The following is a 44078-nucleotide window of genomic DNA, read 5'->3' as shown; positions in this document are numbered from 1 at the left end:
CGTCCAAATACAAAAAGCCCGGCTCGAGAGCCGGGCTTTCCTGATTGACCGAAGTCAGATCAGATTAGAACGCACGCTGCAGGCGGAAGTAGCCAGCCGTGGTGTCGTCATCATCTTCCGGATCGAGGTACTGAACCGAAGCCTTGGCGTAGAAGTTGTCGACGATCTGGTAATCAACCGTCAGACCAACCTTCCAGGCATCGCCGTCGCTGAAGTCGTCGCCAGCAACGTAGTAGTTGCTGTAGTACTGGACGCCAGGAGTGATCTTGAGCTTGTCGGTTGCCTTGATCGCGTATTCGGCAGCGATAGCCCATTCAGCCTTGGTGTAGTAGGAGCTCGGGCCGGTAGCGTATACGGCAGCGAGGCCGAGCGTACCAGGACCGATGTCAACCGTACCCATTGCACGGACAGCACCGTCTTCGTTGTCGACGTCGTAGCCGGCAGTGATCTGGTAGCTGAATGCACCAGCCTTGCCGCCGAGACCAACTGCAACACCAACGTTGTTGGCTTCTTCGTCCGTCTTGTAGAAGCCGTCTTCGAGTTCATCGACGCTGATGCCAGCGTAGAAGGCGTCGGTTTCGTACTGATAACGGATGGAGTTATGCAGGGTGACCGGCGAGCCAATGTCGTCGGTTTCGCCGGAGAGGCCATCGTCCCACCAGCTGTAGAACAGACCAGCGCGGAAGCCGGCGATGTCGAGGTAAGCGGAGTCGAGCTTAGCAGCCTGATCGGTGGCATTGTCAGCATTGAACTGCATGACGATGACGCCGGTCAGCGGACCATACTCGGTGTCGCTCTTTGCCGTGAACTGAACCTGACCGCGGGTGAATGCATCCCAGTCAGAATCGCCGCCGACATCTTCGCCAACGTTGACCTGGAAACGGACGTAGCCGTTGATCTTGAGGCAGGTTTCGGTGCCCGGGATGTAGAAATAGCCGGTGCCGTAAGCGTCGCAGACGCGAACATATTCAACCGGTTCCGGCTCGGCAGCAACGATAGCGTCAGCAGCCTGAGCACCGGAAACTACTGCGAGAGCAGCAGCGGAGCCGAGAAGAAGGCTCTTGATGTTCATAAATGACCTCCAATTCAAAGTTTCGATCGGGTTTGGGATCTTTCGCTGAGCAGCGTTCCCTGCCCCATCCCCGTGTTTCAAGAAGTGGACGATCAGTCGCCCTTGCTTCCGACGCTGAAAATACAAGACGGAAGCCGTCACGCAATCACCAACTTACTCGGATGGGTGATTTGAGGGAGCCTTCCCGACATTCTGTTGCTGAAAGGACACAAGTCGGGCAACCGGCCTCGATTTCCTTTATGCTTTGTTAAGAAAACCCTGATTTTGCGGAGGCTTAGGTCAGACCAGCAAAGGATTGGACATGCGCTTTGCGACACATTCGTGACACTTTTTCGACAAAATGCGGCTCTTGCGGGGGATTCATGATTGCCGGAAGCGTAACCCGACGTGCACCGATCCGCTTTCGCCCCTGCTGGTGGCTGGAGCGCGGGAGGTGATTCCCGCGGGCGATTCTCTCGCTTGAGGCAGAGAGATTTTTTCGTCGCGCGGCCTAGCCAACTAAGCGAACATGATTCCCGGCCAGAAACTAACGATCGATGCGCGCTTAAGAAATCGGGATGGCGGAGAAGATGGGATTCGAACCCACGATACGCTTTTGACGTATACTCCCTTAGCAGGGGAGCGCCTTCGACCACTCGGCCACCTCTCCGGTGCGGCCTAACTATGGTGACCGGTCTGTGAATGCAAGGGTTTTTTGAGTTTTCACCAGAAGAAATGCAGCGAGCTGCAATTCGGCCGGTTGCGCCAACAAACCGCATTTCCTGGCAAAATCCGCGGAATTTGATCGCGCTTCGTTCTCTTCGATGAAGAAGCCAAGCTCAGCTGAGCAGGCTCTTGAGGTCAGCAGAGGGGTCGGCGAGAATCGATTTGTCGGGATTGGTCCCGGATTCCAGCAGTTTTTTGCCGGTCACATAGGCTTTCGCGTCGTTGATCGCATCGACGGCGATCAGCCGGCCTTCCCTGAAGTACCAGACCGAATGGGCGCCTTCGCGGGCGCCGGGGCGCAGCAGCGTCTCGTCATAACCAAGATTGAAGCCGGCGATCTGCAGCTTGACGTCATACTGGTCGGACCAGAACCACGGCTTCGGATCATAGGGCTCGCTGCCGCCGGCGATGACGGCTGCCGCCGCTTCGGCCTGGTCGACGGCGTTCTGCACCGATTCGAGCCTGATGCGGCCGCCCTGCCAGGGAAGTGCGGCGCAATCGCCAGCCGCAAAGATTGCCGGATCGGAGGTGCGGGCGAATTCGTCGACGACAATGCCGTTGGCGACTTCGAGGTCGGCTTCCTTGGCAAGCTGATCGTTCGGGGCAACGCCGATACCGACGACGGCGAAATCGATGTCGATGACCGATCCGTCGGAAAGTGCGGCGCCGGTGACGCGGCCATCCTTGCCGATCAGATGCTTGAGCCCTGTCTTCTCGCGGATCACCACGTCATGGGCCTCGTGGATCACGCGCATGATGTCGGCGGTCTCCTTCGCCGCGACGCGCTGCAGGATGCGGTCGGCCATCTCGATGACGGTGACTTCCAGGCCGCGATGGCGGGCAACGGCCGCCGCCTCGAGACCGATATAACCGCCACCGATGATGAGGACGCGGCGACCGGGGCGCATCTCGTCAGCGAGCAGATCGGCATCGCGCTTGTCGCGGGCGACATAGACGCCTTCGAGATCGCCGCCGATTGCGGCCGGCAGCCGGCGCGGCGTCGAGCCGGTGGCGAGCGCCAGCGTGCCGTAATCAAGAACGGAGCCGTCCTGCAATAGAACCTGCTTGCTGTCCGGCTTGATCTGCTCGGCCCAGGTCGAAAGGCGAAGGTCGACGTCATTGTCCGCATACCAGTGCTCGGCACGGAACAGCAGGCGGTCGAAAGCCATTTCGCCGAGCAGGTATTTCTTTGAGAGCGGCGGGCGCTGATAGGGGGCGACGTCTTCCGCGCCGATGAGGGTGATCGGGCGCGTATCCTTCAACGCACGCAGCTTGGCCGCCAATGCGAAACCGGCCTGTCCCGCGCCGATGATCACCAGTCTATCCGTCACGATCTCACTCCTGAAGCTGCGCCCGACAACCACGCCAAGGCCTATTCCCTACCCCACGCCCCGTCAACGGAAAGCGGCCTCTTACATTCAGCCGATCTCGATCCAGCGGCGCTCGTGGAAGGACTGTGCCATGGCATGCACCGACTTCTCTATCCTGAGACCGTCTTCGAATGTCACGATCGACGACGGCTCGCCTGATATTGCCCGGATCAGCTCACGGCATTCGATGATCTTCAGATCGTTGAAGCCGAGGCCGTGGCCTGGTGCCGGGATAAACCGATCATAAGGCTGATGGGCGGGTGCCGCCAGTATCTTGCGGAAGCCCTGCTCGGAGCCACGACCCTCGCACTGATAGAGTTCGAATTCGTTCATCCGCTCCTGGTCGTAGACGATCGAGCCTGTCGAGCCATAAATCTGCAGCGCAATGCGGCCCTTGCGACCCCAGGCGGCGCGATTCGCCATCAGCACGGCGGAGATACCGCCGCCAAGCCGCATCAGCACGTTGGCGCCATCGTGGTTTTCGACGGCACGGCGACCGCCCTCGCTCAGCGGGCGGTCGGCATAGGGTTTGACCATATCCGTTATGACGGCCTCGACATGGCCGAAGAGATACCAGAGCAGTGACAGCGGATGCACGGCGAAATCGTCGAGTGCGCCGTAGCCGGCGGAAAGCTCGCTCTTCCAATAAAAGAAGACATCGGGATCGGCCATGAAATCCTCGTCCATCTCAACGCGGATGTGGTTGACCGTGCCGATGGCGCCCTCGCCAATCAGCGTCCTGATATGCCGCATGACGGGATTCTGGATGTAATTATAGCCAAGGGCGGCAACCCTGCCTGATTTCTTCGCCGTTTCCAGCATGCGCTCGGCATCGGCATAGGCCGGCGCCATCGGCTTTTCGCACCAGACATGTTTGCCGGCCGCAAGGGCTGCAATCGCCATCTCGGCGTGGAACTGATTGGGCGTGGTGACGGAGACGACGTCGACCGCGGGGTCGGCAATCAGCGCCCGCCAGTCGGCCGTCGCCTTCTCGAAACCGAATTCACCGGCACGAGCCTCGGCAAGCCCGGCATTGGCTTCGGCCAGATGCACGAGACGCGGACGCTCGACATCGCCGAACACCGTCTTCACCGCATTCCACGCCAATGCATGGCACTTGCCCATATAACCGGTGCCGATCAAACCGATGCCGAGTGGCTTCATTTCCGTCTCCTCCAGAGCTGCGCGCGGATTTTTGGAATATTTGGATCATTTTGACAAGGGACCTAGTCGCAGGCATTTCTGCATATTTCCCGAAGATACTGTTCAAAAGCCTTCAATTACAGTGGATTAAAAACAATTAGCGGTGTCGTTTGAAATCGTTTATGTTCGACAATATGGAATATTTGTTTCATCTCGTGAGCCACAAGCATGGATAACGATCCCCAGAGGCACGCGCGTGTGCCGCGCGATTTCGAAAGCCTGCGCAGCACCATCATCGAGCGCAAGGCGAGCATGCCGAAGCGGCTGGCGCAGGTCGCCGCCTTCGCGCTCGGCAATCCCGACGAGATCGCCTTCGGAACGACGGCGAGCATCGCGGCCGCCTCCGATGTCCAGCCGTCGACGCTGGTGCGCCTGGCGCATCATCTGGGTTACGGAGGCTTTTCCGACCTGCAGAGCATCTTTCGCGAAAGGTTGCGCGACAGGACGCTGAGCTATGAAGAGCGGCTGGTCACGCTGGAGCAATCCAGCGGCGACGATGAGGACGCCAATCTGCTCTCCGGCTTCATTGCCGCGGCAAGTCAATCGGTCAACCGGCTGGCGGCGACGGTACAGAGCGATACTTTCACCAAAGCTGTGAATATCCTTGCCAGCGCCGAGACGATCTATCTGATCGCCAAACGGCGCTCCTACCCTTTGACGGCGCACATGACCTACGCTTTTTCCAAGCTCAATATCCGCCACCAGATCGTCGCCTCGCCGAACGGCGTCGACCCTGAAATGGTGCAGTTCGCATCACCGAAGGATGCAGCGATCGCGGCGAGCTTCTCGCCCTATGCGGCCGACAGCCTCAGCCAGAGCCAGGAGCTTGCCGACCGCGGCGTCCCCGTCATCGCGATCACCGATTCGGCTTTCTCGCCGCTGGCCGCCTGCGCCACGCACTGGTTCGAGGTGGCGGAGGCCGATTTCGCCGGCTTCCGCTCGCTTTCTGCCTCGATGGCGCTCACCATGGCACTGCCGGTTGCAATCGCCGAACGGCGGCGCAAGGATCAGCAGTCAAAAGCTGCAAAAGGCAAAATGGAATAAACATTCCGAATTGACAAAATATCGGAACCGATGTTTCATTATTGAAAATTCGCAGGCACTGGAAGCCGCGCAAAATCTAGCGGGAGGACATCATGGTACAATCGAATCCGGGTTCACAGCCGGAGCCGGCGCTTGATGTGATCACCATCGGCCGTTCCTCGGTCGATCTTTACGGCCAGCAGATCGGTTCGCGGCTGGAGGATATCGGCTCCTTCGCCAAGTCCGTCGGTGGCTGCCCGGCCAATATCGCCATCGGCACGGCGCGGCTCGGCCTCAAATCCGGCCTCATCACTCGCGTCGGCGACGAGCAGATGGGACGCTTCATCCGCGAGCAGTCGGCGCGCGAAGGTGTCGCGACAGACGGCATCGTCACCGACAAGGAGCGGCTGACGGCGCTGGTGCTGCTGGCGGTCGAGGCCGAGGGTGTGTCGCCGATGATCTTCTATCGGTCGGACTGCGCCGACATGGCGCTCGATGAAGGCGATATCGACGAGGATTTCATCAGATCGTCGCGCGCCGTTCTCGTTTCCGGCACACATTTCTCACGGCCGAATACCGAAGCCGCGCAACGCAAGGCTATCCGCATCGCCAAGGCGAACGGCCGCAAGGTGATCTTCGATATCGATTACCGGCCGAACCTCTGGGGCCTTGCCGGCCATGCGGAAGGCTTCGAGCGCTATGTGAAATCCGACCGGGTCTCCTCGAAGATGAAGGAGACGCTGCCCGACTGCGATCTCATCGTCGGCACCGAAGAAGAAATCCTGATCGCTTCCGGCGCCGACGACGTGCTCGGCGCGCTGAAGGAGATCCGCCGCCTGTCACCGGCGACGATCGTCTTGAAGCGCGGCGCCATGGGCTGCATCGTCTATGACGGGCCGATCGCCGACGATCTCGAAGCCGGCATCATCGGCCAGGGTTTCCCGATCGAAGTCTTCAACGTGCTCGGCGCCGGCGATGCCTTCATGTCCGGCTTCCTGCGCGGTTTCCTGCGCGACGAGCCGCTGAAGACCTGCGCCACCTGGGCCAATGCCTGTGGCGCCTTCGCCGTCTCCCGCCTGCTCTGCTCGCCGGAATATCCGACCTGGGCGGAACTCGACCTCTTCCTGACGACCGGCAGCAAACACCGGGCGCTGCGCAAGGACGAGGCGCTCAACCATATCCACTGGGCATCGACCCGGCGCGGCGAAATCCCGCTTTTGATGGCGCTGGCGATCGACCACCGTTCGCAACTCGTCAGCGTCGCCGATGAGCTCGGCGTCGGCCATGAGAAGATTGTCGCCTTCAAGCGGCTGGCGGTGGCGGCAGCGGCGCGGGTTTCGAACGGCCGCGACGGCTACGGCATGCTGATCGACGAACGCTTCGGCCGCGACGCTTTCTTCGATGCGGCGACAAAGAATTTCTCCTGGATCGGCCGGCCGGTGGAATTGCCGGGCTCGAAGCCGCTGCGCTTCGAATTCAGCCAGGATATCGGCTCGCAGCTTGTGGAATGGCCGCTCGGACATTGCATCAAATGCCTGTGCTTCTATCATCCTGATGATCCGGCTGAATTGAAGACGGAGCAGCAGGAGAAGCTGCGGACGCTGTTCGAGGCCGCCCGCAAGGTCGGCCGCGAGCTGCTGGTGGAGATCATCGCCGGCAAGAACGGGCCGCTGACCGACAATACGATCGCGACAGCGCTGGAGGAGCTCTATGCGCTCGGCATCAAGCCGGACTGGTGGAAGCTGGAGCCGCAAGCATCCCGTGAAGCCTGGAAGAAGATCGATGCAGTGATCGCCAAAAATGATCCATGGTGCCGCGGTATCGTGCTCCTGGGGCTCGAGGCGCCTGCCGACGAGCTGATTTCCTGCTTCGAGGCGACGCTGGCAGCTCCCTCCGTGAAGGGTTTCGCCGTCGGCCGGACGATCTTTGCCGATCCGGCGCGCGCCTGGCTTTCAGGCGAAATGAACGACGAGGAAGCGATCGCCGACATGGCCGGCCGCTTCCGGCAACTGACAGAGGCGTGGCTGAAGACGCGCGGACATCCGTAGACTTAGAATTAAGCCCCCTCCCCAACCCCTCCCCACAAGGGGAAGGGACTTACCCGGAGCACCGCCTCACGCCATCAGCAAGCTTCTTTTTGGAGGAGACGTTGCGGCGAGAATGTAGAGAGCCCGGCAGGTTAGCCTTCCCCCTTGTGGGGAGGGGTTGGGGAGGGGAAAACGCGAAAAGAAAGATTGCGGGAGGACCCGATGGGCAAGACGATACGGTTGACGATGGCACAAGCCGTCGCGCATTTCCTGAAAGTACAGATGACGATCGTCGACGGCAAGAAAGTGCCGATCTTCGGTGGCGTCTGGGCGATCTTCGGTCACGGCAACGTCGCCGGCATCGGCGAGGCGCTCTATCAGGTGCGCGGCGAATTGACGACCTATCGCGCCCACAACGAACAGGGCATGGCGCATGCCGCGATCGCCTATGCCAAAGCGAATTTCCGCACGCGCTTCATGGCCTGCACGAGCTCGATCGGTCCGGGCGCGCTGAACATGGTGACGGCCGCCGGCGTGGCGCATGTCAATCGTATTCCCGTTCTCTTCCTGCCGGGCGACGTCTTCGCCAACCGTGCGCCGGATCCGGTGCTGCAGCAGATCGAGGATTTCGGCGACGGCACGGTTTCGGCCAATGATGCCTTCCGTTCGGTTTCGCGCTATTTCGACCGCATCACCCGGCCCGAGCAGATCATCTCGGCGCTGAAGCGCGCCATGCAGGTCCTGACCGATCCGCTCGATTGCGGCCCGGTGACACTGTCGCTCTGCCAGGACGTTCAGGCAGAAGCCTATGATTATCCGGAAAGCCTGTTCGATGAAAAAGTCTGGACGACCCGCCGGCCGCAGCCGGATGCGGACGAGCTGGCGAATGCCATCGCGCTGATCAAGGCGTCGCAGAAGCCGGTGATCGTTGCCGGCGGCGGCGTGCTTTATTCGCAGGCGACGAAGGAGCTTGCCGCCTTTGCCGAGGCCCACGGCATTCCGGTCGTCGTCAGCCAGGCGGGCAAATCGTCGATCAACGAGAACCATCCGCTGGCGCTTGGTTCGGTCGGCGTCACCGGCACCTCGGCGGCGAATGCAATCGCCGAAGAGACGGACCTCGTCATCGCCGTCGGCACGCGCTGCCAGGATTTCACCACGGGCTCCTGGGCGCTGTTCAAGAACGACAGCCTCAAGATGATCGGCCTCAATATCGCCGCCTATGACGCGGTGAAGCACGACAGTCATCCGCTGGTGGCCGATGCGCGCGAAGGGCTGAAGGCGCTTTCGGCCGGGCTTTCCGCCTGGAAGGCGCCGGCAGCGCTTGCAGAAAAGGCATCTTTAGAGAAAAAAATCTGGCTGGAGGCCGCCGCCAAGGCGATGGCAACCACCAATGCCGCCCTGCCCTCCGATGCGCAGGTGATCGGCGCGGTGGCGCGCACGATCGGCGGCGAGAATACGACGGTTCTTTGTGCTGCAGGCGGCCTTCCGGGCGAATTGCACAAGCTCTGGCCGGCGACGGCGCCGGGCAGCTATCACATGGAATACGGTTTTTCCTGCATGGGCTACGAAATCGCCGGCGGGCTCGGTGCCAAGATGGCGCGTCCCGAACGGGATGTCGTCGTCATGGTCGGCGACGGTTCCTACATGATGATGAATTCCGAGCTCGCCACCTCGGTCATGCTCGGCCTCAAGCTCAACATCGTCGTGCTCGACAATCGCGGTTACGGCTGCATCAACCGATTGCAGATGGGAACCGGCGGCGCCAACTTCAACAATCTGCTGAAGGACTCCTATCACGAGGTGATGCCGGAGATCGATTTCCGCGCGCATGCCGAAAGCATGGGCGCCATCGCCGTCAAGGTCGCCTCGATCGTGGAGCTGGAGCAGGCGCTCGCCGCCTCCAAGAAGAACGACCGCACCTCGGTCTTCGTCATCGACACCGATCCGCTGATCACCACGGAGGCCGGCGGCCACTGGTGGGATGTCGCGGTGCCTGAGGTCAGCCCGCGCGAAGAGGTCAACGAAGCGCGCAAGGGCTACGTCGAAGCACGCGCCGCCCAGCGCATCGGTTAATCTACTGCATAATTCCTTAAATCGGGATCGATTTAAGGACAAAATTATGCAGCAATTCGAAGTGCTACAGCGTCCTTGGCGCGTCTGAAAAGACGCGCGGCGCTGTAGTGCTACCATTTCTCGGAAGAGCGCCCCGGCTCTTCCGCAATGCTTTTAAGGAGAATGTTGATGAAGGCCAAACTCGGCATGTCGCCCATCGCCTGGTGGAACGACGATCTTCCTGAGCTCAGCGACGATGTGTCCCTCGAGGAATGCCTGCGGCAATCGCGCAGCGCCGGTTTCACCGGCATGGAGCAAGGCCGCCGTTTCCCTAGCAATCCGGAAGAGATGCTCCCGATCCTGCGCACCGCCGACGTGACGCTGTGCGGTGGCTGGTTCTCCGGCACGCTGGTCAATGAGGAGCTTGCCGCCAACAAGGACCGCATCGCGCCGATGATCGCGCTGTTCAAGGCGGTCAATGCACCTTGCATCGTTTATGGCGAAGTCGGTCGCTCCATCCAGGGCGACCGCTCCAAGCCGCTCGCGACCAAGCCGCGCCTCTCAGATGACGAGATGAAGGCCTATGCGCGTCGCGTCACGGAATTCGGGGAATGGTGCGCCGAGCAGGGCATGCCGCTTTCCTATCACCACCACATGGCGGCCGTGGTCGAAACCGAGCCGGAACTCGACGCCTTCATGCGCCATTCGGGCGAAGGCATCCCGCTGCTGCTCGATGCCGGCCATCTCGCCTTTGCCGGCGGCGACGTGCTGCGCGCCATCGGCAGCCACCACGCCCGTATCAACCATGTTCACGTCAAGGACATCCGCAAACCTGTGGTGGATGGGCTGGATCGCAGCCGGCAGTCCTTCCTCGATGCGGTGGCGCTTGGCGCCTTCACGGTGCCTGGCGACGGCTCGCTCGATTTCGCCGCCATCGTCCAGCGGCTGGCCGATCACGGCTATGAAGGCTGGTTCGTCGTCGAGGCCGAACAGGATCCGCGAAAGGCCCCGCCGCAGAAAATGGCCGAGATCGGTCACGCCGAGTTGATGCGCGTCATGACGGCTGCGGGCTATACCGTGGAAACGGAAGGCTTCCCCAAGGGATCGTAAAAACTGTTTGTCCGGAGATTCTTTCCACAAGGAGTTCGTCTTTCCGGACTGCTGGAGCAAGAACCCCCTCATCCGCCCTACGGGCACCTTTGCCTGGGTTAAGCCACCGGTCTCAACCCGTCCTTCGGACCCCCGGTGGGGAGAAGGGGAATGGAAGCGGCGCAGCATGTCCCTTCTCCCCTGGGGGAGAAGGTGGCGGCAGCCGGATGAGGGGGCCGCACCCGCCAACTTACGAGGAAAAACACCAATGCCAAATCTCAAGGTGAAACCATCAGGCACGCATGGCCGCGTCACGCATGTCACCCCGGAAAATGCCGGCTGGACCTATGTCGGCTTCGATCTGCATCGGATGAAGCCGGGCGAAACCGTCTCGGGAGAGACGGGCGATCGCGAAGTCTGCCTCGTCTGGGTGACCGGCAAGGGCAAAGCGTCTGCCGGCACCAAGGATTTCGGCACGCTCGGCGGCCGGATGAGCCCGTTCGAAGGCGCCCCGCATGCGCTCTACATCCCGATGGAATCGGCATGGTCGGTGACGGCGGAGACCGATCTGGAGCTCGCGGTCTGCTCGGCACCCGGCGGCGGCACCTATCAGGCAAAGGCCATCCCGCCCGGCACGCACCCGCAGGTGACGCGCGGCAAGGGCACGAATGTGCGCTATGTCAACAATATCATGCCGGAAGACGATAGCTCGGCGCATTCGCTGCTGGTCGTCGAGGTGATTACGCCAGGCGGCCACACCTCCTCCTATCCGCCGCACAAACACGACCAAGACGACCTGCCGAACGAGAGCTTCCTGGAAGAGACCTATTATCATCGCCTCAACCCGCCGCAGGGCTTCGCTTTCCAGCGCGTCTACACCGACGATCGCTCGCTCGACGAAGCGATGGCGCTCGAGGACGGCGACGTGACGCTGGTGCCGAAAGGCTATCACCCCTGCGCCGCCTGCCATGGTTACGATCTCTATTACCTCAACGTCATGGCCGGACCGCAGCGGATCTGGAAATTCCACAATGCCGCCGAGCACGAGTGGCTGCTGAAGGCGTAAGCGTCGCGTTCGATCGCTAAATAATCTGACAGCGCGAAAACGCCGCTGATGGTTCACTGCCTCCATCCAAACACGGATGGAGGATCACCATGCACAGCCCGAATTTCACGATATCGGCCCGAAATATTCGCTCTTCGCATCTTACGCGACCCGGCCTCCTCCTTGCCGCAATCACGGTGGCGCGCTGGCTGGCGCGCAAGATGAACGAACGACGCAACTGCAATGCGTTGATGGAGCTTTCCGACGAACAGCTGAAGGATATCGGCCTTTCCAGGGGGCAGACGGAAAGCGATGTTCACGTCTACAGCCGTTACTAAAGTGCTGTTATAAGGACTGTCGGTTCTGGCCTGTCTGATACGGAATATGCAATGTCGCAGTTCTCAACGGCACCGCTTCTGAAAACGAAGATGGTCACTATTCGTGACATCGTCTGCAATGGCGAGTGCCGTCATAAGAGCGACGAGGAATGCGCCCACAGGACGAGCCTCGTCTATCCCTATCGCGGCGTCTTCATGCGGCATGTCGGCCGCAATGATACGGTGGCCGAAGCCAATCAGGTCTTGTTCTTCAATGCCGGCCAGGCATATCGAATCAGCCACCCTATCGAGGGTGGCGACGCCTGCATCGATCTGGCGATCGACGAATCCATGCTCGAAGAGCTTACGCCGAAGGAGCAGGCGCAGCCCGGCCCGCCCTTTTCCTTCCGCCGCCAGCGCCGGCGGATCGATCCGCGCGCGCAGGCGCTGGTTGCGCTCCTGCGTCATGGTCTCAGCCGCAACGTCGCCGAAACACTGGAAGCGGAAATATTGGCGCTGACGCTGGTGCGCCGCTCGCTCGGCGAGCGCACATCGCATGCGGCGGGCGCCAGCGCCGGCCGGCAGAAACTCGTCGACCGGGCAAAGCTGGTGCTTTCCTCCGATCTCGCGCGGCGCTGGACACTTTCGGAAATCGCCACCGAAGTGGGCGTCTCGCCCGTTTATCTCACCCAGGTCTTCCAACAGGTCGAGGCGACGCCACTTTACCGCTACCAGCTGCGGCTGCGGCTTGCCCGCGCGCTCGACCTGCTCGGCCAATATGAGGATCTGACGGCGCTCGGTCTCGATCTCGGCTTTTCCAGCCACAGCCATTTCAGCGCTTCCTTCAAGCAGTCTTTCGGGCAGACTCCGGCCGAATTCCAGCGCGCGGCGCAGCTGCGACACAGGTAAAAGCTCCCATCAATCGCTAAAGATTTCGACAGCGACGATGCGGTCTTCGATGATCTTATGAGCTTGTCCCGATCGCGGGACGATCAACGGAGGATCCTCAGATGAAGAAGACCACATGCGCCGCCTGCGACTGCAAACTCGGTGCAGAGACCATCACCGTCAAGCTCGGCGGAAAGGCTGTCGAAGTCTGCTGCCAGGAATGCGCCGAGGCCTTGAATGAGGCCGAAGCTGCGACATCGGCCGCTTCGGCAGGCAAAGAATAAACAACATGAGACAAGCCGCGCCGGGGTGCGCGGCTTTTGCGTTTCAGGCGGGCAGAAGCCCGTAGCGCCAGCCGCGGCGTTTGGCGTTCTGCGACAGGACCAGGAAAGCAAGGATGAGCATGCCTGCCTCGGCAAAGACCGGCACCATCCAGATCCCCTGCTCGCCGAAGACGAAGGGCAGCAGGAAGGTGAGCGGCAGGGTGAGCAGATAGGGCCGCGACAGGCCGAAGATCGCCGCGCGCGGCGCATCCCCGATCGACTGGAAATAGGACGACAGGATCAGCATCTGCCCGAAGAGAAAATAGGCGCCGATCGTCCAGGGCAGAATTCGCCTGACCTCGGCGATAATCGCGGGATCGGCGACGAAGACGGCGCCGAGGCGGCCGGCCAGCAGTTCGACGATGATCTCCACCAGGGTGCAATAGACGAGTGCGGCGAGCATCGCGATCTGCAGGCTGCGGCCGACGCGGAGCCCGAGGCCGGCGCCGTGATTGTTGCCGGCGACCGTCTGCAGGGCGATGCTGAGACCAAGCAGCGGCAGATAGGTGAAGGTCATGATCCGGGTGATGATGCCGTAGGCAGCCACCGTCACAACATAGTCTGTCACGCTCCAGAGCGAGACGTTGATCAAAATGGCGGCCGAGGCCAGCGATATGCCGATGAAACCGAGGCTCATCGGCGCGCCGAAGGCGACGATGCCGCGCCATTCAGCAAGAACCAACCCCGGGGACGGCCTGAGTGCCGCCGGCCGGCGCCAGCGATAGGCGAGCACGGCTGCGAGACAGACGAATTGAGATGCGATGGAGCCGGCTGCCGAACCGAGCACGCCCCAATGCATCACCGCCATGAATAGCCAGTTGGCGAAGATGTTGAGCAGAGAGGCCGACAGCGTCACCAAGGTCATGAAACCGATCTTGCCTTCGCAGCGCAGCCCGTCGAGATGCAGCGACAGGAAGAAGCTGATCGGCGCACAGGCGATCATCGCGCCCATGAACAGCATGGCGCCATCGGCCACGGCAGCATTGCCGGCAGCACCGGCATCGATGATCTGCCGGCCGACGGTCCAGTAGACCAGATTGAGGATGAGGGTGACGGCGAACGCCAGCGCATGCGCGCCGGCAAACACCCGACGCGCGCCTTGACGATTGCCGGCGCCGAGCCGGCGGGCGAGGATACTCGCCATACCGTTCGAGACCAGCGATTGCAGGGCGACCAGCAGCATCAACCCGGGGAAAATCAGGCTGACGGCAGAGAGCGCATCCGGGCCGACATAGGCGCCGAGGAAATAGGCGTCGACGACGGTGAACAGGCCGTTGACGGTGGTGATCGCGACGATCGGTGCCGCCGTTTTGATGAAGACGCCCGGCAGCCAGCCGGTGAGAAAGGCATTGCCTTCGGAAAGATCGGTCATGGAGAAATCCGTGCGATAGGAGGCAGGGCCGGATCCGGCTAAATCATCCGGATCCGGACGGCCTCAAAAGGACAAAAACAATCTAGAGATCGAGCACCAGATGCGGCACGCCGTTCGAGGTCTTCCTCGGCGAGATGCCGTCGGCATCGATCTGCGCGTTCACACGCCGGCGAAAGGCTGAAAAACTCTCGAAGGTGACGACATCCACCGGCTCGTCGAAATGGATGGTGATCCTGTGAAGGTCACCGCCCGGCAGGGCCGAAAGCGCCAAGACTTCGCCGGTGAACGGCTGATTGAGATAACGGCCGCGAATATGCGCGCCGACGAAGAGCGGTGTCTTCGGGCTAGCATTGGGCTTTGCCGCAAGGGCTGCGAGCGTATTCCAATCGCGCGCGCCGTGCTGGCGGGCAATCATTTCCAGGGCCGCACTGTGGGTCAGCGGGGTGCCGCGATCGTTCATCGCTTGGCGCAGGCGCTTGGCCTGGGCCTTCAATTCTTCAATAGCAGGATAGGTGGTCGTCATGGCGTGAGCCTTCGCAAGGCATGCTCTTCGACTGCGTATGGGAGCTCGCATTGCCGTCAGTCAGCATGCACAAAGGGCCGTGACCATGATCGCGAGGACTTCACCATGGATTTTCATCCGCGAGCGGCCGGTGCCTCGAACCGGCCCTTGTATGCGCGAACGCCGCCGACATGTCAAGAATGGCGCATCTGCCTCAGGAATGCGCAGCTTTGGGGCAAATCTGCACGAAATCGGTGCGATTTTCCCGCAGCGGTCACATAAGGATTCAATCTTAACGGTGTTCTTCAGCAAATATCAGCATTCTTGAAGTAATATCCTGTCGTATAACAAGCGGAGGCTAAAAGGGCCTTTCAGATGCACCTCGACACAGAACACCCCAAGCCGGAACGTGCTTACAGGGAATTCAATCTCGACAGGCCCGGCAACATCATCTTCGTCGGCCATCACCTCAGCACCGGAACGCAGGTGCGCTGCCTGATCCGCACCATCACGCTTGCCGGCGCATTGCTCGAAGTCAGCCCGAACCTGGAAATACCGAGCCATTTCTTTCTCGAAATCCTCGGCATCCATGACGAGATCGGTGCGACCGTGGTGAAGCGCGAAGGCGAATTGGTGACGATCAGCTTCAACATGCTGATCAATCCGGAATTCCTGCACCACGTGTTGCGATTGAACTTCGAAACCTGAGGCTTTTTCCGATCCGTGTAGCATCGCGGCGCGCCGCCTTTGTTTCGCCGCTCCGTCTTGCGGCAAGGCGCGCGATGATCGGAACGGCCCAGAGAAATCCGCGCCATTCCGGACGATCGAGAGGATCGGCCAAGGGATCACGGCGGATCCGGTGATTGCCGATTTCGATTTCCCTAAAGAGAACAACCCAGTTGAGATCCATTGCTTCATCCTCCATCTATTTCCTGGAGCACTTGAGCTAAGCCTTCGCGCCCCTCCGATGTAGAGGCGCTGAGGAAAGGGGGTTTTCATCCATGAAAGATGCAAGCTGGGACGACCTGCAGCTTTTTTTCCATGTCGCGACCGGCGGCGGGCTTTCGGCGGCGGCGGCGCGCACCGGGCTCAGCGCGCCGACAATCGGCCGGCGCATGCTGGCGCTCGAACGGGTGACCGGCCGCTCGCTGTTCAGCCGCGGCCCCACCGGTTATCTGCTCGCCAAGGACGGGCAGGAGCTGCTCGATCGCGTCCGGCTGATGCAGGATGCTGCGCGTGCGATCTCCGACTGGCGCGGCGAGGTGCTGACACTGCCGATCGTCTCGACGGCCGCCGACAGCTGGACCTCCCGCTTCGTCGCCGACCATCTGGCCAGCGTCTGGACGCCGAAGGACAGCTTCCGCATGTGCTACAAGACCTGCGACGCCACCGTCGATTTCACCTATCGCGAGGCGCATATCGCCATTCGCCACAGCCGACCGGACAGCGGCAACGTCGCGATCCGCCGTTCAGTCAAGGTGGCGCATGCGGCCTATCAGGCAGCCGGCTATGACGAGAAAAACTGCAACTGGATCTCGCTCGGCACCGACACCGCCATCACGCCGGCCGACAAATGGACATTCGAACAGCCGGATTCCTGGATCACCAGCTGGACGAACACGCCGCATATGCTGTTTTACCTCATCCGCGGCGGTGCCGGCCGCGGCGTGCTCCCCTGTTTCATCGGCGATCAGGAGCGTAGGCTCGTCCGCGCCGGGCCTGTCATCGACGAACTGACCTACGAAATGTGGATCGTTGCGCATGACGACGAGCGGCAGCGGCCGGAAGTCAGGATCGTCATCGACCGCCTGGCGGCGCTCTTTGCCGATCATGAAGAACTGTTTGCCGGGCAGAAACCGTCCGCTTGACGCGGCGGAATGAGAAAACGCGGGCCATTCGACCCGCGTTCATTATAGGTAGGCTCTTGCCGGCTCAGGCGGCGAGATGCCGCTCGATCTCGTCGACCGGCATATTGGTATAGTCTTTCGCCACTTCCGCGGTGATCACCGCCTGCGTATCGGCGCGGAGTGCCGGCCGCAGCGCGCCAAGCGCCTTCGGCGGTGCGACGAGGACAATGCGACGGGCCTTCTTTTCCTGCACCAACTCGTCGAGCTTTTCCGCCACCTGTTTCAGAAATTCGGTTTCGGCCTGATCCTGCCAACTGGTCTCCTCGACAGCGCTGCCGCTCAGTCCGTCTGCAGCATGGGTTCGGCCAGGCTTATCGGCGCCAATCTCGCGATCCGGCGCGCTCGGCTGTGTCAGGGTTTCCAGCACCTTCAGGTTCACCAGTTGGGCATCGCCGGCATTCTGCATGATCAGAGCCTTGGCTCCATCGCAGACCACGACCCATGATTCCCAAGGGATTTTTACATCAGTCATCTTCAACTCCTCGCTGTCGTCATTCGAAGCGCGCCGTGCTTCATCGATCAAGGCAGAACGCCTGGCCATTGAAAGAGTTCGGGAAAATTGCACCGAAATCGAACGGGCGGCGATCCGGCCGGCCCTGGCTGCGTAGAAAGGCCAAGTTCGGGAGATTGACGATGAAGACATCACTGCTCGCCTATGCCGGTACCTTTCTCACCCTTCTCATCTGCGACGGGATATGGCTCGGCCTCATCGCCCGCAACTTCTATCGCGATCAACTGGGAGCGCTGATGCTGCCCTCGCCTAATCTGGCGGTCGGCGCACTGTTCTACCTGTTCTTCGCCGCCGCGGTGGTTGTGCTTGCCGTGCTGCCGGCGCTGTCGGCGGGCTCGATCGCCACCGCGTTTCTCCACGGTGCCATTCTGGGACTGGCCGCCTATGGCACTTATGACATCACCAATCTCGCTACGCTTCGCAACTGGCCGCTCGCCATGAGCTTGGTCGACATGGTCTGGGGCACGGCTCTGACGGCGCTGACTGCCACCGGCGGATATCTCGCCGTCAGATTTTTTGGCTGAAACGGGAGCTTGGAGATGAAAGCCCGCGTCCCGATAATGAACATCGGGCGTCCCGCTTGGGCACAAAGTTTAAACTCGTTAAAATTGTCATTTTATATTTGACGAATGTGCAAAACATTCATGTGACCTTGGTTCGAGCAAGACCCCAGCTTGAATGAGATCAAGACCAGCTTGCTCGCGATCAAGACCCCAAATGTGCCCTGTCTGACGGAGAATGTGAATGACTATGCTCCGCGCCACACACCTTGCCACGGTCAAGTCCGCTGTCTACGACCTGCGCTGGGAAGAATTCAGCGTCAAACGGCCAGCCCGCATCGTCGCCGTCCGGCCGTGCCTCACAGGCGTCTCCATGCGAAGCGCCGAGATCATCGATATCTCCCAGGGCGGTGCCACCTTCATCGTCTCGACCACGGCCGGCCTGCCAAAGCATTATTATCTCAACATTCTTGGCCTCGCCTACCGGATCGGCTGCGCGGAGGTCTATCGCCATAAGGAACGCATCGGGGTGCGGTTCATCAACATCATGGACCCCGAGGTTCTGCGCCGCGTCGTCCGTACCGATTTCCTTGTCGGCAACATGGAAGCAATCGCTGCCCGACGCGCGCCGATCTTCCGCGCCTGAACAGGCCGAGTCGTTGCGGAAATAATCTTGCTTGCGTTGGCCGTGCCCGGGCCTATTGTTTCGCCAATAGTCATTATGTCCGGGAAACTGCCGTCGCATGTCCGCCTTTTCGCGCTTTACACCTCTTGCCAGCGCCCTGCCCTCCACAGTCCCCTTCGTCGGCCCCGAGGCGATCGAGCGCCAGCGCGGACTTGTCGTTTCGGCGCGCATCGGCGCCAATGAGAACGGCTTCGGCCCAGCAGCTTCCGTCTTTGCGGCGATGCGCGAGGAGGCCGGCAATATCTGGAAATACAATGACCCGGAGAATTTCGCGCTCAGGGAAGCGCTTGCCGCCCATCTCGGCATCTCGGCCGCCAATATCGCCATCGGCAGCGGCATCGACGAATTGCTCGGCCAGATCGTCCGGCTGGTGATCGAGCCGGGCGCGCCCGTCGTTACCTCGCTCGGCGCCTATCCGACCTTCAATTTCCATGTCGCCGGCTTCGGCGGTCGGCTGGTGACCGTTCCCTACGCAAACGACCGCGAGGATCTCGACGGGCTGCTCGATGCGGTGAAACGCGAGAATGCGCCGCTCGTCTATTTCGCCAATCCCGACAATCCGATGGGAAGCTGGTGGGATGCCGACAGCATCGTCGCTTTCGCCCGTGCGCTGCCCGAGACGACGCTGATGGTGCTCGACGAGGCCTATAGCGAGACGGGGCCGGCAGGTTCGCTGCCGTCGATCTCCTCGCTCATCGAGCTGCCGAACGTCGTTCGCACCCGCACGTTCTCCAAGGCTTACGGACTTGCCGGCTCACGCACCGGCTACGCGATCTCGACGGCAGGCACGGCGCAGGCCTTCGACAAGATCCGCAATCATTTCGGCATGAACCGGCTGGCAACGGCTGCAGCGCTCGCCGCCCTCAAGGACCAGGCCTATCTCGTCGAGGTGGTCGGGAAAATCCATGCGGCGCGGGAGCGGATCGGCGGCATCGCCCGGGCGAACGGCCTCGTCCCCCTGCCCTCGGCAACAAATTTCGTGGCGATCGACACAGGGCGCGACGGCGCTTATGCGCGGTCGATCGTCGACGGCCTGATAGAGCACGGCGTCTTCATCCGCATGCCTGGTGTGGCGCCCCTCAACCGCTGCATCCGCATCAGCGTCGGGCCGGAGGCGGATATGGCGCTGCTCGAACAGGCTCTGCCGCAGGTTCTGAAACAGATCGGCCGATAAAGCGAAGAACCGCGGCCGGTGGAGGATCCGGTCGCGGTTCCGTTCTCCCGGCGTCGGCCCCGTCCAAAGCGCCCCGCCAGCCCCCTCTTTTTGAGGTTGTTATTGCTGCTCTTGTCGAATTGATCGGAGACGGTTCTAGTGAACCGTCATCCACTCGCGGGCGGCGCGCAGCGCTGCTGCGAGCTGCATCTTGTCCATGGCGGCGGCCACGTCGGCACGAAGCTCGGCGGCGCGGTCGTTGCCCTTGATTGCGGCGATGTTCAGCCATTTGTGGGCTGCAACGAGATCGACTTCGCAGCCGCGGCCGGTCGCATACATCAGACCCATTTCGCAGAAGACATCGGCGCTGTTGTTGTCGCCACCCATGGTGGCCGTTTCAGCATTGTGCATTTCAAAGCGTGCCATCGGTTTTATCCCTGTTAGCCTGTTTATGACTGACCCTGTTTTACCTTCAGGCCTTGCCGTCTATCGCGGCTTGCGGCCCTTCCGGTCCGGCGGGTTTGCCCCGCTCGTTTGATGGGTTCACTATGCCAAACGGCTTTCAAAAAACGCCTAAAATGCATGATTAATTTGAGACAAACAAAGTGCAAACACTTGGTAAAATTGGATTTTCGTTAAACATCGGACTCCCTGCGAATTAAGGATTTTCGAGCGGATTTTACGAAAGATTCAGATTTGAAAATAAACGGATCGTTCATCATGAAATCAGCAGGCGATATCTTTGAAAGCTCGCCGCACGGCTTTTCTCGTGATTTTCAGCCGGTCAACATGATAGCGATCGACCCTGTTTACCTTTACGTTCGCGTCAGTTATTTTCGCGGCGATCAAGGATATCATGGAGGAAAAGATGATCCGCAGCTTCGTTCTCGCCGGCTTCATAACAGTCATCGCGGGTATCGCGCATGCCGAGGAGCCGATCGTCGGCAACTGGAAGACGGCCGCCGGCGATACGGCGGTGATCGCATCCTGCGGCGGCAGTTACTGCGTGACGCTGAAGACCGGTAAATATGCCGGCCGGAAGATCGGCACGCTTGCGGGAACCGGCGGCAGCTATGCCGGCGAGATCACCGACCCGGCCGCCGAGAAGACCTATAGCGGCTCGGGCAAGATTTCCGGCAATTCGCTGAGGATGCAGGGCTGCGTGATGAAGATCCTCTGCAAGTCACAGACCTGGACGCGGCTCTGAGAGAACGCGGGGCGGATAGCGGGTAACGGCCGGGATGTGTTAGAGTGTACACAGCTCAACACAGGAGTTTTCGAAATGGCCGGCAGCACGACCATGACAATTCGGGTCCGCCCCGACGTAAAAGAAAAGCTCGACAGGATTGCGGCCGACACGCAACGCAGCAAATCATTCCTCGCTGGCGAGGCCGTAGCGGCATATGTGGAGCGCGAGCTTGAAATCATCGAGGGTATCAAGCGCGGCATGGCCGATGCGGAAGCTGAGCGCGTTATACCGCACGAGCAGGCTGTCGCCGAAATGCGTAAGGTCATCGCGGATGCCAAGCGTAGGAAAACCCCGCGCGGATGAGGCCGGTTCTTTGGTCGAAGGAAGCACATCAGGATAATCTGGAAATTCTGCGTTACATCGCAAAGAACAACCCCGATGCGGCCGAAAGGGTTGTGGACGCCATCGAGGATGCCGGCAAGAAACTTGGCGAATTTGCAACCGGTCGGCCAGGACGAATAACTGGCACTTATGAAAAATCCCTCACCCGGCTCCCCTACATAATTTCCTGTGAGCTGCGGTCGATCGCGGGACGCGAAAGCGTCGTCATCTTGCGGGTGATCCATACCGCGCGGGATTGGCCGGCCGAAGACTAGTCGAACCAACTTATAAGCGTATCGTAACGCAGTTGCGCAGCCATCCTCCAAAACGCCAAGCATGTCGACGCAGGCATGCCTCGAAACCCTTGGCGACCGGCCCGAGCCGGCCCGGCAAGCTGAACGGCGGATGAACCGGCATCTCAGCACTCATTCAGCCACCGCATGGCAAAACTCATGTCACGATAGAGTTGCGTATCGGGGGCAAGGCAATGAACCACTATATTCTGGCAAGACGCCTTAGCATCATCACACTGTTTGCGGCGATCTTCGCGGTCACGTTTTCGGCAGTCGTAGTGCACGATGGCGGCGGCGGCGCGCAGTCGCATTTCGGGGCGAGCTATACCTGCCTGGAGAGAAACGGCACCTTCTGCGCGCCTGCGGTGCGGTGAGTAAAGCGCATCGCGATGCGCTTTAAGTCTTTGGTTTATGCATGTCGTCGTCTCAAAACCGCTGCGCACGTTGGGCGACAGGCATTCGCAGCAGACGCGGAAGAGGACAAAAAATCGGAATCCGCCGGCGCGCGTCGTTTGCTTGTCAAGAACAACTCTCTATAATGCGTCATGAACAAACGAATCTCCCTTTTGTCGCCCCTCGACACATCCTCTCCACCGCCTTTCCAGCCCCAGAGCTTCGACGATCCGGCCAAGGCGGTCGAGACGCTGACAGCGCTTTACGAGCGCAACACGGCGTTCCTGATCGAGAGCTTCAGCGAACTTGCGCAGGGCGCGCCGATCTCCTCGCGCTACCGCGCATTTTATCCGCAGGTCAGCATTGAGACGACAAGCTACGGCCATGTCGATTCGCGGCTTTCCTACGGTCATGTCACGGCACCCGGCATCTACACGACGACCGTCACCCGGCCGAAGCTCTTCAAGCATTACCTCAAGGAGCAACTGTCGCTGCTGATGAAGAGCCATAATGTTCCGATCGTCGTCTCAGAATCGTCGACGCCGATCCCGCTCCACTTCGCCTTCGGTGAGGGAGCGCATGTAGAAGCGTCGACCAACGCCTTCGTCGACGTTCCGATGCGCGATATCTTCGACACGCCCGACCTCAACACCACCGACGACGAGATCGCCAACGGCGAATATATCCCGCCGCCGGGAGAGCCCTCGCCGCTGGCTCCGTTCACCGCGCAACGCATCGATTATTCGCTCGCCCGGCTGTCGCATTATACGGCGACGCATGCGGAACATTTCCAGAATTTCGTGCTGTTCACCAACTACCAGTTCTATATCGACGAGTTCTGCGGCTGGGCGCGCAAGCTGATGGCGGAGGGCGGCGACGGCTATACCGCCTTCGTCGAGCCCGGCAATGTCGTCACCCTTCCCGGCTCGAACGCGCCGGAAACGGATTCCGCCCTCACCCGCCTGCCGCAGATGCCGGCCTACCATCTGAAGAAGAAGGGCCATGCCGGGATCACCATGATCAATATCGGCGTCGGCCCCTCCAACGCCAAGACGATCACCGACCACGTCGCCGTGCTGCGCCCGCATGCCTGGCTGATGCTCGGCCATTGCGCCGGTCTTCGCAACAGCCAGCGGCTCGGCGACTATGTTCTCGCCCACGCCTATATGCGTGAGGACCATGTTCTCGACGACGACCTGCCGGTCTGGGTGCCGATCCCGGCGCTGGCCGAAGTGCAGGTGGCGCTCGAAGCCGCCGTTGCCGAAATCACCGGCTATGAGGGTTTCGAGCTGAAGCGCATCATGCGCACCGGCACCGTCGGCACGATCGACAACCGCAACTGGGAACTCCGCGACCAGCGTGGGCCGGTGAAGCGGCTCTCCCAGGCGCGCGCGATCGCGCTCGACATGGAATCGGCAACGATCGCCGCCAACGGCTTCCGCTTCCGTGTGCCCTATGGCACGCTGCTCTGTGTCTCCGACAAGCCGCTGCACGGCGAATTGAAGCTGCCGGGCATGGCAACGGCCTTCTACCGCACGCAGGTCAACCAGCACCTGCAGATCGGCATCCGCGCCGTCCAGAAGCTTGCCGCCATGCCGAAGGAAGCGCTGCATTCACGCAAGCTGCGCAGCTTCTTCGAAACGGCCTTCCAATAGGCCGTTTCCTCATCTGCCCGTCACGACAGGCGCCGAGCCCTCGGCCACCATCTGCGGCTTACCGGCGGCAAGATTCAGCCCTGCTATCAGCAGGGTGAAGGCCACCACGACGAAAGCGATGCGCAGGAGAACCTTCAGCGCATCGGCATCGTCGGGTACTACCAGCTGACGCTTCTCGTGGCGACGTGCCCAGATGTGACTTGCCAGGGCGATTTCAAGAATGCTCATTTCCATTCTCCTCGACAGGTTTCGATGAAGCCTTGTCGAGTGCTGCCTTGCGATTTCGACACCTCGTCCGCACAATTTTTTTCGCGGCGCTGTCGAAATGCATGCAGGTCGTTCGTCCATGTTTATGGGAACAGGGCAAGGAGGCTGCCGCGATGAAATATCTCTGTCAGGTCTGGTTCGATGGCGGGGTGCTCGACGCGATGACGCAAGAGGAGAAGACCGAACTCGACACCAATTCCTTGAACTATGACAAGGACCTCGTCGAAAGCGGGCATATGATCGTCGCCCAGGCGTTGCAGCCGCCAAAATCGGCGGTGACCGTACGGGTGCGCAATGGCGAGACGTCGGTGACAGACGGTCCCTTCGCCGAGACCAAGGAGGCGCTCGGCGGCTTTATCCTGATCGAGGCCAAGGATCTCAACGAAGCGATCCGCATTGCCGCGGGCATCCCGCTCGCCATGCTCGGCGCGATCGAAGTGCGGCCAATCCACGAATTCGGAGCTAAATGAGGAGAGACCAATGAAATTTCTATGCCAGATCTGGTTCGACACTCAAAAAAGCAAGCTGGTCCCTCAGACCGAATGGGATGCGCTGACACAGGAGTGCATCATCAGCGACAATCGCTGGCGCGAGAGCGGTCATCTGCTGGTGGCGCTCGCCTTGCATGAACCGTCAACAGCGATCACGGTCCGCCTGCGCAATGGCGAAGTCTCTGCGACCGATGGCCCATTTGCCGAAATCAAAGAGCACCTCGGCGGTTTTGTGCTGATCGAAGCCGAGAATATCGACGAGGCGAAGACGATCGTGTCGAGTTTTCCGATCCTCAAATATTGCTCGATCGAAGTGCGCCCGACCTACGCTATCCAGGATGGGAAATAGTCATGCGCTACATCTGCCTGATTTATAACAGCACCGACACCGACGGAACGCTGACGCCTGATGAAACCGACGAACTTATCAAAGCCCATTTCGCCTTCGACGAGGAACTGCTCCGCGATGGCATCATGATCCATTCCGACGCGTTGGAGATGCCTGACCAGGCGATGGTACTGCGGGTTCGCAACAACACGCTGTCTGCCACCGACGGTCCCTATGTCGAGACGAAGGAGCACCTGGCCGGCTTCTATGTCATCGAGGCACCTGACATGGCGAAGGCAAAAGAGATTGCCGGACGGATCCCGTCGGCGCGTTTCGGCGCGGTCGAACTCCGGCCCGTGCGGATACTGACCCTGCCGGACTGAGGTGCCCCTTTGGAAAGTGTGATCGAGGAGATCTACCGAACGCAGTCGCGCCGGGTGTTGGCAACGCTGATCCGCCTGCTCGGCGATTTCGACCGAGCGGAGGAGGCGCTTCACGACGCCTTTGCCGCCGCCACCCGGACATGGCCGACGGACGGCATCCCTGGCAATCCCTTCGCCTGGCTCGTTTCGACGGGGCGCTTCAAGGCGATCGATACGATCCGGCGGCGGGCGCGTTTCGATGCTTCGCAGCATCATATCGAGGACAGCCTCTACACGCCCGATGCAACGGAGATCGGCGACATGGAACCGATCGAGGACGACATGCTGCGGCTGATCTTCACCTGCTGCCATCCGCTCATCCCGGCCGATGCGCAGATGGCGATGGCGCTCAGAGAAATCTGCGGGCTGACCACCGAAGAGATCGCCCATGCCTTCCTCATTCCGGCGCCGACGGTGGCCCAGCGGATCGTGCGCGCCAAAGGCAGGATCCGGGCGGCGAAGATCCCCTACGAGGTGCCAGGCCGCGAGGCGCTGCCGCCGCGACTCGACCGGGTGCTGCACGTCATCTACCTCGTCTTCAACGAGGGCTATTCGGCCTCTTCGGGCGAGGAGGTGGTCCGCGCCGATCTGACCGCAGAAGCGATCCGTCTGGCGCGACTGCTTCTGGCGCTGCTGCCGCATCCCGACGTCTCCGGTCTGCTGGCCTTGATGCTGCTGCAGGATTCCCGCCGCACCGCCCGCCGCGTCGGAGACGGATCGCTGGTGCTGCTTGCCGATCAAGACCGCTCGCTCTGGGATCATGCGAAGATTGCGGAAGGCCTGGCGCTGCTCGCCGCGGCGATGGAAGCGGGAGAGATCGGCACCTATACGCTGCAGGCGGCGATTGCCGCCGAGCATGCCAAGGCGCCGGCTGCCGAAGAGACCGATTGGCGGCGGATCGCCTTTTATTACGATCTGCTTCTGGCCGCACAGCCCTCGCCGATCGTCGAGCTCAACCGCGCCGTGGCGATTACGATGGCGGAAGGGCCGGCGAAGGGGCTGGAACTGGTCGATGCCATTCTGGGACGCCGGGAGCTGCAGGCCTATCACCTCGCCCATTCGGCGCGTGCCGATTTCCTGCGCCGTCTCGGCCGGAGGCAAGAGGCGATCGCCGCTTATCAAACAGCGCTGTCGCTCTGCCGGCAGGAGCCGGAGCAGGCGTTTTTGAGAAAACGGATTTCAGAGCTTGCCGCGGCGTCCGAGCGGCAGTGAGATCGCGGTGCCGGTGAGCGCCGAGACGATGATCAGCAAGTGGGCATTGACGCTAGCCTGCGCCAGCGCGGCCAGCGCCAGCCGCTCGCTCGAAGCGCCCAAGGCGATGGCGCCGGCAGTGATGCCGGCCGGATAGGTGCCGACGCCGCCCGGCGCATGCATCGGCAGCACGGAGGAGAGCTCGCCGCCGAGCGCGCCGCCGAAGCTTGCCGCCATCGGCAGCACGCCCATCAGGCCAAGCGCCCATGCGAGCACCATCACCTTCACCAGCCAGTTGACGATGGTCATCGCCCAGGCACGCGCAAAGGCGATGGCATCGAGCGGCAATCCGTTTTCGATCTCGACGACGAATTTCTGCGCCTTCTTCGGCAGCAGCTTGGCGGCCAGGCGCAGCAGCGGCTTGCGGGCGGCGAAGGCCGCGACCGGCAGCAGCAGGTAGGCCGCCCAGAGCGACCACGCAAGAGCTGCATTCGCGGCAGCGATCGCAAAGCCGATGCCGGCGGCGGCCAGAAGCGCGTGCAGGTCGAGCAGCCGCATGACGAACAGCGCCGAGGTTCCGCGCGTCAGCGGAATGCCGAATTCGGTGCGCATCAGCAGCGGAAAGCTGGTCTCGCCGGCGCGGAAGGGCAGCATGATGTTCAGGAGATTGTGGATCTGCGTGACGCGGAAGAGGACCGCGAACCGGCCAGCCGTTTCCTTCGGAAAATAATCATAGATGCGCCAGGTGCGCAGGAAATAGGTGCTCGTCAGCAGCACCAGCGCACCGATGACAGGACCTGCGCCGACATCGGCCCACTGCCTGATGATAACAGGCCAACCCCAGAACCATTGGATGAAGAGGCCATAGGCTGCGACGATGACGACCGTCAGAACGGTCATGCGATTGCGCATAAACCAGGATTGCCGGCTTTCAACGATCGAACTCTTCATGTAGTAGGCATTCCTCGCTTGGCTTCGGCATAGGCAGCGGTTCCGTCGCCAGGCCTTTTAGGAGAAATGAAGGTTGCGCACAACGACGGAGTTGATGGCGGCGGTGGCGAACATGCTTCCACGCCGACGATCCGATCGGACCTTGCCGGCTTGACGTGGAGATCGATGTTGGAGCGGATTACCCGAAGCATTACGAGCGCAAGCATTTTTCTGGCGGCCTATTTCCTGCTGAACATCGCGCTTCGCATCGCCTTGCCGCATACGCTCGATCTCGACGAGGCGGAGCAATCCTTCTACTCGCAATACCTGCTTGCCGGCTACGGCCCGCAGCCGCCCTTCTACAACTGGATCCAATATGCCATCGTTTCGGTGACCGGCATATCGATGTGGGTGCTCTCGGTGCCGAAGAACATCATTCTCTTCGGCTGCTATCTCTTCTACGGGCTTGCTGCCCGGGAGGTGCTGAAGAGCCGTTCGCTCGCAGCCGTCGCCATGCTGAGCCTGATTACCCTGCCGCAGGTCGGCCTGATGGCGCAGCGCGAACTGACCCATACGGTTGCCCTGCTGTTTGCGACCTCGCTCTTCCTTTTCGGTTTTTTCCGCACGCTGCGCCAGCCGACGATCGGGAGCTATCTCCTCATCGGCATTGCCACTGGCATCGGGCTCATCTCGAAGTATAATTTCGCCATCCTGCCCTTTGCCGCCCTCATCGCCGTGCTGCCGGAGCGGCAATGGCGCAGCCGTCTCATCGACTGGCGTTTGCTGCCGGCCGCCGTGCTCGCCATTCTGATCGTGCTGCCGCATGCTCTCTGGCTGCCTGACAATCTCCTCAGCGCGTCTGCGCCGACACTCGAGCGGATGACTGCCGAACACCTGGCGCCGGCCGGCCTCCCCCGCATCGGGCAAGGACTGCTGTCTCTCGTGATCGCAGTCCTCGGCTTCGTCGCATTGCCAATCGTTCTCATCGCGGCCGCCTTCCGGCGCGACTTTTTTCGCGCGCTCTCCTCTTCCAGCCCGATGATCCGGGTGATCGAGCGGATGATGTTCATCAGCCTGCTCGCCTTCGTCGGCGTGGTCCTCTTCGCCGGCGCGAGCGATATCCACGAGCGCTGGCTCGACCCATGTCTGCTCGTCCTGCTGATCTATCTGTTCTTGAAACTGGAAACCGCAGACATCGATCTTTCCGCCGGTCTTGCGCGCTTCCGGCCCGTGGTGCCGGTCTTCATGGTCGTCATCCTGTCGATCCTTCTTTTCCGGATCGTCGGCATTCAATATATCGGCACTTATACGAGAACGAACGTACCCTTTTCCGGCTACGTGGCTGAATTGACCGCGACCCGCAAGCCGGTTCTCATCGTGGCCGGAACCAAGTTCGTTGCCGGCAACATGCGGCTGGAGTTTCCCGACGTTCCCGTCGTGATCCCGTTCTTCCCCGGTCCCGGAGTTCCCGAATATGCGGCTGCGAAGGGGCCGGTTCTGGTTATCTGGCGCGGCGAGACCGCAGATGATCCGACAATTTCCCCCGGCTTCGCCAATGACCTCGTCAAATCGGGCATTCATCTGCCAGAGTTGAAGACGCTGACCCTGCCCTATCTCTTCGGTGACGGCAAACGCAGCTTCTCCATTGGTTACTCCTGGGTGGAAGGCGGCGCGAAATAGCGCCCCGGCAGATCAGCCGATTGCGGGAAACAGGCATTGCCGGCTGGCAACCGGCGGACACTTCATGTAGTAGCCTTCCGCAAGTGCGGCGGCAGCATTCAAGATTGCTCGGCCGCCCGGCCTTTTGGAGATGAAAGTTGCAGACAACCGTAGAGCCCATTCGCGGTACGAATGATCCGGTACAATCGCTCGAACTGTCGCTGGTCGTGCCCATTTTCAACGAAGAGCAAAGCGTCGGCCCGCTCGTCGAGCGTGTCGTGGCTGCGATGGTCAGCTACCCCCATCGCTGGGAGCTGATCCTCGTCGACGACGGCAGCACGGATGCGACGCTCGTCAACGCCCGGAAGTATGTCGGACACGAGGGGCTGGCGCTCAGGATCGTCGAGTTGCAGCGCAACTTCGGCCAGACAGCCGCCATGCAGGCCGGCATCGATACCGCCCGTGGCCGCCTTATCGCGACGATGGACGGCGACCTGCAGAACGATCCGAAGGACATTCCTTCGATGGTCGCCGAGCTGGAACGGCGTGAACTCGATCTCTTGGTCGGCTGGCGCAAGAACCGCAAGGACGGCCTGTTCCTGCGCAAGATCCCCTCCTGGTGCGCCAACTACCTGATCGGCCGCATCACCGGCGTCAAGCTGCATGATTACGGCTGCAGCCTGAAAATCTACCGTGCCTCGATCATCAAGCAGGTGAAGCTGATGGGCGAGATGCACCGCTTTATCCCCGCCTGGGTCGCCGGTGTCGTCCCGAGCTCGCGCATCGGCGAGATGGCGGTCACCCACCATGCCCGCGAACACGGCGTTTCGAAATACGGCATTTCGCGCACCTTCCGCGTCATCCTCGATCTGCTGTCGGTGATGTTCTTCATGCGCTACAAGGCGCGGCCGGGGCATTTCTTCGGTTCGCTCGGCCTGGGCCTCGGCGCCCTCGCCATGCTGATCCTGCTCTATCTCGGCTTCGACAAGTTCATCCTGGGCAACGACATCGGCACGCGACCGATGCTGATGGTCGGCGTGGTACTGCTGCTGTCGTCGGTGCAGATGATCACCACCGGCATCCTGGCGGAAATGATCGCGCGCACCTATTACCGCGACGATGCCTCACCGAATTATATCGTGCGGCAGATCTTCGACGATCAAAGCCAAGCCTAAGCCGGCAGCACGATGCTGGAGCGCGCGACGAGGACGATCAAAACCGCGGGCCTGCTGCTTGCAGCCTATTTCGTGCTCAACATCGTGCTGCGTATCGTGCTTCCGCATTCGCTGGAGCTCGACGAGGCGGAGCAATCCTTCTTCTCGCAATATCTGCTGGCGGGCTACGGCCCGCAGCCGCCCTTCTACAATTGGATGCAATATGCCGTCGTTTCGGTGACGGGCATGTCGATCGGCGCGTTGATCGTTCCGAAGAACATCCTGCTGTTCCTGTCCTATCTCTTCTATGGCCTTGCCGGGCGGCGCGCGCTGAAGGACGAGGCGCTTGCCGCCGTCGGCATGCTGGCGCTGATCACCCTGCCCCAGGTCTCCTACATGGCCCAGCAGGATCTGACCCACACGACGGCGCTGCTCTTTGCTAGCGCGCTGTTTCTCTACGGCTTCTTCCGCACGCTCGACCGGCCCGATATGGCGAGCTACCTGCTGCTCGGGCTTGCGACCGGCATCGGGCTGATCTCGAAATATAATTTCGCGCTGATGCCTATCGTCGCCTTGATCGCCATCCTGCCCGATGCCGAATGGCGACGCCGGGCGCTCGACTGGCGCATGCTGGCAGCGATCACTGTTGCGCTCGTCATCGTCCTGCCGCACGCGATCTGGCTGCAGGGCAATCTCGCATTCGCCTCCTCCGACACTCTGGTCAAGATGGCCGCCGGCAGCGAACCCGCCGGCGCCGTGCGGATCGGCAAAGGCCTTCTCGCCTTTCTCGTCGCCATCATCGCCTTTGCGGCGCTGCCTGTCGCAATCTTCGCCGCCACCTTCCGCCGGGATTTTGTCCGGGCGCTTTCGGCGGGCAACCGCTGGACTGGGATGATGGAGCGGATGATGCTCGCAAGTCTTGCCGGCATCGTTCTGATCGTGCTGTTGACCGGCTCGACGACTGTTCGCGAGCGCTGGCTCGACCCCTTCCTGCTGGTGCTGCCGATCTATTTCCTTGCGAAGATGCAAGCCGCCGGGCTCGAGCTTTCCGCCGGACTGCGCCGCTTCCGGCTGGTGCTGCCGGTGTTGATGGCTTGCGTGCTGATCGCACTCGGCTTCCGCGTCGTCGGTGCCGGGCTGATCGGCACTTACAGCCGGCCGAATGTGCCGATGGCGGGTTTTTCGCGCGAGATGACGCGACAGGCGGAGCCGGCGCTGGTGATCGCTTCCGACACCTATATCGGCGGAAACATGCGGCTGCAATTTCCCGATGTGCCGGTGGTGATCCCGGATTTTCCGGCACCGGGCATTCCGGCCTATGCCGAGGCCAAGGGGCCGGTGCTGATCGTCTGGCGCGGCAAGCAGACGGCGACGGCTGCCGATGCGGTCATGCCGGAGCGGTTCTCATCAGCGCTGACGGCGGCCGGCATCGCGCTGCAGGAGATCGGCTCGCTGTCGCTTCCTTATTATTTCGGCCGCCAGGGCGACAATTTCGCGCTCGGCTACGCCTGGGTTCGGCCGGAGACCAGATAGGATGACCGAGAGCAACCGTCGCGACATCAGTTGGATCTTCGTTCTGCTGGCAGCCTATTTCGTGCTCCAGGTCGGCGTGCGGCTCGCAACCTCGCATTCGCTCGATCTCGACGAGGCCGAACAGGCCTTCCGATCGCAATGGCTTGCCGCCGGCTACGGCCCGCAGCCGCCGTTCTACAACTGGTTGCAATACACCGTCTTCCAGTTTGCCGGCGTCTCGCTGACCGCGCTTTCGGTGGTGAAGAACTTGCTGCTGTTCATCTCCTATCTGCTGTACGGCCTGACCGCGCGGCTTGTCCTGCGCGACAAGGCGCTGGTGGCGATCGCCACGCTCGGGCTGCTGACGATCCCGCAGATGGCTTTCGAGATGCAGCGCGACCTGACTCACACGGTCGCGGTGTTCTTCTCGGCCAGCATCTTCTTTTACGGTTTCATTCGCAGCCTGAAGCAGCCGAGCCTTGCCTCCTACCTGATATCAGGCATCGGCATTGGTTTCGGACTGCTTGCCAAATACAATTTCGCGATCCTGCCGGCGGCAGCCTTGATTGCCGCGCTGGCCGATGCGCGCCTGCGGCCGCGGATCTTCGACTGGCGGCTGGTGCTGACGGCGGCGGTGGCGCTCGTCATCACCCTGCCGCATCTCTTCTGGCTGAAGGACAATCTCGATTTCGCCACCGCACGCACGCTGGAGAAGATGACTGCGAGCGGCGATGCGAGCTATCTTAAGCAGGTGTCCATGGGCGTCAGTTCGCTCGCCCTCGCCACCATCAGCTTTGCCGCATTGACCGTGGCGGTGTTCGCGATCGTTTTCGGCAAGAGCCTTCGTCCGGCGCTCGCCTCCGGCTCGGAATGGACGCGGCTTCTCGAGCGGATGATGCTCGTCTTCTTGGCCGGCATTCTGCTTCTGATCGTCTTCGGCGGCGCGGCCGGCATCAAGGATCGCTGGCTGGTGCCGATGCTCTTCATCCTGCCGCTCTATTTCTGCCTGAAGATCGAGGCCGCAGGCGTCACAACAGACAGAGCGTTCCGGCGTTTTATACCCATCCTCGCCGTCATCATGATCGGCGTACCGGCGGCCCTTTACGGGAGCGTTGCGACTGCGCGCTTTACCGGTCATTACGAGCGGCTGAACAGGCCCTATGCCGGCATGCTGGAAACATTGCGCAAACAGGCCGAACCGGCGGCGATCCTTGCCGACGACAGCCTGCTTGCCGGTAATCTCAGGCAGGATATTCCCGGTGTGCCGATCCTCTCTGTGGACTATCCCGGCTTCAACCCGGATCTTACCGGCCGGCGACCGCTTCTCCTGGTGTGGCTCCTCCCGCAGAAGGGCGGAAGCGAAACACTTCCCCCGGCCATGGCTCAATGGCTACAGGCCAATCTCGGCGTGTCCGCACCGCAGGCGTCGGTGATCGACGTGCCCTATGTCTATGGGCGCGGCGACGACAGCTATCGTTTCGGCTATGCCTGGGTCAATCAGCCGGGCTGAGCGCAATCAGGATTTCAGCTCCTTCCAGGCCAAATCCAGCGCCAGCCTGGTAATCCTCGCCATCTCGTCCACCTCGGCGTGGCTGATGACGAGAGGCGGCGAGGCGAGCATGCGGTCGCCGGTGGCGCGCAGCACCAGACCGTTCGCCAGCGCGTGATTGCGCATCAGCGCACCGACCTGATCGGGCTTGGCATAACGGGTACGCGTTCTCTTCTCGGCGGCAAGCTGCAGGCCGCCCATCAGGCCGATGCTGACGGCTTCGCCGACCAGATCATGGTCTGCCAGCTCTGCCCAGGCCCTGCCGAAATAGGGGCCGATATCGTCGCGCACGCGTTCGACCAGTCTTTCCTCCTCGATGATGCGCAGGTTCTCGAGGGCTGCGGCAGCGCAAACCGGGTGGCCGGAATAGGTGAAGCCGTGATTGAAATCACCGACATCGTTGATCAGCACATCGGCGATGCGGTCGCTGACGAGCACGCCGCCGATCGGCAGGTAGCCGGAGGAAAGCCCTTTGGCGATCGGCGCCAGATCGGGTTCGACGCCGAAATACTGGTGGCCGAACCAGGCGCCCAGTCGGCCGAAACCGCAGATCACCTCGTCGGTCACCAGCAGGATATTGCGCGCCTTGCAGATGCGGTCGATCTCCGGCCAGTAGGTCTCGGGCGGGATGATGACGCCGGCGGCGCCCTGCACCGGCTCGGCGACGAAGGCGGCGACATTCTCCTCACCGAGTTCGTCGATCTTCGCTTCGAGCTCGCGGGCAACCTTGAGGCCGAATTCATGAGGTGAGAGATCGCCGCCCTCGCCGTACCAGTAGGGCTGGCCGATATGGACAATGCCCGGTATCGGCAGGTCGCCCTGCTCGTGCATATATTTCATGCCACCGAGGCTGGCGCCGGCGACCGTCGAACCGTGGTAACCGTTTCTCCTTGATATCACGATCTTCTTCGACGGCTTGCCGACCGCGCTCCAGTAGACGCGGGCCATGCGGAACCAGGTGTCGTTCGCCTCCGAGCCGGAGCCGGTGAAGAAGATATGGTTGAATCGCTCGCCGGCATGGGAGGTGACCTTCTGCGCAAGCAGCGTCGCCGGCGTCGAGGTCGTGCCGAAGAAGGTGTTGTAATAGGGCAGCTCATTCATCTGCCTGGTGGCGGCATCGGCGATCTCCCGGCGGCCATAGCCGATATTGACGCACCAGAGGCCGGCGAAGCCATCGAGATATTTCCTGCCGTGATTGTCGAAGATGTAGACGCCCTCGCCGCGCTGGATGATACGCGCGCCCTCGGCATTCAGCTTCTTCATGTCGGCGAAGGGGTGCAGGTGGTGCGCGGCGTCGATCGCGGCAAGATTCGAGGGTGGGTAAGAATCGGGCATGATTGGTAAAGACCCTCGCGGATTGAAAGGCTGATGTCGATGGGATAGGAGCTTGGCCTTGTCCCGGGGGATTTTCAAGGTCATGGCAAGCGACAGGATGGACGGCAAGACGAAAGGCGACGACCCGCGTTTCGAGATCCTGATCGTCGGCATGAACGGCGACCTGCGCGGCAAGCAGCTTCCGGCCGGCGCCGAAGACAAGGTCTGGGCCGGTGACATCCGCCTGCCGACCTCGACGCAGTCGCTCGACATCTGGGGCGACGATAATGACGACATCACCGGCCTGTCGCTGACGATCGGCGATCCCGACGGCAAGGTCATCCCCGACTGGCGCAGCCTGGCGCCGATGCCCTGGGCGCCCGAGGGCTCGATGCAGGTGCTCGCCACCATGCACGAATTCGACGGCAGCCCGAGCTTCATGGATCCGCGCGCCATCCTCGCCTCGGTGGTCGAGCGCTATGCGGCGCGCGGGCTGACGCCCGTCGTCGCCACCGAGCTGGAATTTTACGTGATGTCGGGAGACTGGCGAGAGACCGGACGCCCCTGCCCGCCCGAAAGCCTCACCTATCGCGGCGAACCGAACGGTTTCCAGCTCTACGACATGAGCGCCGTCGACGCGCTCGACGACTACCTGAGGACTCTCAGGGCCTATGCGAGGGCGCAGGACCTGCCGGCGGATGCGACGACGGCGGAATTCGGTCCGGGCCAGTTCGAGGTCAACCTGCTGCACCGCGCGGATGCGCTGGCAGCCGCCGACGATTGCCTCTATCTCAAGCGCATCGCCGAACAGGCGGCGCGCCGCCACGGGCTGAAATCGACCTGCATGGCCAAGCCCTATTCCGAACATGCCGGCTCCGGCCTGCATGTGCATGCGAGCATCATCGACGGGCAAGGCCGCAACATTCTCGATGCCGAGGGCGGCGAGCCGAAGCTCATCAAATCTGTGATATCAGGCCTGCTCGATACCATGCGCGCGGCGCAGCTGATCTTCGCTCCCTTCGCCAATTCCTACCGCCGCTTCCAGCCGGGCTCGTTTGCGCCTGTCGATCTGACCTGGGGCAGCGGCCATCGCGGCACGGCGATCCGCATCCCCGACAAGGATGGTCCGGCCGCACGCATCGAACACCGCGTCGCCGGCGCCGACGCCAATCCTTATCTGCTGCTGGCAGCGATCCTCGGCGGCATGCTCACCGGTCTCGATGGCGAACTCGACCCCGGCGAAGAGACCACGCCCTCGCACATACCGGCGAATACCACGCGACTGACGCATGATTTCCTCAGCGCCGTCGAGACCTTCCGCACCTCGCCGTTCATCGCCGATATTTTCGGCGCGCGCTATCAGGCGCTCTATGGCGACACCAAGCGCAAGGAAGCGCTTGCGCATCTGCGCACCGTTTCGGATTTCGACTACCGCACCTATCTGCCGCGGCTCTGAAATTACGCAGCGGGCGACTTACGCAGCGGCCGACTTACGCAGCGGGCTCGCGGCGTTCGTCCGCATTCACCTGAGCGGCGAGGCCCTGCTTGACGAGGACCTTCAATTCGCCCGGATGCAGCCGGATCGAGACGTCGCGTTCGAGCGGCAGCAACTCGCCGTCCATAACGCAATTGGCCTTGAAGCGCAGTTTTGGGAAATGCAGTTGCACCTCGGCCGGGTGCATCACCATGACATCGGCATTCTCACGGACCTTGCCGCGCAGCATGTCGATGGCGAGACGGGCGACACCGAGAGGCTTCAACGGATTTGCCGTGTAGAAGCCGAGTTCGCCGCTTCTCAAATTATCGGCGTAGAGCAGCGCGTTCTCGCCGAAGGGATTGTTGGAGACTGATATCGCCGACACCCTGCGGCGCTCCCGCATCCCAATCGCCTCGAACTCGACCTCGAATTCCGGCGGGTTGAAGATGACGCCCAAGGCAGCCTTCGTACTCGCCCGGATCTTGCCCAGCCGGGACCGATAGCTGTAGGCGTTGCGGTAGCGCACCATGCGGGCGTGCAGGCCGGCGGAAAACTGGTGGATGAAGGGCCGGCCGTTGGCGCTGGCGATATCGACATTGTCGACCTCGCCGGAGGCAAGCACATCGAGCGCCTGCCAGATATCGAGCGGCACACGCAGCGAGCGGGCAAAGAGGTTCATCGTGCCGGCGGGCACGACGCCGAGCGCAATTCCGTTTTTCCAGGCAATCGATGCCGCCGCCGAAATGGTGCCGTCGCCACCGCCGGCGACGATACCGTCGATATCGTCGCGCTTGGCCGCCCGCTCCATGGCGGGAACGATTTCCTTTCCTGAGAAGACGATGGCGTCGAAATCATGCCCCGCTTCGCGGAAGGCCGCCTCTGCCCTCTTTTCGTAGGCCAGCATGTCGGTGGTCTTAAAGGTCCCGCCGTCGCGATTGAAAAAGCCTATAAGCTTCATAAGAGCTCCCGTCCCTGGCGCGGAAATGCTCCTGCCTTGCCCCTGAGATGGTTGCGGTATCGGCGATTTCAAGCGCAGCCTTCTTTCCTGACAAAGGGCAGAAATGCAAAAATTGCAATAGACGTATGCACATAGCAGGACGCTGCACTGCAAAAAATGCACTCGACGGCAGCCGCGAGCTCACGGATAGATGGGTCTACCGGAGACATCATCTCCACCTCCCGCCATTTCCACCGATCGGCTTGCGGCCGCGCCTGCGCCAGGGCGCCATTGCCAAGCAGAAACCGCCTCGAGGAGCTCTCGTGAGTGAGATTGCCGCCAATATTTCAGTTGATAGCCAGGATGAAGTGCTGCCGTCGGCAATGACCGTGGCGCTGGTCCAGCTGGCGCTCGCCTGCGGCGGCTTCGGCATCGGCACCGGCGAATTCGCGATCATGGGGCTGCTGCCTAATGTTGCCGAGACCTTCTCGGTCACCACGCCGCAAGCCGGCTACGTCATCAGCGCCTATGCGCTCGGAGTCGTCGTCGGCGCACCGGTCATTGCCGTGCTCGCCGCGAAGATGGCGCGCCGCACGCTGCTTTTGGCTCTCATGCTGATCTTTGCCGCCGGCAATATATCGAGCGCCATGGCGCCGACCTTCGAAAGCTTCACGCTGCTGCGCTTCGTCAGCGGCCTGCCGCACGGCGCCTATTTCGGCGTCGCGGCCCTTGTCGCCGCCTCGATGGTGCCGGCGCATCGCCGCGCCCGTGCCGTCGGCCGGGTCATGCTCGGCCTCACCGTTGCGACACTTCTCGGCACGCCGTTGACGACCTTCTTCGGCCAGTCGCTCGACTGGCAGGTGGCATTTTTCTCGGTCGGCGTGCTCGGCCTGCTGACCGTGGCGCTGATCTGGTTCTACGTTCCAAAGGACAGGGTTTCCGCGGAAGCGGGCTTCCTGCGTGAACTCGGCGCCTTCCGCCGGCCGCAGGTGTGGCTGACGCTCGGCATCGCCGCCGTCGGCTACGGCGGCATGTTCGCAATGTTCAGCTATATCGCCTCGACGACGACTGAGGTGGCGATGCTGCCGGAAACGGCGGTCCCGATCATGCTGGTCCTCTTCGGCGTCGGCATGAATGCGGGCAATTTCATCGGCTCGTGGCTCGCCGACAAATCGCTGCTCGGCACGATCGGCGGGTCGCTCATCTATAATATCGTCGTGCTCACCACCTTCTCGCTGACCGCCGCCAATCCCTATTTGCTCGGTCTCTCCGTCTTCCTCGTCGGCTGCGGTTTTGCCGCCGGCCCGGCGCTGCAGACGCGGCTGATGGATGTTGCCGCCGACGCGCAGACGCTTGCGGCCGCGTCCAACCATTCCGCCTTCAACATCGCCAATGCGATCGGCGCCTGGCTCGGCGGCCTCGTCATCGCCGGAGGTTACGGTTTTGCGGCAACCGGTTATGTCGGCGCGGCGCTGTCCTTCCTCGGCCTCTTCGTCTTTGCGGCCTCGCTACGCCTCGAGCGCCGCGACCGGAGCGCGCAGGCCGTCTGAGGCCAGGCGCAGCTCGCGGCCTTCCGGGCTGCAGAAGACATAAGCGTCACCCCAGGCGGCCAATGCCTGGATCACGGGCTTCAGCGTCATGCCGAGCGGCGTCATTGCATATTCGACCCTCGGCGGCACGACCGGATAGACGGTACGTGACACCAGGCCGGATTCTTCCAGTTCACGCAGCTGCTTGGTCAGCATGCGTTGGGTCACAGCCGGCAGCTTACGCCGCAATTCGTTGAAGCGCAGAGTTCCTTGCATCAGATGAAAGAGGATAACGCCCTTCCACTTCCCGTCGAGGTAAGTCAGCGTCGCTTCGACCGGGCAGCCGGGAAAATTCTTGACGAGCTTGGCGCGCGGCAATGACATTTACAGTATCCTTTTGGGTACTACGTACAGAATTTGTGCATTCTTGCGTTGTCAGCACATAATGCGCATCTAGCTTCCGTGCAACGAACACAGGAGTTTCCCATGCGCGCCGTCGCCTATAAAACGCCCCAACCGATCTCCGCCGAAACCTCGCTGATCGATGTCGAGCTGCCGATGCCGGAGGCTGGGGGCCACGATCTGCTCGTCGAAATCAAAGCGGTTTCGGTCAATCCCGTCGACGTCAAGGTGCGCGCCCATTCCGCACCGCCCGCAGACGAGCTTAAGGTGCTCGGCTGGGATGCCGCCGGCGTCGTCAAGGCCATCGGCGCCGATGTCACCCTGTTCAAGCCCGGCGACGAGGTGTTCTACTCCGGCGTCATCAGCCGCCCGGGCAGCAATGCCGAATTCCACCTCGTCGACGAACGCATCGTCGGCACCAAACCGAAGAGCCTCGACTTCGCTGCCGCGGCCGCCCTGCCGCTGACCTCGATTACGGCCTACGAGGCGCTGTTCGACCGGCTGAAGGTGCAGGACGCGGTTTCGGGAGCGGGACGCTCCATCCTGATCATCGGCGGCGCCGGCGGCGTCGGTTCGATCGCCATCCAGATCGCCCGGGCATTGACCGACTTGACGGTGATCGCAACGGCCTCGCGGCCGGAAACGCAGGACTGGGTGAAGGAACTCGGCGCACATCATATCGTCGACCATTCCAGGCCGATCGCGCCGCAGGTGGCAGCGCTTGGCATCGGCGCGCCGGGATTCATATTCTCGACCACCAATACCGACAGCCATATCGGCGACATCGTCGAAGCGATCGCGCCGCAGGGCCGCTTCGCATTGATCGACGATCCGAAGACGCTCGACATCGTGCCCTTCAAGCGCAAGGCCGTCTCCGTTCATTGGGAGCTGATGTTCACCCGCCCGCTCTACGGCACGCCTGACATGATCGAGCAGCATAAGCTGCTGAACAAGATTTCCGAGCTCATCGACGCTGGAAAGATCCGCACGACGCTTTCAGAGATCGTCGGGCCGATCAATGCGGTAAACCTCAAGACGGCGCATGCCATGGTCGAAAGCGGCAGGATGAAGGGCAAGGCTGTGCTCGCAGGATTCTGAGATCGCAGCCGGCAGGCCCGGTGTTTCCTGCAAGGTCATATAAACCATACCCGCCTGGAATGGCGCATCGCAGGGTGCGACATTCTGGCGTTAAGCATTTACCCCGCTTGACTTTTTCCGCGTTCGGGACCACCTAGCATTCACGTGGATGACACTCGTCAGGCACGGATTTCAACGGAGCCATCATAACGATGCCAAGCGACAGTAGCAGTCGATTGCCTTTGCCGTACGCGACCCTCGTGCGCTGACCGACTCCTGTCGGCTCGCCCGATCGGACGCTACGGCGGATCGACGGAAAGGCGAGCCTCAAATGAATATCAATCGCTTCCCTCTTCGGGCAGGCCATGCCGCCCGTGCCTTCATCAACAACAGCCGCGGCGCAACGATCGCCGAACGCGTCGAAGCGTTGAACGCGCTGAGCGTCCAGGACGCCGGGCGGGTGCTTATCGGCATGCCGCTCGACTATGCGGTCAACATTCTCGACCGGCCGGAGCTTCGCAACGCCGCACAGATCCTTGCGCTGATCAGCGCCGAGGACGCCGCACGGCTGCTGCACGGCATGTCGAACGACCGCGTCGCCGACGTGCTGCTCGAACTCGACGGCGAGACCCGTGCCCGGCTGTTCTCCAGCCTCGACGAACCGGTGCGCATCGCGATCCAGCATCTGATGGGCTATCCGCCCCGCACGGCCGGCGGCATCATGACGACGGAGTTCGTCAGCGTGCCTGATAGCTGGACCGTCGCCCGCACACTCGACCATGTGCGCCAGGTCGAACGCTCGCGCGAAACCGTCTACGCCATCTATGTGCTCGACGAGGTCAGCCATGCGCTGCTGCATGTGGTGACACTGCGTCGCCTCATCACCGGCGAGCCGGACGCTTCGATCCTCTCTGTGGCACAGAAGGGCGCGCCGGTTTCGGCCGATCCGCTGATGAAGCAGGAGGATGTCGCCCGGCTGATCCGCAAGCATGACCTGCTCGCCCTGCCCGTCACCGACGAACATGGGCAGATGCTCGGCATCGTCACCGTCGACGACGTGATCGACACGATGATCTCAGACACGACGGAAGCGGCACAGAGGTTCGGCGGCATGGAGGCGCTCGGCCAGCCCTACATGAAGATCAGCTTCGCCGGCATGATCCGCAAGCGCGCCGGCTGGCTCGCAGCGCTGTTCCTCGGCGAGATGCTGACGGCAAGCGCCATGCAGCATTTCGAAGGCGAGCTGGAAAAGGCCGTGGTGTTGACGCTGTTCATCCCGCTGATCATGAGCTCGGGCGGCAATTCCGGCTCGCAGGCAACGTCGCTGATCATCCGGGCGCTAGCACTCGGCGAGCTGAAGCTTTCGGACTGGTGGAAGGTGCTTTTGCGTGAACTGCCGACCGGCATCGTGCTCGGCGCGATCCTCGGCCTGGTCGGCTTCATCCGCATCGTCTTCTGGCAGTCGGCCGGGCTCTACGATTACGGTCCGCACTGGCAGATGGTCGCCGTCACGGTGTTTGCCGCCCTGATCGGGATCGTCACCTTCGGCTCGATCTGCGGCTCGATGCTGCCTTTCGTGCTGCAGAAGCTCCGGCTCGATCCAGCCAGCGCCTCGGCCCCCTTCGTCGCCACACTGGTCGATGTCACCGGGCTCGTCATCTACTTCTCGGTGGCGCTGCTCATCCTCAGCGGGACGCTGCTCTAACCCGCAAGCAAGCCCGAGGGGAATTATTTCCCCTCGGGCAGCTTCAACGGGCCATGCGTCTTGATGCTGCGGATGGCGAAGTTCGAGCGGATGTCGCTGACATTCGGCAGGGTCAACAACGTTTCGGTCAGAAGCCGCTCATAGGCGGCGAGATCCTCCACCACCACTTCCGCGAGGAAATCGGCCGTGCCCGAAATTAGAAAGCAGGAGACGATCTCGGGGATCGCGAGCAATGTCTTCTGTTGCGCCTCGGAATTCTCGCGGCTGTGATGGGCAACCTTGAATTCGACGAACACGGTCAGGCCGAGACCGACCTCCTTGCGGTCGATATCCGCCGTGTAACCGCGGATGATGCCGGACCGTTCGAGATTGCGGATGCGCCGCAGGCAGGGCGACGGCGACAGGTTCACCTTCTCGGCGATCTCGACATTGGTGGCCCGCGCATCCTCCTGCAGGCACTTCAGGATGGCAATATCGAATTTATCGAGATTTGGCATTTTCGCGATCCCTGTTGGCATCAATTGGCAGAAGATTGCGCATAGCATGATTTTTGAGCCATAGATAGCAAGGACATGCCCTGACCTTTGGCGCTAGTCTTCTCTTCAACCGGACAGGCTCCGGATGAAGGAAAGGACAGGACGATGACCACCATTGCTTTCACGAACGACAAGTCGCCGTCGCAGGTACTGGGTTATGCCGGCGGCACTATTACCGTGCTGATCTGGGCGACATGGTTTCTGGTCACCCGCCACAGCGCCGCAACGCCGCTCGGCTCGATCGACATCGGGCTGATCCGCTTCGGAATTCCGGCGCTGGTGCTTGCACCCGTCTGGCTGAAGACGGGGCTGCTGCCGAAGGCGCTGCCGCTTCACCTGCTGGCGATCATGGTATCCGGTTCCGGCGCCGTCTTCTTCCTGCTGACGACGCTCGCAATCCATTCGACGCCGGCCGCCTCTTCGGGGATTCTGCTCGGCGGCTCGATGCCGCTCGCCGCGGCGCTGATCGGCATTGTGCTGTTTCGCGAAAGGCCTGACGGCACCCGCATCGCTGGGCTCGTTGCGATCGTCGCGGGCGTACTGATCCTGCTCACGCGCAGCCTTGCAGACGCCTCGCTGCCATGGACGAGCTTCGTGCTGCTGCCGGCCGGCGCCATTCTCTGGGCAAGCTATACGCATGCCTTCCGCCGCTCCGGTCTGACCGCCGTGCAGGCGAGCGCCCTGATCGCCGTCTGGTCTTTCCTGATCATGGGCGCGCTTGCCCTCATCTTCGGCATCTCGCTGCCACAGGCTACGCTCCCGGAGATCGGCCTGCAGGTGTTGAGCCAGGGCGTTCTTTCCGGCCTCGTCGCCATGGTCGCCTACGGCACCGCCGTCAGAACACTCGGCGGAACTCAGGCCGCCGCCTTCACGGCGCTGACGCCGGTGCTGGCGACGCTTGGCGGTGGCTTGCTGCTTGGCGAAGCGATCGGCATGACGGAAATCAGCGCCGCCGTGATCACCGGCATCGGCGTGGCGCTTTCGACAGGTATCGCCACACCACGCCGCTGAAATCCAACACCAACAGCAGATCGAAAGCCGCCTGCAGCCATCGCTGCGGCGGCTTTTTCAATGGAGATGGCGTCCTTACCGAGCTTGGAACGGACATCTTAGGCCTGGATGACGACGACCCTGGCGCCGACCTCGACGCGGCTATAGAGGTCGATCACATCGTGGTTCATCATACGGACACAGCCGCTCGACATGGCGAGACCAATCGATTGCGGCTGGTTGGTGCCATGAATGCGGAAATGCGTGTCGCCGCCGCCGCGGTAAAGATACATCGCCCTCGCGCCGAGCGGGTTGTTCGGGCCGCCCGGCATGCCGCCGGCGAGCTTGCGATAGCGCTCCTCGCGGCGCTGCATGTTTTCGGTGGGTGTCCAGCTCGGCCACTCGGCCTTGCGGCCGATATAGGCGTTACCGGCAAAGGCCAGCCCCTCGCGGCCGACACCGACGCCATAACGCACCGCCCTGCCGCCGCCGAGGACGTAATAGGCGCGGCGCGCGGGTGTATCGACGATCACGGTGCCGGCAGCATGCGTGGTTTCGTAGGCCACTTCCTGGCGGCGGAGCTCCGGCTTGATCTTGTCGATCGGCACCTGCTTCAACGGGAATTTTTCGTCCGGAAGTGCGGCATAGTTTGTCTGGCTGTTCAGACCGGTCGAAGAGCAGCCGGCCACGAAAAGCGGCAGAGCGATCAGAAAGCCCCGGCGGGAGATCGTCATAAATGTGTCCTTAGTGCGTCAACTTGATGTCGCAAGCTAAGGAAATTATGGTTAACGAACGGCTAACAGCCTCCGGCAGAAGGCGATCACGAAGGCGTCAGCACGCAAGAATTGTCGCGGTGGGGATAATCCGCCTCACATATTCGGATAGACCGGCCCCTCGCCGCCCTGCGGCGGCACCCAGTTGATGTTCTGGTTGGGATCCTTGATGTCGCAGGT

At 61.7% G+C, this 44078-nt stretch carries 47 protein-coding genes and 1 tRNA gene; 31 read left to right on the top strand and 17 right to left on the bottom strand.

Annotated features, from left to right (window positions below; all coding sequences use genetic code 11):
* Nucleotides 1–64: 64 nt before the first annotated feature.
* The 4 genes from HX899_RS01770 to HX899_RS01755 all read right to left on the bottom strand — a co-directional run bounded on the left by HX899_RS01770 (nucleotide 65) and on the right by HX899_RS01755 (nucleotide 4311).
* Nucleotides 65–1072: a porin gene (locus HX899_RS01770; RefSeq protein ID WP_138328411.1), complete on the bottom strand. Its 1008-nt coding sequence runs from the start codon at nucleotides 1070–1072 to the stop codon at nucleotides 65–67.
* A gap of 558 nt (nucleotides 1073–1630) precedes the next feature.
* Nucleotides 1631–1721, bottom strand: a tRNA-Ser gene (locus HX899_RS01765).
* Nucleotides 1722–1890: 169 nt separating this feature from the next.
* Nucleotides 1891–3108 carry an NAD(P)/FAD-dependent oxidoreductase gene (locus HX899_RS01760; protein WP_138387663.1) on the bottom strand — a complete coding sequence of 406 codons (1218 nt, stop codon included), beginning with the start codon at nucleotides 3106–3108 and terminating at the stop codon, nucleotides 1891–1893.
* 87 nt (nucleotides 3109–3195) lie between these two features.
* Complete coding sequence (locus HX899_RS01755; protein ID WP_138387664.1) at nucleotides 3196–4311, bottom strand: Gfo/Idh/MocA family protein; 1116 nt, start codon at nucleotides 4309–4311, stop codon at nucleotides 3196–3198.
* Between the two features lie 207 nt (nucleotides 4312–4518).
* Between HX899_RS01755 and HX899_RS01750 the strand changes: the two genes are divergently transcribed.
* The 8 genes from HX899_RS01750 (at nucleotide 4519) to HX899_RS01715 (ending at nucleotide 13075) form a co-directional block, all read left to right on the top strand.
* Nucleotides 4519–5394 carry a MurR/RpiR family transcriptional regulator gene (locus HX899_RS01750; RefSeq protein WP_029871480.1) on the top strand — a complete coding sequence of 292 codons (876 nt, stop codon included), beginning with the start codon at nucleotides 4519–4521 and terminating at the stop codon, nucleotides 5392–5394.
* 92 nt (nucleotides 5395–5486) lie between these two features.
* Entirely contained in the window at nucleotides 5487–7421 is a 1935-nt protein-coding gene (iolC, locus tag HX899_RS01745) for a 5-dehydro-2-deoxygluconokinase (protein WP_138387665.1), read from the top strand.
* Nucleotides 7422–7622: 201 nt separating this feature from the next.
* Nucleotides 7623–9473, top strand: a complete 1851-nt coding sequence (gene iolD / locus HX899_RS01740; RefSeq protein ID WP_138387666.1) for a 3D-(3,5/4)-trihydroxycyclohexane-1,2-dione acylhydrolase (decyclizing) — start codon at nucleotides 7623–7625, stop codon at nucleotides 9471–9473.
* Nucleotides 9474–9641: 168 nt separating this feature from the next.
* Nucleotides 9642–10562, top strand: coding sequence for a myo-inosose-2 dehydratase (gene iolE / locus HX899_RS01735; protein ID WP_181291552.1), 921 nt, complete (start codon nucleotides 9642–9644; stop codon nucleotides 10560–10562).
* Between the two features lie 247 nt (nucleotides 10563–10809).
* Complete coding sequence (iolB, locus tag HX899_RS01730; protein ID WP_171599406.1) at nucleotides 10810–11607, top strand: 5-deoxy-glucuronate isomerase; 798 nt, start codon at nucleotides 10810–10812, stop codon at nucleotides 11605–11607.
* A gap of 89 nt (nucleotides 11608–11696) precedes the next feature.
* On the top strand, nucleotides 11697–11924 hold the full coding sequence (locus tag HX899_RS01725) for a DUF1127 domain-containing protein (protein WP_171599405.1): 228 nt from the start codon (nucleotides 11697–11699) through the stop codon (nucleotides 11922–11924).
* A gap of 51 nt (nucleotides 11925–11975) precedes the next feature.
* Nucleotides 11976–12812 carry a helix-turn-helix transcriptional regulator gene (locus tag HX899_RS01720; RefSeq protein WP_181291551.1) on the top strand — a complete coding sequence of 279 codons (837 nt, stop codon included), beginning with the start codon at nucleotides 11976–11978 and terminating at the stop codon, nucleotides 12810–12812.
* Nucleotides 12813–12913: 101 nt separating this feature from the next.
* The gene (locus tag HX899_RS01715) at nucleotides 12914–13075 is read left to right on the top strand and encodes a hypothetical protein (protein ID WP_181291550.1); all 162 of its coding nucleotides are present in this window, start codon (nucleotides 12914–12916) and stop codon (nucleotides 13073–13075) included.
* Between the two features lie 43 nt (nucleotides 13076–13118).
* Here HX899_RS01715 and HX899_RS01710 read toward each other — a convergent pair whose 3' ends face one another.
* Both HX899_RS01710 and HX899_RS01705 read right to left on the bottom strand, forming a co-directional pair.
* Nucleotides 13119–14486 (bottom strand): MATE family efflux transporter, encoded by a 1368-nt coding sequence (locus HX899_RS01710; RefSeq protein ID WP_181291549.1) that lies wholly within the window; start codon nucleotides 14484–14486, stop codon nucleotides 13119–13121.
* Between the two features lie 82 nt (nucleotides 14487–14568).
* Nucleotides 14569–15009 carry a glyoxalase superfamily protein gene (locus tag HX899_RS01705; protein WP_181291548.1) on the bottom strand — a complete coding sequence of 147 codons (441 nt, stop codon included), beginning with the start codon at nucleotides 15007–15009 and terminating at the stop codon, nucleotides 14569–14571.
* 354 nt (nucleotides 15010–15363) lie between these two features.
* Here HX899_RS01705 and HX899_RS01700 point away from each other — a divergent pair, with 354 nt between their 5' ends.
* Complete coding sequence (locus HX899_RS01700) at nucleotides 15364–15696, top strand: hypothetical protein (RefSeq protein WP_018241377.1); 333 nt, start codon at nucleotides 15364–15366, stop codon at nucleotides 15694–15696.
* Here HX899_RS01700 and HX899_RS34910 read toward each other — a convergent pair.
* Nucleotides 15647–15898: a hypothetical protein gene (locus tag HX899_RS34910; protein WP_246697052.1), complete on the bottom strand. Its 252-nt coding sequence runs from the start codon at nucleotides 15896–15898 to the stop codon at nucleotides 15647–15649. The two genes, HX899_RS01700 and HX899_RS34910, sit on opposite strands and share 50 nt — an antisense overlap.
* Nucleotides 15899–15989: 91 nt before the next feature.
* Here HX899_RS34910 and HX899_RS01695 point away from each other — a divergent pair, with 91 nt between their 5' ends.
* Entirely contained in the window at nucleotides 15990–16856 is an 867-nt protein-coding gene (locus HX899_RS01695; protein ID WP_181291547.1) for a LysR family transcriptional regulator, read from the top strand.
* A gap of 64 nt (nucleotides 16857–16920) precedes the next feature.
* Here HX899_RS01695 and HX899_RS01690 read toward each other — a convergent pair whose 3' ends face one another.
* Nucleotides 16921–17367 carry a host attachment protein gene (locus HX899_RS01690; protein WP_138328425.1) on the bottom strand — a complete coding sequence of 149 codons (447 nt, stop codon included), beginning with the start codon at nucleotides 17365–17367 and terminating at the stop codon, nucleotides 16921–16923.
* 161 nt (nucleotides 17368–17528) lie between these two features.
* Between HX899_RS01690 and HX899_RS01685 the strand changes: the two genes are divergently transcribed.
* From HX899_RS01685 to HX899_RS01675, 3 genes are all read left to right on the top strand, one after another.
* Nucleotides 17529–17930, top strand: a complete 402-nt coding sequence (locus tag HX899_RS01685) for a DUF2177 family protein (RefSeq protein WP_180196400.1) — start codon at nucleotides 17529–17531, stop codon at nucleotides 17928–17930.
* A 220-nt stretch (nucleotides 17931–18150) separates the two neighbouring features.
* Entirely contained in the window at nucleotides 18151–18552 is a 402-nt protein-coding gene (locus tag HX899_RS01680; RefSeq protein ID WP_003558031.1) for a pilus protein PilZ, read from the top strand.
* Between the two features lie 97 nt (nucleotides 18553–18649).
* Nucleotides 18650–19765 carry a pyridoxal phosphate-dependent aminotransferase gene (locus HX899_RS01675; protein WP_180196401.1) on the top strand — a complete coding sequence of 372 codons (1116 nt, stop codon included), beginning with the start codon at nucleotides 18650–18652 and terminating at the stop codon, nucleotides 19763–19765.
* Between the two features lie 135 nt (nucleotides 19766–19900).
* Here HX899_RS01675 and HX899_RS01670 read toward each other — a convergent pair whose 3' ends face one another.
* On the bottom strand, nucleotides 19901–20170 hold the full coding sequence (locus HX899_RS01670) for a sel1 repeat family protein (protein WP_003546876.1): 270 nt from the start codon (nucleotides 20168–20170) through the stop codon (nucleotides 19901–19903).
* A 442-nt stretch (nucleotides 20171–20612) separates the two neighbouring features.
* Between HX899_RS01670 and HX899_RS01665 the strand changes: the two genes are divergently transcribed.
* The 5 genes from HX899_RS01665 (at nucleotide 20613) to HX899_RS01645 (ending at nucleotide 23655) form a co-directional block, all read left to right on the top strand.
* Nucleotides 20613–20951 (top strand): DUF2147 domain-containing protein, encoded by a 339-nt coding sequence (locus HX899_RS01665; protein WP_062944226.1) that lies wholly within the window; start codon nucleotides 20613–20615, stop codon nucleotides 20949–20951.
* Nucleotides 20952–21026: 75 nt separating this feature from the next.
* Nucleotides 21027–21296, top strand: coding sequence for a CopG family ribbon-helix-helix protein (locus HX899_RS01660; protein WP_138387675.1), 270 nt, complete (start codon nucleotides 21027–21029; stop codon nucleotides 21294–21296).
* A complete protein-coding gene (locus tag HX899_RS01655; RefSeq protein WP_181291546.1) occupies nucleotides 21293–21589 on the top strand; it encodes a type II toxin-antitoxin system RelE/ParE family toxin in 297 nt (98 codons plus the stop codon). Before HX899_RS01660 ends, HX899_RS01655 begins: the two co-directional genes overlap by 4 nt.
* Before the next feature lie 212 nt (nucleotides 21590–21801).
* A complete protein-coding gene (locus tag HX899_RS01650) occupies nucleotides 21802–21981 on the top strand; it encodes a hypothetical protein (RefSeq protein WP_062944158.1) in 180 nt (59 codons plus the stop codon).
* A 171-nt stretch (nucleotides 21982–22152) separates the two neighbouring features.
* On the top strand, nucleotides 22153–23655 hold the full coding sequence (locus HX899_RS01645) for an AMP nucleosidase (RefSeq protein ID WP_138328430.1): 1503 nt from the start codon (nucleotides 22153–22155) through the stop codon (nucleotides 23653–23655).
* 9 nt (nucleotides 23656–23664) lie between these two features.
* Here HX899_RS01645 and HX899_RS01640 read toward each other — a convergent pair whose 3' ends face one another.
* A complete protein-coding gene (locus tag HX899_RS01640; RefSeq protein WP_246413095.1) occupies nucleotides 23665–23883 on the bottom strand; it encodes a hypothetical protein in 219 nt (72 codons plus the stop codon).
* Nucleotides 23884–24035: 152 nt separating this feature from the next.
* Between HX899_RS01640 and HX899_RS01635 the strand changes: the two genes are divergently transcribed.
* From HX899_RS01635 to HX899_RS01620, 4 genes are read left to right on the top strand one after another with little or no spacing between them, the layout of a single operon-like run.
* Nucleotides 24036–24392 carry a YciI family protein gene (locus tag HX899_RS01635; RefSeq protein ID WP_138328432.1) on the top strand — a complete coding sequence of 119 codons (357 nt, stop codon included), beginning with the start codon at nucleotides 24036–24038 and terminating at the stop codon, nucleotides 24390–24392.
* A gap of 10 nt (nucleotides 24393–24402) precedes the next feature.
* Nucleotides 24403–24762, top strand: a complete 360-nt coding sequence (locus HX899_RS01630; RefSeq protein ID WP_181291545.1) for a YciI family protein — start codon at nucleotides 24403–24405, stop codon at nucleotides 24760–24762.
* A gap of 2 nt (nucleotides 24763–24764) precedes the next feature.
* Entirely contained in the window at nucleotides 24765–25124 is a 360-nt protein-coding gene (locus tag HX899_RS01625; protein WP_181291544.1) for a YciI family protein, read from the top strand.
* 9 nt (nucleotides 25125–25133) lie between these two features.
* Nucleotides 25134–26375, top strand: coding sequence for an RNA polymerase sigma factor (locus tag HX899_RS01620; RefSeq protein WP_181291543.1), 1242 nt, complete (start codon nucleotides 25134–25136; stop codon nucleotides 26373–26375).
* Here HX899_RS01620 and HX899_RS01615 read toward each other — a convergent pair.
* Nucleotides 26343–27305: a lysylphosphatidylglycerol synthase domain-containing protein gene (locus HX899_RS01615; protein WP_181291542.1), complete on the bottom strand. Its 963-nt coding sequence runs from the start codon at nucleotides 27303–27305 to the stop codon at nucleotides 26343–26345. The two genes, HX899_RS01620 and HX899_RS01615, sit on opposite strands and share 33 nt — an antisense overlap.
* A gap of 165 nt (nucleotides 27306–27470) precedes the next feature.
* On the opposite strand from HX899_RS01615, the gene HX899_RS01610 reads away from it, so the two are divergent.
* From HX899_RS01610 to HX899_RS01595, 4 genes are all read left to right on the top strand, one after another.
* Nucleotides 27471–28964 (top strand): glycosyltransferase family 39 protein, encoded by a 1494-nt coding sequence (locus HX899_RS01610; RefSeq protein ID WP_181291596.1) that lies wholly within the window; start codon nucleotides 27471–27473, stop codon nucleotides 28962–28964.
* 137 nt (nucleotides 28965–29101) lie between these two features.
* Nucleotides 29102–30118: a glycosyltransferase family 2 protein gene (locus HX899_RS01605; RefSeq protein ID WP_138387681.1), complete on the top strand. Its 1017-nt coding sequence runs from the start codon at nucleotides 29102–29104 to the stop codon at nucleotides 30116–30118.
* A gap of 12 nt (nucleotides 30119–30130) precedes the next feature.
* On the top strand, nucleotides 30131–31630 hold the full coding sequence (locus HX899_RS01600) for a glycosyltransferase family 39 protein (protein WP_138387682.1): 1500 nt from the start codon (nucleotides 30131–30133) through the stop codon (nucleotides 31628–31630).
* Nucleotide 31631: 1 nt separating this feature from the next.
* Nucleotides 31632–33119: a glycosyltransferase family 39 protein gene (locus tag HX899_RS01595; protein ID WP_138387683.1), complete on the top strand. Its 1488-nt coding sequence runs from the start codon at nucleotides 31632–31634 to the stop codon at nucleotides 33117–33119.
* Nucleotides 33120–33125: 6 nt separating this feature from the next.
* On the opposite strand, the gene HX899_RS01590 is transcribed toward HX899_RS01595, so the two are convergent.
* The gene (locus tag HX899_RS01590) at nucleotides 33126–34493 is read right to left on the bottom strand and encodes an aspartate aminotransferase family protein (protein WP_181291541.1); all 1368 of its coding nucleotides are present in this window, start codon (nucleotides 34491–34493) and stop codon (nucleotides 33126–33128) included.
* Between the two features lie 82 nt (nucleotides 34494–34575).
* Here HX899_RS01590 and HX899_RS01585 point away from each other — a divergent pair, with 82 nt between their 5' ends.
* Nucleotides 34576–35928: a glutamine synthetase family protein gene (locus HX899_RS01585; RefSeq protein WP_138328970.1), complete on the top strand. Its 1353-nt coding sequence runs from the start codon at nucleotides 34576–34578 to the stop codon at nucleotides 35926–35928.
* Nucleotides 35929–35962: 34 nt separating this feature from the next.
* On the opposite strand, the gene HX899_RS01580 is transcribed toward HX899_RS01585, so the two are convergent.
* Nucleotides 35963–36907 carry a diacylglycerol kinase family protein gene (locus tag HX899_RS01580; RefSeq protein ID WP_138328442.1) on the bottom strand — a complete coding sequence of 315 codons (945 nt, stop codon included), beginning with the start codon at nucleotides 36905–36907 and terminating at the stop codon, nucleotides 35963–35965.
* 302 nt (nucleotides 36908–37209) lie between these two features.
* Between HX899_RS01580 and HX899_RS01575 the strand changes: the two genes are divergently transcribed.
* Nucleotides 37210–38436 (top strand): MFS transporter, encoded by a 1227-nt coding sequence (locus HX899_RS01575; RefSeq protein WP_138328443.1) that lies wholly within the window; start codon nucleotides 37210–37212, stop codon nucleotides 38434–38436.
* On the opposite strand, the gene HX899_RS01570 is transcribed toward HX899_RS01575, so the two are convergent.
* Nucleotides 38395–38799: a helix-turn-helix domain-containing protein gene (locus HX899_RS01570; protein ID WP_138328444.1), complete on the bottom strand. Its 405-nt coding sequence runs from the start codon at nucleotides 38797–38799 to the stop codon at nucleotides 38395–38397. The genes HX899_RS01575 and HX899_RS01570 overlap by 42 nt on opposite strands.
* A 102-nt stretch (nucleotides 38800–38901) precedes the next feature.
* On the opposite strand from HX899_RS01570, the gene HX899_RS01565 reads away from it, so the two are divergent.
* Both HX899_RS01565 and mgtE read left to right on the top strand, forming a co-directional pair.
* Complete coding sequence (locus HX899_RS01565) at nucleotides 38902–39915, top strand: zinc-binding alcohol dehydrogenase family protein (protein ID WP_138328445.1); 1014 nt, start codon at nucleotides 38902–38904, stop codon at nucleotides 39913–39915.
* A 310-nt stretch (nucleotides 39916–40225) separates the two neighbouring features.
* A complete protein-coding gene (mgtE, locus tag HX899_RS01560; protein WP_138328446.1) occupies nucleotides 40226–41599 on the top strand; it encodes a magnesium transporter in 1374 nt (457 codons plus the stop codon).
* 23 nt (nucleotides 41600–41622) lie between these two features.
* Here the strand turns inward: mgtE and HX899_RS01555 are convergent, their stop codons facing one another.
* Nucleotides 41623–42144 (bottom strand): Lrp/AsnC family transcriptional regulator, encoded by a 522-nt coding sequence (locus HX899_RS01555; RefSeq protein ID WP_173862918.1) that lies wholly within the window; start codon nucleotides 42142–42144, stop codon nucleotides 41623–41625.
* Nucleotides 42145–42240: 96 nt separating this feature from the next.
* On the opposite strand from HX899_RS01555, the gene HX899_RS01550 reads away from it, so the two are divergent.
* Nucleotides 42241–43146 carry a DMT family transporter gene (locus HX899_RS01550; protein ID WP_138328448.1) on the top strand — a complete coding sequence of 302 codons (906 nt, stop codon included), beginning with the start codon at nucleotides 42241–42243 and terminating at the stop codon, nucleotides 43144–43146.
* 98 nt (nucleotides 43147–43244) lie between these two features.
* On the opposite strand, the gene HX899_RS01545 is transcribed toward HX899_RS01550, so the two are convergent.
* Nucleotides 43245–43859, bottom strand: a complete 615-nt coding sequence (locus tag HX899_RS01545; protein WP_012756735.1) for a L,D-transpeptidase — start codon at nucleotides 43857–43859, stop codon at nucleotides 43245–43247.
* A gap of 135 nt (nucleotides 43860–43994) precedes the next feature.
* Nucleotides 43995–44078: 4Fe-4S dicluster domain-containing protein (locus HX899_RS35640; RefSeq protein ID WP_162731480.1), on the bottom strand; the 84-nt coding region annotated here is incomplete at its 5' end.

The organism is Rhizobium sp. WYCCWR 11146 (assembly GCF_013591995.1).
GTDB lineage: Bacteria > Pseudomonadota > Alphaproteobacteria > Rhizobiales > Rhizobiaceae > Rhizobium > Rhizobium indicum.
The sequence above is the reverse complement of the archived record's forward strand: the minus strand, read 5'-3'. Positions and strand labels throughout refer to the sequence as shown.

Bases quoted from the DNA above. Each gene is read 5' to 3' on its own strand.
- HX899_RS01770 (WP_138328411.1), bottom strand. From the start codon at position 1,072: ATGAACATCAAGAGCCTTCTTCTCGGCTCCGCTGCTGCTCTCGCAGTA.
- HX899_RS01755 (WP_138387664.1), bottom strand. From the start codon at position 4,311: ATGAAGCCACTCGGCATCGGTTTGATCGGCACCGGTTATATGGGCAAG.
- HX899_RS01750 (WP_029871480.1), top strand. From the start codon at position 4,519: ATGGATAACGATCCCCAGAGGCACGCGCGTGTGCCGCGCGATTTCGAA.
- iolC (WP_138387665.1), top strand. From the start codon at position 5,487: ATGGTACAATCGAATCCGGGTTCACAGCCGGAGCCGGCGCTTGATGTG.
- iolD (WP_138387666.1), top strand. From the start codon at position 7,623: ATGGGCAAGACGATACGGTTGACGATGGCACAAGCCGTCGCGCATTTC.
- iolE (WP_181291552.1), top strand. From the start codon at position 9,642: ATGAAGGCCAAACTCGGCATGTCGCCCATCGCCTGGTGGAACGACGAT.
- iolB (WP_171599406.1), top strand. From the start codon at position 10,810: ATGCCAAATCTCAAGGTGAAACCATCAGGCACGCATGGCCGCGTCACG.
- HX899_RS01725 (WP_171599405.1), top strand. From the start codon at position 11,697: ATGCACAGCCCGAATTTCACGATATCGGCCCGAAATATTCGCTCTTCG.
- HX899_RS01720 (WP_181291551.1), top strand. From the start codon at position 11,976: ATGTCGCAGTTCTCAACGGCACCGCTTCTGAAAACGAAGATGGTCACT.
- HX899_RS01715 (WP_181291550.1), top strand. From the start codon at position 12,914: ATGAAGAAGACCACATGCGCCGCCTGCGACTGCAAACTCGGTGCAGAG.
- HX899_RS01710 (WP_181291549.1), bottom strand. From the start codon at position 14,486: ATGACCGATCTTTCCGAAGGCAATGCCTTTCTCACCGGCTGGCTGCCG.
- HX899_RS01705 (WP_181291548.1), bottom strand. From the start codon at position 15,009: ATGACGACCACCTATCCTGCTATTGAAGAATTGAAGGCCCAGGCCAAG.
- HX899_RS01700 (WP_018241377.1), top strand. From the start codon at position 15,364: ATGCACCTCGACACAGAACACCCCAAGCCGGAACGTGCTTACAGGGAA.
- HX899_RS34910 (WP_246697052.1), bottom strand. From the start codon at position 15,898: ATGGATCTCAACTGGGTTGTTCTCTTTAGGGAAATCGAAATCGGCAAT.
- HX899_RS01695 (WP_181291547.1), top strand. From the start codon at position 15,990: ATGAAAGATGCAAGCTGGGACGACCTGCAGCTTTTTTTCCATGTCGCG.
- HX899_RS01690 (WP_138328425.1), bottom strand. From the start codon at position 17,367: ATGACTGATGTAAAAATCCCTTGGGAATCATGGGTCGTGGTCTGCGAT.
- HX899_RS01685 (WP_180196400.1), top strand. From the start codon at position 17,529: ATGAAGACATCACTGCTCGCCTATGCCGGTACCTTTCTCACCCTTCTC.
- HX899_RS01680 (WP_003558031.1), top strand. From the start codon at position 18,151: ATGACTATGCTCCGCGCCACACACCTTGCCACGGTCAAGTCCGCTGTC.
- HX899_RS01675 (WP_180196401.1), top strand. From the start codon at position 18,650: ATGTCCGCCTTTTCGCGCTTTACACCTCTTGCCAGCGCCCTGCCCTCC.
- HX899_RS01670 (WP_003546876.1), bottom strand. From the start codon at position 20,170: ATGGCACGCTTTGAAATGCACAATGCTGAAACGGCCACCATGGGTGGC.
- HX899_RS01665 (WP_062944226.1), top strand. From the start codon at position 20,613: ATGATCCGCAGCTTCGTTCTCGCCGGCTTCATAACAGTCATCGCGGGT.
- HX899_RS01660 (WP_138387675.1), top strand. From the start codon at position 21,027: ATGGCCGGCAGCACGACCATGACAATTCGGGTCCGCCCCGACGTAAAA.
- HX899_RS01655 (WP_181291546.1), top strand. From the start codon at position 21,293: ATGAGGCCGGTTCTTTGGTCGAAGGAAGCACATCAGGATAATCTGGAA.
- HX899_RS01650 (WP_062944158.1), top strand. From the start codon at position 21,802: ATGAACCACTATATTCTGGCAAGACGCCTTAGCATCATCACACTGTTT.
- HX899_RS01645 (WP_138328430.1), top strand. From the start codon at position 22,153: ATGAACAAACGAATCTCCCTTTTGTCGCCCCTCGACACATCCTCTCCA.
- HX899_RS01640 (WP_246413095.1), bottom strand. From the start codon at position 23,883: ATGAGCATTCTTGAAATCGCCCTGGCAAGTCACATCTGGGCACGTCGC.
- HX899_RS01635 (WP_138328432.1), top strand. From the start codon at position 24,036: ATGAAATATCTCTGTCAGGTCTGGTTCGATGGCGGGGTGCTCGACGCG.
- HX899_RS01630 (WP_181291545.1), top strand. From the start codon at position 24,403: ATGAAATTTCTATGCCAGATCTGGTTCGACACTCAAAAAAGCAAGCTG.
- HX899_RS01625 (WP_181291544.1), top strand. From the start codon at position 24,765: ATGCGCTACATCTGCCTGATTTATAACAGCACCGACACCGACGGAACG.
- HX899_RS01615 (WP_181291542.1), bottom strand. From the start codon at position 27,305: ATGAAGAGTTCGATCGTTGAAAGCCGGCAATCCTGGTTTATGCGCAAT.
- HX899_RS01610 (WP_181291596.1), top strand. From the start codon at position 27,471: ATGTTGGAGCGGATTACCCGAAGCATTACGAGCGCAAGCATTTTTCTG.
- HX899_RS01600 (WP_138387682.1), top strand. From the start codon at position 30,131: ATGCTGGAGCGCGCGACGAGGACGATCAAAACCGCGGGCCTGCTGCTT.
- HX899_RS01595 (WP_138387683.1), top strand. From the start codon at position 31,632: ATGACCGAGAGCAACCGTCGCGACATCAGTTGGATCTTCGTTCTGCTG.
- HX899_RS01590 (WP_181291541.1), bottom strand. From the start codon at position 34,493: ATGCCCGATTCTTACCCACCCTCGAATCTTGCCGCGATCGACGCCGCG.
- HX899_RS01585 (WP_138328970.1), top strand. From the start codon at position 34,576: ATGGCAAGCGACAGGATGGACGGCAAGACGAAAGGCGACGACCCGCGT.
- HX899_RS01580 (WP_138328442.1), bottom strand. From the start codon at position 36,907: ATGAAGCTTATAGGCTTTTTCAATCGCGACGGCGGGACCTTTAAGACC.
- HX899_RS01570 (WP_138328444.1), bottom strand. From the start codon at position 38,799: ATGTCATTGCCGCGCGCCAAGCTCGTCAAGAATTTTCCCGGCTGCCCG.
- HX899_RS01565 (WP_138328445.1), top strand. From the start codon at position 38,902: ATGCGCGCCGTCGCCTATAAAACGCCCCAACCGATCTCCGCCGAAACC.
- mgtE (WP_138328446.1), top strand. From the start codon at position 40,226: ATGAATATCAATCGCTTCCCTCTTCGGGCAGGCCATGCCGCCCGTGCC.
- HX899_RS01555 (WP_173862918.1), bottom strand. From the start codon at position 42,144: ATGCTATGCGCAATCTTCTGCCAATTGATGCCAACAGGGATCGCGAAA.
- HX899_RS01550 (WP_138328448.1), top strand. From the start codon at position 42,241: ATGACCACCATTGCTTTCACGAACGACAAGTCGCCGTCGCAGGTACTG.
- HX899_RS01545 (WP_012756735.1), bottom strand. From the start codon at position 43,859: ATGACGATCTCCCGCCGGGGCTTTCTGATCGCTCTGCCGCTTTTCGTG.